This is a genomic window from Nocardioides eburneus, assembly GCF_040838215.1.
GTDB lineage: Bacteria > Actinomycetota > Actinomycetes > Propionibacteriales > Nocardioidaceae > Nocardioides > Nocardioides eburneus.
Genome location: NZ_JBFPJR010000022.1, coordinates 1 through 57,671 on the forward strand (window position 1 = coordinate 1; position 57,671 = coordinate 57,671).

Annotated in this window: 50 protein-coding genes (1 of these 50 running past the window's edge); 35 read left to right on the plus strand and 15 right to left on the minus strand. The window is 72.3% G+C overall.

The window, feature by feature from the left end:
• The 7 genes from AB3X52_RS12850 to fahA form a co-directional block, all read left to right on the plus strand.
• A partial coding sequence (locus AB3X52_RS12850; RefSeq protein ID WP_367994548.1) for an acyl-CoA dehydrogenase family protein occupies positions 1-108 on the plus strand: 108 nt, incomplete at its 5' end.
• 34 nt (positions 109-142) lie between these two features.
• Positions 143-1,099 (plus strand): LysR substrate-binding domain-containing protein, encoded by a 957-nt coding sequence (locus tag AB3X52_RS12855; protein WP_367994484.1) that lies wholly within the window; start codon positions 143-145, stop codon positions 1,097-1,099.
• Between the two features lie 92 nt (positions 1,100-1,191).
• On the plus strand, positions 1,192-2,541 hold the full coding sequence (locus AB3X52_RS12860; RefSeq protein ID WP_367994485.1) for an MFS transporter: 1,350 nt from the start codon (positions 1,192-1,194) through the stop codon (positions 2,539-2,541).
• Positions 2,541-4,445: an FAD-dependent oxidoreductase gene (locus AB3X52_RS12865; protein WP_367994486.1), complete on the plus strand. Its 1,905-nt coding sequence runs from the start codon at positions 2,541-2,543 to the stop codon at positions 4,443-4,445. The genes AB3X52_RS12860 and AB3X52_RS12865 overlap by 1 nt, the downstream gene beginning before the upstream one ends.
• Positions 4,446-4,459: 14 nt before the next feature.
• Entirely contained in the window at positions 4,460-5,647 is a 1,188-nt protein-coding gene (locus AB3X52_RS12870; protein WP_367994487.1) for a homogentisate 1,2-dioxygenase, read from the plus strand.
• Positions 5,644-6,507, plus strand: coding sequence for a hypothetical protein (locus AB3X52_RS12875; protein WP_367994488.1), 864 nt, complete (start codon positions 5,644-5,646; stop codon positions 6,505-6,507). Before AB3X52_RS12870 ends, AB3X52_RS12875 begins: the two co-directional genes overlap by 4 nt.
• On the plus strand, positions 6,504-7,694 hold the full coding sequence (gene fahA, locus AB3X52_RS12880; protein ID WP_367994489.1) for a fumarylacetoacetase: 1,191 nt from the start codon (positions 6,504-6,506) through the stop codon (positions 7,692-7,694). The genes AB3X52_RS12875 and fahA overlap by 4 nt, the downstream gene beginning before the upstream one ends.
• Before the next feature lie 96 nt (positions 7,695-7,790).
• Here fahA and AB3X52_RS12885 read toward each other — a convergent pair whose 3' ends face one another.
• On the minus strand, positions 7,791-10,139 hold the full coding sequence (locus AB3X52_RS12885) for a copper resistance protein CopC (RefSeq protein ID WP_367994490.1): 2,349 nt from the start codon (positions 10,137-10,139) through the stop codon (positions 7,791-7,793).
• A gap of 75 nt (positions 10,140-10,214) precedes the next feature.
• Here AB3X52_RS12885 and AB3X52_RS12890 point away from each other — a divergent pair, with 75 nt between their 5' ends.
• Positions 10,215-10,892, plus strand: coding sequence for a YcnI family copper-binding membrane protein (locus AB3X52_RS12890; protein ID WP_367994491.1), 678 nt, complete (start codon positions 10,215-10,217; stop codon positions 10,890-10,892).
• A 19-nt stretch (positions 10,893-10,911) separates the two neighbouring features.
• On the opposite strand, the gene AB3X52_RS12895 is transcribed toward AB3X52_RS12890, so the two are convergent.
• Positions 10,912-11,439, minus strand: coding sequence for a sigma-70 family RNA polymerase sigma factor (locus AB3X52_RS12895; protein ID WP_367994492.1), 528 nt, complete (start codon positions 11,437-11,439; stop codon positions 10,912-10,914).
• A 96-nt stretch (positions 11,440-11,535) separates the two neighbouring features.
• Here AB3X52_RS12895 and AB3X52_RS12900 point away from each other — a divergent pair, with 96 nt between their 5' ends.
• From AB3X52_RS12900 to AB3X52_RS12915, 4 genes are all read left to right on the plus strand, one after another.
• Positions 11,536-12,213 carry a hypothetical protein gene (locus AB3X52_RS12900; protein WP_367994493.1) on the plus strand — a complete coding sequence of 226 codons (678 nt, stop codon included), beginning with the start codon at positions 11,536-11,538 and terminating at the stop codon, positions 12,211-12,213.
• A gap of 170 nt (positions 12,214-12,383) precedes the next feature.
• Positions 12,384-13,190, plus strand: coding sequence for a crotonase/enoyl-CoA hydratase family protein (locus AB3X52_RS12905; RefSeq protein ID WP_367994494.1), 807 nt, complete (start codon positions 12,384-12,386; stop codon positions 13,188-13,190).
• Positions 13,187-15,196 (plus strand): acetoacetate--CoA ligase, encoded by a 2,010-nt coding sequence (locus AB3X52_RS12910; protein ID WP_367994495.1) that lies wholly within the window; start codon positions 13,187-13,189, stop codon positions 15,194-15,196. The genes AB3X52_RS12905 and AB3X52_RS12910 overlap by 4 nt, the downstream gene beginning before the upstream one ends.
• Positions 15,193-16,143, plus strand: a complete 951-nt coding sequence (locus tag AB3X52_RS12915; protein WP_367994496.1) for a 3-hydroxyacyl-CoA dehydrogenase NAD-binding domain-containing protein — start codon at positions 15,193-15,195, stop codon at positions 16,141-16,143. Before AB3X52_RS12910 ends, AB3X52_RS12915 begins: the two co-directional genes overlap by 4 nt.
• Positions 16,144-16,233: 90 nt before the next feature.
• Here AB3X52_RS12915 and AB3X52_RS12920 read toward each other — a convergent pair whose 3' ends face one another.
• The 3 genes from AB3X52_RS12920 to AB3X52_RS12930 all read right to left on the minus strand — a co-directional run bounded on the left by AB3X52_RS12920 (position 16,234) and on the right by AB3X52_RS12930 (position 19,739).
• The gene (locus AB3X52_RS12920; RefSeq protein ID WP_367994497.1) at positions 16,234-16,758 is read right to left on the minus strand and encodes a Dps family protein; all 525 of its coding nucleotides are present in this window, start codon (positions 16,756-16,758) and stop codon (positions 16,234-16,236) included.
• 249 nt (positions 16,759-17,007) lie between these two features.
• A complete protein-coding gene (locus AB3X52_RS12925; protein WP_367994498.1) occupies positions 17,008-17,673 on the minus strand; it encodes a hydrolase in 666 nt (221 codons plus the stop codon).
• A 182-nt stretch (positions 17,674-17,855) separates the two neighbouring features.
• Positions 17,856-19,739, minus strand: a complete 1,884-nt coding sequence (locus AB3X52_RS12930) for an amidohydrolase (protein ID WP_367994499.1) — start codon at positions 19,737-19,739, stop codon at positions 17,856-17,858.
• Positions 19,740-19,877: 138 nt separating this feature from the next.
• On the opposite strand from AB3X52_RS12930, the gene AB3X52_RS12935 reads away from it, so the two are divergent.
• The 3 genes from AB3X52_RS12935 (at position 19,878) to AB3X52_RS12945 (ending at position 22,206) form a co-directional block, all read left to right on the plus strand.
• Positions 19,878-20,798, plus strand: a complete 921-nt coding sequence (locus tag AB3X52_RS12935) for a LysR family transcriptional regulator (protein ID WP_367994500.1) — start codon at positions 19,878-19,880, stop codon at positions 20,796-20,798.
• 92 nt (positions 20,799-20,890) lie between these two features.
• Positions 20,891-21,457, plus strand: a complete 567-nt coding sequence (locus tag AB3X52_RS12940) for a DoxX family protein (protein ID WP_367994501.1) — start codon at positions 20,891-20,893, stop codon at positions 21,455-21,457.
• Entirely contained in the window at positions 21,454-22,206 is a 753-nt protein-coding gene (locus tag AB3X52_RS12945; protein ID WP_367994502.1) for a YoaK family protein, read from the plus strand. Before AB3X52_RS12940 ends, AB3X52_RS12945 begins: the two co-directional genes overlap by 4 nt.
• A gap of 176 nt (positions 22,207-22,382) precedes the next feature.
• Here the strand turns inward: AB3X52_RS12945 and AB3X52_RS12950 are convergent, their stop codons facing one another.
• The 5 genes from AB3X52_RS12950 to AB3X52_RS12970 are packed head-to-tail and all read right to left on the minus strand — an operon-like array spanning position 22,383 to position 28,307.
• Positions 22,383-23,978, minus strand: a complete 1,596-nt coding sequence (locus tag AB3X52_RS12950) for an ATP-binding cassette domain-containing protein (RefSeq protein WP_367994503.1) — start codon at positions 23,976-23,978, stop codon at positions 22,383-22,385.
• Positions 23,975-25,693: an ABC transporter ATP-binding protein/permease gene (locus AB3X52_RS12955; protein ID WP_367994504.1), complete on the minus strand. Its 1,719-nt coding sequence runs from the start codon at positions 25,691-25,693 to the stop codon at positions 23,975-23,977. The genes AB3X52_RS12950 and AB3X52_RS12955 overlap by 4 nt, the downstream gene beginning before the upstream one ends.
• Positions 25,677-25,862, minus strand: coding sequence for a hypothetical protein (locus AB3X52_RS12960; protein WP_367994505.1), 186 nt, complete (start codon positions 25,860-25,862; stop codon positions 25,677-25,679). The genes AB3X52_RS12955 and AB3X52_RS12960 overlap by 17 nt, the downstream gene beginning before the upstream one ends.
• Positions 25,859-26,935 (minus strand): cytochrome d ubiquinol oxidase subunit II, encoded by a 1,077-nt coding sequence (gene cydB / locus AB3X52_RS12965; protein ID WP_367994506.1) that lies wholly within the window; start codon positions 26,933-26,935, stop codon positions 25,859-25,861. The genes AB3X52_RS12960 and cydB overlap by 4 nt, the downstream gene beginning before the upstream one ends.
• Position 26,936: 1 nt before the next feature.
• A complete protein-coding gene (locus AB3X52_RS12970) occupies positions 26,937-28,307 on the minus strand; it encodes a cytochrome ubiquinol oxidase subunit I (protein ID WP_367994507.1) in 1,371 nt (456 codons plus the stop codon).
• A gap of 172 nt (positions 28,308-28,479) precedes the next feature.
• Between AB3X52_RS12970 and AB3X52_RS12975 the strand changes: the two genes are divergently transcribed.
• The 13 genes from AB3X52_RS12975 (at position 28,480) to AB3X52_RS13035 (ending at position 43,888) form a co-directional block, all read left to right on the plus strand.
• Positions 28,480-29,439: a helix-turn-helix domain-containing protein gene (locus AB3X52_RS12975; protein WP_367994508.1), complete on the plus strand. Its 960-nt coding sequence runs from the start codon at positions 28,480-28,482 to the stop codon at positions 29,437-29,439.
• Between the two features lie 126 nt (positions 29,440-29,565).
• Entirely contained in the window at positions 29,566-30,885 is a 1,320-nt protein-coding gene (locus tag AB3X52_RS12980; RefSeq protein WP_367994509.1) for an ABC transporter substrate-binding protein, read from the plus strand.
• A 7-nt stretch (positions 30,886-30,892) separates the two neighbouring features.
• Entirely contained in the window at positions 30,893-31,690 is a 798-nt protein-coding gene (locus tag AB3X52_RS12985) for an ABC transporter ATP-binding protein (RefSeq protein ID WP_367994510.1), read from the plus strand.
• Entirely contained in the window at positions 31,687-32,472 is a 786-nt protein-coding gene (locus tag AB3X52_RS12990) for an ABC transporter ATP-binding protein (protein ID WP_367994511.1), read from the plus strand. Before AB3X52_RS12985 ends, AB3X52_RS12990 begins: the two co-directional genes overlap by 4 nt.
• Position 32,473: 1 nt before the next feature.
• Complete coding sequence (locus AB3X52_RS12995; RefSeq protein ID WP_367994512.1) at positions 32,474-33,346, plus strand: branched-chain amino acid ABC transporter permease; 873 nt, start codon at positions 32,474-32,476, stop codon at positions 33,344-33,346.
• A complete protein-coding gene (locus AB3X52_RS13000) occupies positions 33,343-34,374 on the plus strand; it encodes a branched-chain amino acid ABC transporter permease (protein WP_367994513.1) in 1,032 nt (343 codons plus the stop codon). The genes AB3X52_RS12995 and AB3X52_RS13000 overlap by 4 nt, the downstream gene beginning before the upstream one ends.
• Positions 34,375-34,494: 120 nt before the next feature.
• Positions 34,495-36,285, plus strand: coding sequence for an FAD-dependent oxidoreductase (locus AB3X52_RS13005; RefSeq protein ID WP_367994514.1), 1,791 nt, complete (start codon positions 34,495-34,497; stop codon positions 36,283-36,285).
• A gap of 126 nt (positions 36,286-36,411) precedes the next feature.
• Complete coding sequence (locus AB3X52_RS13010; RefSeq protein WP_367994515.1) at positions 36,412-37,386, plus strand: helix-turn-helix domain-containing protein; 975 nt, start codon at positions 36,412-36,414, stop codon at positions 37,384-37,386.
• A 97-nt stretch (positions 37,387-37,483) separates the two neighbouring features.
• Entirely contained in the window at positions 37,484-38,539 is a 1,056-nt protein-coding gene (locus AB3X52_RS13015; RefSeq protein ID WP_367994516.1) for a maleylacetate reductase, read from the plus strand.
• Entirely contained in the window at positions 38,536-39,477 is a 942-nt protein-coding gene (locus tag AB3X52_RS13020) for a dioxygenase family protein (protein WP_367994517.1), read from the plus strand. Before AB3X52_RS13015 ends, AB3X52_RS13020 begins: the two co-directional genes overlap by 4 nt.
• A gap of 49 nt (positions 39,478-39,526) precedes the next feature.
• Entirely contained in the window at positions 39,527-40,435 is a 909-nt protein-coding gene (locus AB3X52_RS13025; protein ID WP_367994518.1) for a LysR family transcriptional regulator, read from the plus strand.
• A 193-nt stretch (positions 40,436-40,628) separates the two neighbouring features.
• Positions 40,629-42,677 (plus strand): glycosyltransferase family 39 protein, encoded by a 2,049-nt coding sequence (locus AB3X52_RS13030; RefSeq protein WP_367994519.1) that lies wholly within the window; start codon positions 40,629-40,631, stop codon positions 42,675-42,677.
• Positions 42,674-43,888: a bifunctional glycosyltransferase family 2/GtrA family protein gene (locus AB3X52_RS13035; RefSeq protein WP_367994520.1), complete on the plus strand. Its 1,215-nt coding sequence runs from the start codon at positions 42,674-42,676 to the stop codon at positions 43,886-43,888. Before AB3X52_RS13030 ends, AB3X52_RS13035 begins: the two co-directional genes overlap by 4 nt.
• Positions 43,889-43,911: 23 nt before the next feature.
• Here the strand turns inward: AB3X52_RS13035 and AB3X52_RS13040 are convergent, their stop codons facing one another.
• Positions 43,912-46,278 (minus strand): MMPL family transporter, encoded by a 2,367-nt coding sequence (locus tag AB3X52_RS13040; RefSeq protein WP_367994521.1) that lies wholly within the window; start codon positions 46,276-46,278, stop codon positions 43,912-43,914.
• A 56-nt stretch (positions 46,279-46,334) separates the two neighbouring features.
• Complete coding sequence (locus AB3X52_RS13045) at positions 46,335-46,916, minus strand: TetR family transcriptional regulator (protein ID WP_367994522.1); 582 nt, start codon at positions 46,914-46,916, stop codon at positions 46,335-46,337.
• Positions 46,917-47,169: 253 nt separating this feature from the next.
• On the opposite strand from AB3X52_RS13045, the gene AB3X52_RS13050 reads away from it, so the two are divergent.
• A complete protein-coding gene (locus AB3X52_RS13050; protein WP_367994523.1) occupies positions 47,170-48,720 on the plus strand; it encodes a Re/Si-specific NAD(P)(+) transhydrogenase subunit alpha in 1,551 nt (516 codons plus the stop codon).
• An 11-nt stretch (positions 48,721-48,731) separates the two neighbouring features.
• Positions 48,732-50,150 (plus strand): Re/Si-specific NAD(P)(+) transhydrogenase subunit beta, encoded by a 1,419-nt coding sequence (gene pntB, locus AB3X52_RS13055; RefSeq protein WP_367994524.1) that lies wholly within the window; start codon positions 48,732-48,734, stop codon positions 50,148-50,150.
• Here pntB and AB3X52_RS13060 read toward each other — a convergent pair.
• A complete protein-coding gene (locus tag AB3X52_RS13060) occupies positions 50,143-52,005 on the minus strand; it encodes a phosphatidylglycerol lysyltransferase domain-containing protein (RefSeq protein ID WP_367994525.1) in 1,863 nt (620 codons plus the stop codon). The genes pntB and AB3X52_RS13060 overlap by 8 nt on opposite strands.
• A 105-nt stretch (positions 52,006-52,110) precedes the next feature.
• On the opposite strand from AB3X52_RS13060, the gene AB3X52_RS13065 reads away from it, so the two are divergent.
• Positions 52,111-52,422 carry a DUF2087 domain-containing protein gene (locus AB3X52_RS13065; protein WP_367994526.1) on the plus strand — a complete coding sequence of 104 codons (312 nt, stop codon included), beginning with the start codon at positions 52,111-52,113 and terminating at the stop codon, positions 52,420-52,422.
• A 48-nt stretch (positions 52,423-52,470) separates the two neighbouring features.
• Here AB3X52_RS13065 and AB3X52_RS13070 read toward each other — a convergent pair whose 3' ends face one another.
• Entirely contained in the window at positions 52,471-53,565 is a 1,095-nt protein-coding gene (locus AB3X52_RS13070; RefSeq protein ID WP_367994527.1) for an NAD-dependent epimerase/dehydratase family protein, read from the minus strand.
• Between the two features lie 105 nt (positions 53,566-53,670).
• Between AB3X52_RS13070 and AB3X52_RS13075 the strand changes: the two genes are divergently transcribed.
• On the plus strand, positions 53,671-54,288 hold the full coding sequence (locus tag AB3X52_RS13075; RefSeq protein WP_367994528.1) for a nitroreductase family protein: 618 nt from the start codon (positions 53,671-53,673) through the stop codon (positions 54,286-54,288).
• A gap of 25 nt (positions 54,289-54,313) precedes the next feature.
• Here AB3X52_RS13075 and ppgK read toward each other — a convergent pair whose 3' ends face one another.
• Positions 54,314-55,090 (minus strand): polyphosphate--glucose phosphotransferase, encoded by a 777-nt coding sequence (gene ppgK / locus AB3X52_RS13080; RefSeq protein ID WP_367994529.1) that lies wholly within the window; start codon positions 55,088-55,090, stop codon positions 54,314-54,316.
• Between the two features lie 86 nt (positions 55,091-55,176).
• Here ppgK and AB3X52_RS13085 point away from each other — a divergent pair, with 86 nt between their 5' ends.
• The 3 genes in view from AB3X52_RS13085 to AB3X52_RS13095 are tightly spaced (at most 53 nt apart) and all read left to right on the plus strand, a layout consistent with a single transcriptional unit that may run on beyond the window.
• On the plus strand, positions 55,177-56,007 hold the full coding sequence (locus AB3X52_RS13085; protein ID WP_367994530.1) for a maleylpyruvate isomerase family mycothiol-dependent enzyme: 831 nt from the start codon (positions 55,177-55,179) through the stop codon (positions 56,005-56,007).
• A gap of 10 nt (positions 56,008-56,017) precedes the next feature.
• Complete coding sequence (locus AB3X52_RS13090) at positions 56,018-56,632, plus strand: TetR/AcrR family transcriptional regulator (protein WP_367994531.1); 615 nt, start codon at positions 56,018-56,020, stop codon at positions 56,630-56,632.
• A 53-nt stretch (positions 56,633-56,685) separates the two neighbouring features.
• Positions 56,686-57,671 carry the 5' portion of a M15 family metallopeptidase gene (locus tag AB3X52_RS13095; protein WP_367994532.1) on the plus strand. 265 nt of this gene lie beyond the right edge of the window, so only the first 986 of its 1,251 coding nucleotides appear in the window; its start codon is at positions 56,686-56,688; its stop codon lies beyond the right edge, outside the window.

Genomic DNA, 57,671 nt, shown 5'->3' on the forward strand with positions numbered 1-57,671 from the left:
CGCGACTTCCCGGTCGAGCGGATGATGCGCGACGCGAAGATCACGCAGATCTATGAGGGCACCAACCAGATCCAGCGCCTCGTGGTCGCCCGCTCGCTGCTGGGATAGGGGACCGGCGACGCGACCCGAGTAGCCTGCGGGCGTGGCCAAGGTCGAGGGAGCCCCGGCTTTCACCCTGAACCAGCTGGCGGCGTTCGTCGCCGTCGCCGACGCGGGGACGATCGCCGGTGCGGCGGAGGAGCTCCACATCTCGGCCTCGGCGGTCTCGGCCTCGCTCAGCGAGCTCGAGCGTGCCCTGCGGGCCCAGCTCGTCCACCGGCTGCGGGCGAAGGGCATCCGGCTCACCCCGACCGGCGAGCTGCTGCTCCCGCGCGCCCGCCTGCTGCTCCACCAGGCCTCGGAGCTCGAGGCGGACGCGCGTGGCACGGAGGCCGGGGTCACGGGCGTCGTCCGGGTGGGGTGCCCGCCGTGGTTCGCTCCGACCGTCCTGCCGGGACTGATGGCCGGCTTCGCCGAACGTCATCCGGACGCCCGGCTCGACGTCTCCGAGGCCACCCAGGACCAGTTGGTCGCGGCGCTCGCGGCCGGGACCCTCGACCTGGCGATCATGTATGACCTCGACCTGGCACCCACCTGGCAGCGAGCGACGTTCGCCCACCTAAGGCCGATGGTGGTCCTGCCTGCCGACCACCGGCTCGCGACGGACGACGACGGCGGGCTCGACCTGGCCGACCTGGCCGACGACCCGATGGTGCTCCTCGACGCGGCCCCGAGCGCCAACCACGCCTACGACTGCTGCCGCCGGGCCGGCTTCGCCCCGAAGGTCGCCTACCGCGCGCGCACCTATGAGACCGCTCGGTCGTTCGTCGGCCGGGGTCTCGGCTGGACGCTGCTCGTCTCCCGCGCGATCGCGCCGGTGAGCTATGAGGGGCGACCGTTGGCGCGACGGGAGATCGCGACGCCGGCGCTCGACGAGGTCGGCGTCTGCGTGGCCTGGCACCCCGACGCGCTGCTGACCCGCGCCGCCCGCACGTTCATCGCGCACGTGCTCCGCCACGGTGGCGAGCTGCTCAGCGGCCTGCATCCCCAGGAAAGCTGAGGTAGGTCCACCAAAACCTGCGCTTTTCATGAGGTTGTGGTCGGCGTCACGCTAGGGATCGTGACCGTCGTCACCTCACGAAAGGCCCCCCGTTGAGCGTCTCCGTCCCGTCCGCCCCGTCGGCGCGCGCCAGCGCCCGGCGCGCGGTGCTGTGCAGCTTCGTCGGCACCGCGATCGAGTGGTACGACTTCTTCATCTACGGCACCGCCGCGGCGCTCGCCCTCGGCCCGCTGTTCTTCCCGAGCTCGTCGAGTGCTGCCGGCACGCTGCTCGCGTTCGCGACGTACGCCATCGGCTTCGCGGCCCGCCCCATCGGCGGGATCGTGATGGGGCACTTCGGTGACCGGATCGGGCGCAAGTCGATGCTCATCGTCTCGATGCTCCTCATGGGCCTCTCCACGGTCGCGGTCGGCTGCCTGCCGACGTACGCCGCCATCGGCGCCTGGGCGCCGCTGCTCCTCGTCGCGTGCCGCTTCGTCCAGGGGCTCGGTGTCGGCGGCGAGTGGGGCGGCGCGGTCCTGATGGCGACCGAGTACGCCCCGAAGGGGAAGCGCGGCCTGTACGGCGTCGCCCCGCAGCTCGGCGTCCCGGTCGGCGTCCTCGTCGCCAACGTGACCTTCCTGGTCATCACCCGGGCGACGAGCGACGCGCAGTTCCTCTCCTGGGGCTGGCGACTGCCGTTCCTGCTCAGCTTCGTCCTGGTCGGGATCGCGTTCTGGATCCGCCTCGGCGTCATGGAGAGCCCGGAGTTCCGCGCGGTCGCTGCGAAGCACGAGGTCCGCACCGTGCCGATCGTGGAGGTGCTCACCACCGGGTGGCACAAGGTGCTCCTGGCGGCCGGGTCGTTCATCGCCACGAACGGCGTCGCCAACGTCTTCATGGTGTTCCTGCTGTCGTACGGCACCGGCACGCTCGGCCACAGCCGCGACACGATGCTCTTCCTGCTGATCGCCTCCGTCCCCGCCTGGATGCTCGGGATGGCGCTCTCCGCGCACTACTCCGACCGGCTCGGCCGTCGGACGGTGTACGTCGGGGCCGCGGTCGGCCTGCTGGTCGTCTCGGCCGTCTTCTTCCTGATGATCGACACCGGCTCCATCCCGGTGATGGTGGTCGCGGAGGAGCTGATGGCGTTCTTCCTCGGCCTCACCGTCGGCCCGCAGTCGGCGGTCTTCGCCGAGCTCTTCCCGGCCGCGATCCGCTTCAGCGGCGCCTCGCTGGCCTACCAGGTCGGTGCGATCCTCGGCGGCGGCCTCGCCCCCATCATCGCCACCGCGCTCTTCGACCGCTTCCATAACAGCGCCTCGGTCACCGGCTACTGCGTCGCCGCCAGCGTCGTCAGCCTGCTGTGCAGCGCCGTCCTCCTCCGTCGCGACCACGTGGCGGCGGAGGAGCCCGCGCAGACCGAGACCGTCGTCCCGTCCCCTCTCGGTGGAGTCGCCTGATGAGCACCTACTACCAGCCCCGCCGCTATGCCCCGTCGGTCCTCGACTCGACGCCCGAGGGCAGCTCGCTCCCCGTCGTCGTGGTCGGTGCCGGCCCGGTCGGCCTCGCCGTTGCGCTCGGCCTCGCCACCCGCGGCCTCGAGGTGACCGTCCTCGAGGCCGACACCGCGGTCTCCTTCGGCAGCCGCGCGATCTGCATCTCCCGCCACAGCCTCGAGGTCGCGGACCGGCTCGGCTTCGGCGAGGCGCTGACGCGCCGGGCCCTGCCCTGGGTCGGCGGCCGCAGCTTCTACGGTGACCGCGAGGTGCTGCGGTTCCAGATGCCGCACGACGCCCACGCCGTACGCCCGCCGATGGTCAACGTCTCCCAGTCCGAGCTGGAGCAGATCATCGTCGACGCCGCCGAGGCCGACCCGCGCATCACGCTGCACTGGGGTGCGCCCGTCACCGGCCTGGAGTCGTACGACGATCAGGTGCTGCTCCACGTCGACACGGCCGCCGGCCCCCGCACGGTGCGGGCGGACTGGGTCGTCGCCGCCGACGGCGGCCGGTCGCCGCTGCGGGAGCTGGCCGGGCTGCGCCTGCAGGGGACGTCGTACGAGGGCCGCTACGTCATCGCCGATATCTGCTGGCAGTGCGACCTGCCGACCGAGCGGATGGTGTGGTTCGACCCACCGAGCAACCCCGGCTCGACCGTGATCATGCACCGCCAGCCCGACGACATCTGGCGGATCGACTACCAGCTCGCGCCCGAGGACGACGCGGAGGCGGAGACCACCGAGGAGGCCATCCGCGCCCGGATCACCAAGCACCTCGCCTGGCTCGCCGACACGGTGCCCGGCCACGACGCCGCGGCCGCCGCCGACTGGACCCTCGAGTGGCACGGGTTCTACAAGGCCCACGCGCTCGCGCTCGACGACTTCGTGCACGGCCGGCTGGTCTTCACCGGCGACGCCGCCCACCTGGTGCCGATCTTCGGCGTCCGGGGGCTCAACGGCGGGTTCGAGGACGCGGACACGCTCAGCTGGATCCTCGCGGCGGTCGTGGCCGGGGACGCCGGCCCGGAGCTGCTCGACGCCTATGCCCGCGAGCGACATGCTGGCTGGGAGCAGAACATCGCCAACGCAGGGAAGTCGACCCTCATCATGACCCCGGGATCGGACGGCTACCGCACCACGCGGGACGCGCTGCTCGGCCTCGCGGTCGATCACCCCGAGTTCCGGCACCTCATCGACCCGCGACAGAGCAGCGCCACCCACGCGCGCAGCTCGGTGCTGACCCTCGCGGCGGCGCGGGACGACGGACTCGTGCCCGGTGACCCGCTCGAGGACCGTGCGGTCCTGACGGCCGCCGGGAAGGAGTCGTCGCTGCACGACCTGCGCGGTGCCGGCTTCGGGGTGTACGCCGTCGCCCCGGTGCCCGCGGACCTGCCCGCGATCCACGCGATCCGGGACCGGCTCGCCGCCGCCCTTCCCCGCGAGCGCGTCACGACCGTGCTCCTCGGCGGGACCGCCGTGGCCGACGCCGGCGAGGTGCTCGTGACCGACGCCGAGGGCGCGGACGGCACCGCCGAGGCCTGGGGCACCGCCCCGGGCGAGGTCGTCGTCGTACGCCCGGACGGGCTCGTGCTCGCCCGGGGGCGGGTTGCGGCGCTCAGCGCCGCCGGCGACGAGCTGGCCGAGCGGCTCGCCGGCCGGGGCGAGCCGGTGGCCGGCGTACCCGTGCCGACCACGCTCACGCCCGAGCAGGACGCCCGCGAGCAGGTCTGGCTCGCGCTGTCCGACGCGCTCGACGCCACCGAGGACCGGCAGGACCTGCTGGCCCGGCTGGCCCTGGTGCTCGGGACCGAGGCGGGCCCCGAGCGCCTGCGCACCGTCCTGGCCGACCTCGTCGGGACCCGCTGAGAAGGAGAGAAGAGATGCCGTACTACCGCGCCGTCGGCAGCATCCCGCCGAAGCGGCACACCCAGCACCGTGCCCCGGACGGGACGCTGTACTTCGAGGAGCTCATGGGCGAGGAGGGGTTCTCCTCCGACTCCTCGCTGCTCTACCACGTCCACATCCCCTCGGCGATCGAGGAGTACCGCGTCTGGGAGATGCCCGACCAGACGCTGGTGCCCAACCACCCGCTGACGCCGCGCCACCTCGCCACCCACAAGCTGTTCGAGGAGGACGCGTCCGGCATCGACGCGGTCACCGGTCGGCGGCTGCTGCTCGGCAACGGCGACGTCCGGATCGCCTACGTCGTGGCCGACGCGGTCAGTCCCTACTATCGCAATGCGATCGGTGACGAGTGCCTCTACTTCGAGTCCGGCGAGGCCGACGTCGAGACCGTCTTCGGCGACCTCGCCGCGGGCGAGGGCGACTACGTGATCATCCCGCGGGCGACGACGTACCGGATCGTCCCGAAGGGGCGGGTGCGGATCTACGCGATCGAGGGCAACAGCCACATCGGCCCGGCGCGGCAGTACCTCTCCAAGCACGGCCAGCTGCTCGAACACGCGCCGTACTGCGAGCGCGACCTGCGCGTGCCCACGGACCCGAGGATCGTGGCGGAGGAGAACGTCGAGGTCTATCTCAAGCACCGTGGTCCGGGCGGGGTGGTGGGCACGGTCCACACGCTGCCGCACCACCCCTTCGACGTGGTCGGCTGGGACGGCTGCCTCTATCCCTACGCGTTCAACGTCCGGGACTTCATGCCGATCACCGGCAAGGTCCACCAGCCGCCGCCGGTCCACCAGGTCTTCGAGGGCTACAACTTCGTGATCTGCAACTTCGTGCCGCGCAAGGTGGACTACCACGAGCTGGCGATCCCGGTGCCGTACTACCACTCCAACGTCGACTCCGATGAGGTGATGTTCTACTGCGGCGGCGACTACGAGGCACGCAAGGGCTCGGGCATCGGCCAGGGCTCCATCTCGCTGCACCCGGGCGGCCACCCGCACGGTCCGCAGCCGGGCGCCTACGAGCGCGCGATCGGGGCGGAGTTCTTCGACGAGCTGGCCGTCATGGTCGACACCTTCCGGCCGCTCGAGCTCGGGGAGGCGGCCCGCGACGCGGACGACGGCATCTACGCCTACTCCTGGGCGCGGGGGGAGGGCCGGTGACGGCGCTGCCGCCGGCCGGCCTCTTCGCCGGGCTCTGCGACGACGCGGCGGTCTTCCCGCCCGGCAACCTGCCGCTCGAGCGGGCCGTCCCCGCGCACGTCCGGCACGGGCAGGCGGCGTACGCCGACGTGGTCGGGGCGTTCGTCCTGGCCGCGAAGGACCTCGGGGCGCTGAGCGCGCTCCTCGACGAGTCCGGCGCGCCGCTTCCGGTGGCCTCCTTGCCGCTCTCGCTGACCGTGCCGGTGACCGGCCTGGCGGCGGCGCTCGAGGCCGTGGCGGCGACCCCCGCCGTCCGGCTGGTCGGCGTCGAGGTCGCCGTGCCCGAGGGCGTGGCAGCAAAGGAGGTGACGCCCGTGCTCGAGGCGGTGCCGACCGATGTCGAGGTCTATGTCGAGATCCCGCGCGACGAGCGGCGTGACCCGCTGCTCGCGGCGCTGTCGGGCACGCGCTATGCCGCGAAGTTCCGCACCGGCGGGGTGCGCGCCGAGCTCTACCCGGACGAGAAGGAGCTGGCCGAGGCGGTCCTCGCCGCCGTGCGCGCCGGCGTGCCGTTCAAGGCCACCGCGGGGCTGCACCACGCCCTGCGCAACACCGACCCGGAGACCGGCTTCGAGCAGCACGGCTTCCTCAACCTGCTGACCGCTGTCGCGGCGGCGCGCGCCGGCGCGGACGTCGACCGGCTCGTCGCGTTGCTGGCCGAGCGCGACCCGGAGCGGGTCGCCGCCGGCGTACGCGCGCTCGGACCGGAGGTCCGGGAGACGTTCCGCTCGTTCGGCACCTGCTCGATCGCCGAGCCCGTCGACGAGCTCGTCGGCCTCGGCCTGCTCCCGCACGACCACACCACGGAAGGCATCTCGTGACCCGATTGTCCGTCCCGGAGGGCTCGCTCTTCGGTCTCGCCAACCTACCGTACGGCGTCTACTCGATCGCCGGGGGGCCGCGCCGGATCGCGACCCGGCTGGGTGACCACGTCGTCGACCTCGGACTGCTGCTGGGCACCGAGGGCGAGGACGCCGTCTTCGACGAGCCGACGCTGAACGGGTTCATGGCCCAGGGACACGCCCGCTGGGTGGCGGTCCGCACGCGGCTGCAGGAGGCCGTGGCGGGGGAGGTGCCCGACGACGCGGTGCATCCGCTGGCCGAGGTCGCGCTGCACCTGCCGTTCGAGGTGGCCGACTACGTCGACTTCTACGCCTCGGAGCACCATGCCTCGAACCTGGGGCGGCTCTTCCGGCCGGACAACCCGGACCCGCTGATGCCGAACTGGAAGCACCTGCCGGTGGGCTACCACGGGCGGTCCGCCTCGGTCGTGGTGTCGGGCACGGACATCGTGCGGCCGTCGGGGCAGCGGAAGGGGCCGCAGGATCCGGCGCCGGTGTTCGGCCCGTCGGTGCGGCTCGACATCGAGGCCGAGCTGGGCTTCGTGGTCGGGACGGGCAACGCGATGGGCGAGCCGATCCCGGTGGGCGAGGCGGAGCAGCACATCTTCGGAGCGGTGCTGTTCAACGACTGGTCCGCCCGGGACATCCAGGCCTGGGAGTACGTCCCGCTGGGTCCCAACCTCGGCAAGTCCTTCGCCTCGACCGTCTCCCCGTGGGTGGTGCCGCTGCTCGCGCTGGAGGCCGCCCGGGTGGCGACCCCGACACAGGAGCCGGCGGTGCTGCCCTACCTCGCGATGGAGGGTGGCCCGTGGGGCCTGGATATCGACCTCGAGGTCGAGTGGAACGGCGAGGTGGTCTCCCGTCCGCCGTACGCCGCGATGTATTGGTCCCCGGCCCAGATGCTGGCCCACCTGACCGTCAACGGTGCGCCGACCCGGACCGGTGACCTGTTCGCCTCGGGCACGATCTCGGGACCGGAGAAGGACCAGCGCGGCGCGTTCATCGAGCTCACCTGGGGCGGCGCGGAGCCGATCGTGGTGAAGGGCGAGGAGCGCACCTTCCTCCAGGACGGCGACGAGGTCGCGCTGCTCGCCAGCGCTCCCGGCGCGGACGGCTCTCGGATCGGCTTCGGCGAGGCCCGCGGGCGGATCGTCCCGGCGAGCTGAGGCCAGCGGCCGCACGCCCGCGGTAGTCCGGGACCTTCCGGTCGGTTACTCGATGGTAATCCGACCCGAAGGTCCCGGACTATCCCGGCGGTGGCGTCAGCGGATCGGCAGCGTGACGTCGGCGGAGTCCTGGTCGATCGCGCTGGTCCGCAGCGTGACCGCCAGGGTCCAGTCACCGGCGCGCGGGACGCTGACGACCCCCTGTCGGTGGCCGGGGCCCGCCTTCGCGAGGGTGACCGGCAGGGGTCCCAGAGCGCCGTCGGCGACCGTCGCGGAGAGCTGCTTGGGCTCGGCGGGCTCTCCGGACCTCCCGAAGACGTAGACGTGCAGCTCCATGGAGCGGTCGCCGTTCGGGATCGCGGAGACCTGGACCGTGTCGCCGAGGATGGTGAGGTTGGCATCGACGCTCGGGTGGTAGGCCGCGCTCGCCGGCTCGGTGGCCACGAGCGCACTGGTCACACCCAGGACGGCGACGACGCCGACGGCCTCGAGCGCGACGGTCCGACGCAGCCCGGACAGGTCGGCGTGCCGCCACACCAGCGCGCGCGAGGAGGCGGCGACCGCGAGGATCAGGACGACGACGACGAGTTTGACGATGAGCTCCCGCCCGTACGTCGTGTGCTGGAGCGCGCCCCAGGACCGGGTCTCCCGCCAGGCCTGATAGGCGCCGGTGGCCGCCAGCGCGACGACGGCGCCGAGGGCAAGCGCGGAGAACCGGCGGGCGACCGCCATCGCATCCTCGCCGCGGTGGCGTACGACGAGCGCGAGCAGCATCGCCAGGCCACCGAGCCAGACGCTCATCGCGACCACGTGCACGCCGTCGACGACCACGGCGAGCCAGCGCGGCGACGCTGCGGCCGCATGGCCGGCGAGCGCGAAGCAGACCGCCAGCGCGACGGTGAGCACCCCGGTCGCCGCCACCCGGGCCCCGGGCGAGAGCCGCGACCGGCCGAGCACGAGCAGGGCGCCGAGGAGCGCCAGCGCGATCCGTCCGAGCGTGGCGGCGCCGTAGGTCGTGCCGAGGACCTCGCGCAGCAGCGTCCCGTCGACGAGGTGACCGGCGCCGAGGTCGGCGTCGTACGGCCCCTTGAGGAGGAGGCAGACGACGGCGCCGATGCCCACGAGCCCGGCCCCGAGCAGGAGCAGGCGCCGCACGCCGCGGCCTTCGGCCCGCGGACGGCAGGCCACGAGGAAGAGCAACCCCCCGACGAGGAGCGCGGAGCCGGCGTACCCCAGCCACCGGCCGACACCGAGTCCGATGCCGACGCCGCGGTTGCTGCTCGTGGCCGGAGCGGTCGGCGCCTCCCCGGGCCTGCCGACGGAGAAGGTGAAGGCCCCGGACACCGGGTGGGAGTCGGCCGAGACGACCCGCCAGGAGACCAGGTAGGTGCCCTTCCTCGTCGCGTCACTGAGGCCGACCGCGGCGGTCGTGGTGCGGTCGCCGTCGTGGTCGACGGCGCCGTCGTCGACGCGCCGGCCGTCCGGACCGATGACCTGGAGCGAGGTCGGCAGCAGGGTGACCGGCTCGTCGAATCGGAGGACGACCGTCGCCGGGGCGTGCTGCACCACGGCGCCGGACCCGGGCGAGCTCTCCTCGAGCACGGCGTGCGCCTCCGCCGGCCCGGCGACGAGGACGAGCCCGGCGGCGAGCGCCGTGGCGGCCGCGATCCGCGCCCAGCGAGCAGGCCAGCAGCGGCTCGCGCCGGGCGCGAGGGGACGGACGATCCGGGCGTACGCGGTGGCCGCGCTGCGGCTGACGACCCGCAGCCGCCGCTCGACCTCGTGCGGACGCCGCCAGGCGAGCAGGAGGCCGGTGCGCGCGGGGTCGCGCGGCTGCCGCGCGGCGACCAGGCACAGCAGCAGGAAACCCACGAGCAGACCGGTGTGGCGCAGCTCGTGGCCGACGCTGACCACCCGGTGATCGACGTCGTGGACCGACGCCACCACCATGAGCAGGGTGGCGACCCCGAGCACCGGGAGGTAGGGCCGGGAGAACCGCGGCCGGAACGCCGCACACAGCAGCGCCACGCAGACCGCCACCGTGAGGGCGACCGCCTCGTGGCCCTCGTGCGCGGCATGGCCGGAGGCCATCGCGTGCGCGAGGGCGTGGGCCGTCCCGTGGCCGGCGTCGTCGTCGCCCCGCACGAAGTAGTAGAGCGTCGTCGCGAGCTCCACCACCCCGGCGAGCCCCACGGCCCACTGGAGGCTGCGGTCGATCACCCGCCGGCGTCGGCCGGCCCGTCGTACGACGCGCGGGGCGAGGTCCGGCACCGTCGTGGCCGGGATCGCGGCCCGGGCCACCACGTCGCCGACCCGGTCGAGGGTGCGCTCGAACGCGGCACACTCGTCGCACTCGGCGACGTGCACGCGTACGCCGGGTGCCAGCGCCGGCCCCTCGCCGTCGTACCAGGCCGAGAGCGCCTCACGAGCTTCAGAACACGTCACGGTCCAGTAGTCGCCGCGGAAAGTCGTCTGGTTCCCGGCGGAACCGAAACGACCCCTCGGGGCGACCTTGTGGACGTGAACAGCAACCGCATCGCCCGACTCGTCCCCGCCGCCGCGCTCGCCGCCGGCGCCGTCCTGCTCGCCGCCGGCCCGGCGTCCGCGCACGTGACGGTGAACCCGAACGAGGTGCCCGGAGGGGGCTACAGCAAGCTGACCTTCCGGGTCCCCACCGAGTCCGACACGGCATCGACGACGAAGCTGCAGGTCTACTTCCCCGCGGACTCGGGTCTCCAGTCCGTGTCGGTCAAGCCGCACCCGGGGTGGAGCGCCAAGGTCGCGAAGAAGGGCGACACCGTCACCCGGATCACCTGGACGCCGGACGCGAAGGCGGATGCGATCAAGCCCGGGGAGTTCGACGAGTTCGACGTCTCCGTCGGCCCGCTCCCGAAGACGGGCACGCTCACCTTCAAGGCGCTGCAGACCTACTCCGACGGGTCGGTCGTGCGATGGATCGAGGTGCCCAAGTCCGGTCAGGCCGAGCCCGAGCACCCCGCGCCGGTGCTGACCGTCGTCCCCAGCGACCAGGCCACGCCCACGGCCGGAGGGACCGCCACCTCCGCGGACAGCGAGGATGCCGACGCCGCCAAGGCCGACGACGACGGTGGCTCGACCACCGGCCCGTGGATCCTGTCGATCATCGCCGTCGTGCTCGGCGGCGGCGCGCTCGCGAACTCCTTCCGCAAGCGCGCCTGACGGCTCGACGTAGGAGCCGCTACGCGGTCCCGGCCCGGCGCGGGCCCTCGTCGGCGACCAGGCCGGCGAGGGTCTCGCGCGCCCGGGCGACCCGGGAGCGGATGGTGCCGACGGGGCAGCCGCACGCGTCCGCCGCGTCGGCGTAGGACCAGCCGAGCAGCTGGGTGAGCACGAACGCCGTACGACGGTCCGCGTCGAGCGCGTCGAGGAGCTGCTCGAGCGCCACCTGCCCCTGATGGTCGGGGGCAGGCTCGAGCGTCGGCACCGGCTCACGCCGGCGCCGCTGCCGGGCGGCGATGTCGTCGGCGACGACCCGCCGGACGATGGTGAAGAGCCAGGCGCGGGCCGGCGCGTCGCCGCGATAGCGGCGCAGCGACCGCAGCGCCCGGGCGTACACCTCCTGGGCGAGGTCGTCGGCGCGGTCGAGGTCGCCGAGGTGGGCGCACAGCCGCCACACATCGGCCTGGGTGGCGCGGACGAAGGCCGTCAGGTCGTGCTCCGCGCCGGTGTCGCGTGCGGTGCAGGCGAGCCGCGTCCATTCATCCACGGACGTGGACTGTAGGCGACGCCGCGAACTTCCCGGGAACCAGGAGCACCTCCGGGCCGACCTGACACATGACCATCCCCGAGCACAGGAGACCTCGTGCCCCGTCGCGCCCCGTCCGCAGCCTCGTTCGTCCTCACGGCCGTCCTCGTCGCCGTCGCCGTGGTCGGGCTCCCGCTGCCGTCGTACGCCGGCGCCTTCTCGACCTACGTCACGACCGTCACGAAGGTGGCTCCGGCCGCACCCGGCGTGACCGCGAAGGCGGCCCGCGACGGCGAGTCGATCACGGTGCGCAACACCTCGGCGACGCCGCTGGTGGTGGACGGCTACCAGGGCGAGGCCTACCTCAAGATCACCGCGCACGGGGTGTGGCAGAACCAGCTCTCGCCGGCGGTCTACCTCAACAAGGAGCAGACCATCGGCAACATCCCGCCCTCCGCGGACGCGAAGAAGCCGCCGCAGTGGAAGAAGATCGCGGACGACAACGCCGCGACCTGGCACGACCACCGCATCCACTGGATGGGCAACGTCGAGCCGCCGGCCGTGCAGAAGGACCCTGACCACGAGCACCTGATCAGCAACTGGAAGATCCCGACCGCACTCCTCACGTCGAACGGCCACCAGCGCAGCGGGCACATCGACGGGACGCTGGTCTACATGCCCGCGACCAAGCACCTCGGCGCCTGGATCACCGGCGGCGTCATCGCGCTCGCGGTCGTCGTCCTCGTCGGCATCAACCTGGTCTACCGCCGGAGGCGGTCACGCCGACTGGCCTAGTGCCGCGTCGCCCCGCCCGAGCCCGGCCCGAGCGTGGCGGGCGCGTCACCCGGCGACCCCGCGGCGGCCTATGCCCGTCGCGGTGACCGCTATGGCGCCCTCTCGCACGGCCCTTCCACCCACGGAAAACTCCATCGACCGACCATCAGGTTCCCTGCTGTCATCGCGGCATGGCGTACGACTTCCCCGAATCGCTCACGTTGACGAGGCAGGGACACATCGCGGTCCTGACGCTGAGCCGGGTCGCGAAGCGCAACGCGCTCGACGGTCCGACCGTCCATGCCCTCGGCCGCTTCTTCGAGGAGCCGCCCGAGTGGGCCCGTGCCGCGGTGATCGCCGCCGACGGCGACCACTTCTCCGCGGGGCTCGATCTCAGCGAGCTGGTCGAGCGGGACGCCATGGGCGGCGTGCTGCACTCGCGCGGCTGGCACCGGATGTTCACCGCGATCGAGTACGGCACCCTGCCGGTCGTCTCCGCGCTCAAGGGCGCCGTGGTCGGCGCCGGCCTCGAGCTCGCCGCGACGACCCACATCCGGGTCGCGGAGCGGTCGACGTTCTTCGCCCTGCCCGAGGGCCAGCGCGGGATCTTCGTCGGGGGTGGCGCCGCGGTCCGGGTCGCGCGCCTCATCGGAGTCTCGCGGATGACCGACCTGATGCTCACCGGCCGGGTCCTCTCGGCGGAGGAGGGTGAGCGGCTCGGCCTCGCGCACTATCTCGTCGAGGACGGCGAGGGACTCGCGAAGGCGGTCGCCCTCGCCGAGCGGATCGCCGAGAACTCGCCCGTCTCCAACTACGCCGTCCTCCACGCGCTGCCGCGGATCGCCGAGGCCGACCCCGAGACGGGGCTGATGATGGAGTCGCTGATGGCCGGGGTCGCCCAGAGCAGCGCCGAGGCGAAGGAGCGCCTGGCTGCCTTCCTCGACGGACGCGCCGCGAAGGTCCGTCCGCCGGTCGTGGCGGGAGGCGAGGGCCGATGACCACGCACACCACCGCCGCGATGCGCGAGCCGGAGCTGCTCTACGAGCCCTCGCCGCAGATGTACGACGGCGCCCGGGTGTGGCGCTACCTCGACTGGCTCCGGGAGCACCGTGGCGTCGACCTCGCGGGGTGGGACGAGCTCTACGCCTGGTCGGTCGAGCACCTGGAGGACTTCTGGGGCTCGCTGTGGGATTACTTCGGAATCATCAGCCATGCCGAGGACGGCTACACCCGGGTGCTGTCGGAGCGGACGATGCCCGGCGCCCGCTGGTTCGAGGGCGCGCTGGTCAACTACGCCGAGCACGCGCTGCGCCACGCCGACACCCGGCCGGACGACTCGGCGGTCGTCGCCTACTCCCAGACCCGGGACACGATCGAGCTCACCTTCGCGCAGCTGGCCGACGACGTACGCCGGGCGCGGGCCGGTCTCCAGCGGCTCGGCGTCGCCCGGGGCGACCGGGTGGCGGCGTACCTCCCCAACATCCCGGAGACCCTGGTCGCCTACCTCGCCACCGCCAGCCTCGGGGCGGTCTGGTCGAGCTGTGCGCCGGAGTTCGGGGCGCGCAGCGTGGTGGATCGGTTCGGTCAGATCGAGCCGAAGGTGCTGCTCGCGGTCGCGGGCTACACCTTCGGAGCGAAGGAGGTCGACAAGCGTGCCGACGTGGCCGCGGTCCGGGCCGGGCTGCCGACCGTCGAGCACGTCGTCCACGTGCCGTACGGCCCGCTCGACCTCGACCTCGACGAGGAGGTCGTGACGTGGCGCGACCTGACCGCGGAGACGGACGCGCCGATGGCCTACGAGCCGGTGCCGTTCGACCACCCGCTCACGATCCTCTACTCCTCCGGGACGACGGGGCTGCCGAAGGCGATCGTGCACGGTCACGGCGGGCTCATGCTGGAGCACCTCAAGTGCCAGACGTTCCACTGGGATCTCGGGCCGGGCGACCGGCTGCTGTGGTTCAGCACCACCGCGTGGATGCTGTGGACCGCGCTGGTCTCGGGGCTCGTCACGGGCGCCTCGATCGTGCTCACCGACGGCAACCCGCTCTACCCCGACCTGCGCGCCCAATGGCGGATGGCGGCGGAGTCGGGCGCGGCCAAGATGGGCGCCAACCCGGCGTTCCTGATGGCGTGCCGCAAGGAGGGCGTGCGTCCGGACGAGGAGTTCGACCTCTCGAGGCTGCGTCAGATCGGCGTCGCCGGCAGCCCGCTGCCTCCGGAGGGGGCGCGCTGGCTGGCGGAGCAGTTCGGCAACCGGGTGCTCGTCAACAACGGCGTGGGCGGCACGGACGTGTGCACCGGGATCGTGCACGGCTCGCCGCTCCAGCCGGTCTGGGCCGGTGAGATGTCGGGCCCGACGCTCGGCGTCGACGTGAAGGCGTACGACGAGGACGGTCACCCGGTCACCGGCGTCCTGGGCGAGCTCGTGATCCGGACGCCGATGCCCTCGATGCCGGTCGCCTTCTGGGGTGACCCCGACGGGCGGCGGCTGCGGGCGGCGTACTTCGACACCTACCCGGGGGTGTTCCGCTTCGGCGACTGGTGCCGCTTCTCCGAGGTGGGCTCGTGCCTGGTGACCGGCCGCTCAGACGCGACCCTCAACCGAGGCGGCGTGCGGCTCGGGACGGCGGAGTACTACCGCGTCCTGCAGGACCTGCCCGAGGTCACCGACAGCGTGGTCGTGCACCTCGAGGACCCCGCGGGCGGCCTCGGTGAGCTGCTGCTCTTCGTCGTCCCGGCCGACGGCGTACACGTCGACGACGCGCTGCGGGCGAAGCTCGCCGCCACCGTGCGGGGTGCGCTCTCGCCGCGACACGTGCCGGATCGGATCATCGAGGTCCCGGCGGTGCCCTACAGCCGGACCGGGAAGAAGCTCGAGGTCCCGGTGAAGAAGATCCTGCGCGGCGCGGACCCGACGTCGGTCGCCTCGCCCGGCGCGCTCGTCGACGCCGGCGCCCTGGATGCCTACGTCGACTTCGCGCGCTCCCTCGGGGGCGACTCGTGAGCGAGGGCGTGCCGGTGACCCGGGCCGCGGTGATCGGCACCGGCGTGATCGGGGCCGGCTGGGCGGCACTGTTCCTCGCACGCGGCCTCGACGTCACCGCCTGGGACCCGGCGGTCGCGGCGGAGGAGAGGCTGCGCGGTGACGTCGCGGCCATGTGGCCGGTGCTGACCCGGCTGGGCCTCGCCGACGGCGCCTCACGGGACCGGCTCACCTTCGCGACGAGCGTCGCCGACGCGGTCGCGGAGGCCGACGTCGTCCAGGAGAGCGGGCCCGAGGTCCTGGAGCCCAAGCAGGCGCTCATCGCGGAGATCGACGCGGCCGCACCGGCGCACGCGGTGATCGCCAGCAGCTCCTCGGGCCAACTGCCTTCGGACCTGCAACGCACGTGCGGTCACCACCCCGAGCGGGTGCTGGTCGGTCATCCGTTCAGTCCGGCCCACCTGGTCCCGTTGGTGGAGGTGGTCCCCGGCCGTCGTACCGATCCTGACGTCGCCGACCGGGCGCTCGCGTTCTACCGCGCGCTCGGCAAGCGCCCGATCCTGGTGCGCCAGGAGCTCCCCGGCCACGTGACGAACCGGCTGCAGGTGGCGCTGTGGCGGGAGGCCTACGCCCTCGTGCAGCGGGGTGCGGCCACCGTCGCCGACATCGACGCGGCCATCGCGAACGGCCCCGGCCTGCGCTGGGCGCTCCTGGGGCCGTTGGTGAACCAGCATCTCGGCGGTGGCGCCGGAGGCATGGCCCACGTGCTGGAGCATCTCGGGCCGCCGGCCGAGGCGTGGATGAACGACCTGTCGCCGACGCCCCATCTCACGCCTGGTCTCGTCCGCAGGCTGGTCGACGGCGTCGACGAGGAGCTGGCCGGTGTCGACCAGGCCGCGCTCGTCGCCGCACGCGACGAGCTCCTGGTGGAGCTCCTCGAGCGGAAGCGGGAGCGCGGCCTGGGGTGAGCCGGGGCGGTCGAATGGGCCGGCGGTGTAGTCCGGGACGTTCGAGTCGGCTACTCGCGAGTAAAGCGACCGGAACGTCCCGGACTACTGTCAGGCGGTGACCTGCGCGGGCGCGGACTGGTTGGCGACCCGGTTCTCCGCGTCGATCATCCAGGCGAGCTGCTCGAGGCGGGCGAGGATGGTGTGGAGCAGGTCGGCGGTGGTCGGGTCCTCGGCGTCGACGTCGTCGTGGATGTCGCGCGCGGTCTTCGCGACGGTGTAGATCGCGGCGACGATCAGGTCGACGGTGGTGGCGGTGTCGACCTCGCGGGCCGGGAAGGGTGCGAGGCTGGTGTCCTCGGCGACGGTGGCCGAGCGGGCGTCCGGCGTGACGTAGACGGCGCGCATGCGCTCGGCGACCTCGTCGGTGAACTCACGCGCGGCGTCGACGACCTCGTCGAGCTGGAGGTGGAGGTCGCGGAAGTTGCGGCCGACGACGTTCCAGTGCGCCTGCTTGCCCTGCAGCGAGAGCTCGGTCAGGTCGACGAGGAGCTGCTGGAGGTGGCGGGCGAAGGTCTCGCTGGCGCGGAAGGCCGGGTGGGCGGTGTGGGTGGTGGTGCTCGCGGTCTGGGTCATCGCTGTCGTCCCCCTGATGGATCGGCGTTCGGTGAGACCCATCATCCCAAGTTTTCTTGAATCATTCCAGAAAAGTGAGCCTTACCTAAGCCGTCGAGCGGCCGGCCGGGCCCGGACATGACGGTGGCCCGGACGCTTTGAGGAGCGTCCGGGCCACCGCGGGGCGAGACCGCCGGTGCAGTTCCGACGTCCCAGACAGAAGGGCGGCGGTCCCGCGTTCAGGGGCCGATCAACCGGCCGGGGCGCCGGTCAGCCGGCGTTGCCACCGATGAAGTCGCCGGCGTAGTAGAGGCCGAGGCCGTACGAGCCGCCGTGCTCCTTGACGATGTCGGTCGTGGCGACGTAGGTCTCCGTGCGGGCCCAGTCGCGCTGGAGCTCGAGGAGGACCTGGATCCAGGTGACCGGGACGGCGCCGGCGTTGACCATCCGGGAGATGGCGTGCTCGTGGGCCGCCTTGCTGACACCGCCGGAGGCGTCGGTGACGACGTAGACCTCGTAGCCCTGGGCCAGCGCGGAGAGCGCCGGGAGGACGAGGCACACCTCGGTCCACAGGCCGGAGAGGACGATCTTCTTGCGGCCGGTGGCCTTGATCGCCTCGACGACGTTGGCGTCCTCCCACGTGTTCATCGTGGTGCGGTCGATCGGCTCCTGGTCGGGGAAGACCGCCTGCAGCGCGGGCAGCAGGTTGCCGGAGAAGGACTGCGCGGCCACGGTGGTCAGCACGGTCGGGACGTTGAACGCCTTGGCGGCCTTCGCCAGGCCGACGGTCGCGTTGACGATGGACTGGCGGTCGTCGCTGCCGACGCCGAAGAACATCTGCGGCTGGTGGTCGACGAACAGGAAGACGCTGTTGTCGGGGGTGATGAGGTCCTCGCTCGGGGCGGCCTTGACAGCGTCCAGGTTGAACTCGGTCATTTCTTCCTTCTTCTCTGTGTGGATTGCCCCGGTGGTCGGGGTTCCCGTCCCGGCTGCCGGAGCGGCCGAAACGGAGTCGGTGGGTGTGGTGGTGGCTGCGGCCGTCGGGGTGGCCCCTGGCGTGGCCGCGGGGGTGGTCGAGGCGGGGGCGGCGTGCTTGCCGCCGGTCGCCTCCGGGCTGCTCAGCAGAAGTCGTCGCCGAGTGCGCCGTAGTCGGAGACGGTCTCGCCACGAGAGGCGCGCCATGTGCTCTGCTCCTTGCTGTCTGCTGCGGCGTCCAGGAAGGCCCGCGCCTGCCGTACGCCGGTGGGCTCGCTGTGGTAGCCGCCGTACGCCTTCACGGGGCTCCAGTCGACGCTGATCTCGGGGAGAGGGACGGCCTGGCCGTCGTACTCGTCGTTGGCGTAGACGACCTTCCCGCCGGCCACCGTGACGGCGGCCTCGATGAAGGGGATGCGGTCGTCGGAGACGGCGAAGTAGTCCTCGGTGAGGATCGCCAGGTCGCCGTACTTGCCGACGCTGATCGTGCCCTTCTTGTCGGCCTCGCCGGTGAGCTTGGCGCCGCTGACGGTGTACATCTCGAGCGCGGTCTCGCGGTCGACGATGTTCTCCGGGCTGTAGAGCCGGTTGCCGCCGATGTCGGTGCCGGTGGTGAGCCAGTGGAGGGACAGCCAGGGGTTGTACGACGACACCCGGGTCGCGTCGGTGCCGGCACCGACCACGAGGCCGGCGTCGAGCAGCTTGGTCACCGGCGGCGCCCACTCGGTGGCGAGGTTGCCGTAGCGATCCTTGAAGACCTTGCCCTGGAAGTACATCCGGTTCTGGATCGCGACGTTGCCGCCGAGCGCCTTGACCCGGTCGATGCTCTGGTCGCTGATCGTCTCGGCGTGGTCGAAGAGCCACGGGACGCCCAGGGTGTCCTGGCCGAGGTCGCGGGCGATCTTCTCGAAGACGTCCAGGTTGTGGCGGATCGTCTCGTCGTAGGTCGCGTGCAGCCGGAAGCCCCAGCCGTGCTCGAGCAGCAGTCGGGCTGCCTCCTCGAGCTCACCGGCGGCGCGGTTGGTCAGCTGCGGGCGCGGCTCCGCGAAGTTCTCGAAGTCCGCGGGGCTCCAGGCGAGGTTCTCGCCGGCGCCGTTGGCGCGCAGCCACTCGTCGCCGTCGCCGGGGCTGACCATGCCGATCCAGCGCTTCAGGTCGTCGATCTCCTGGCCCGCGGTCTGCGGGAAGAGGTGGTAGGCGACCCGGACGCTGAGCTCGCCGCGGTCGGCGAGGGCCGTGATCGTGCCGTAGTCGTCGGGGAAGTCCTGGAAGCCGCCGGCGGCGTCGATCGCGCTCGTCAGTCCGAAGCGGTTGAGCTCGCGGAAGAAGTGCTTGGTCGACTCCTCCTTCTGCTCCTCACTCAGATGCGGGCCCTTGCCGAGCGTCGAGTAGAGCAGCGCGGCGCCGGGCGCGGCCAGCAGGAGGCCGGTCGGCTCCCCGCTGTGGTCGCGGACGATCTGGCCGCCGAGCGGGTTCGGCGTGTCCTTCGTGTAGCCCACCGCCCGCAGCGCCGCCTTGTTGAGGAGCGCCGACTGGTAGAGGTGGAGGACGAAGACCGGCGTGTTCGGCGCGGCGTCGTTGAGCTCCTTGAGGGTCGGCAGCCGCTTCTCGGCGAACTGCTCGGCCGTCCAGCCTCCGACGACCCGGACCCACTGGCCCTCCGGCGTACGAGCGGCCTGCTCGCGGAGCATCTGCAGCGCGTGCTTCAGGCTGCGTACGCCGTCCCAGCGGAGCTCCAGCAGGTAGTTGTTGCCGCCGCGGATGACGTGGGTGTGAGAGTCGTTGAGGCCCGGGATGATCCGCTTGCCGAGCGCGTCGATGATGCGCGTGCGGTGACCGATGTGCGACGCGACGGTCGCGTCGTCACCGACGGCCACGAAGACGCCGTCCTTGATGGCGGCGGCGGTGGCGGTGGGGTTGTCCCGGTCGCCGGTGTAGATCTTGCCGTTACGGACCACGAGGTCCGCCGGCGTCGTTGCCCCGTCGTGAGGCTGTACGCCCCCGACGGGCATGGTCGGTGTGGCCATGTCGACTCCTGTGAGAGAGAGATTCGGCCGGTGCTCGGTCGAGCACCTTCACTCACGAATCTACGGACGCGGGATCAATAACTCCAACACATGAGATAGTGGGTTATGATCGCTAAGACAGATCGCTGAGGAGGGCCCATGGAGATCAGACATCTGCGCTATTTCGTGGCGGTCGCGGAGCTGCAGAACTTCACCCGTGCCGCGGAGCGGAGCTTCGTCGCACAGTCGGCGCTGAGCCAGCAGATCGGCCGGCTCGAGCGCGAGATCGGCGCCCCCTTGTTCGTGCGCGGGGCGCGCAAGGTCGAGCTGACGCCCGCCGGCGAGCTGCTGCTGCCGCATGCGCACCGGATCATCGCCGACGAGGCGCAGGCGCGTGCCGAGCTGCGGTCCTACCTCGGCCTGGAGAAGGGCCGGCTGCGCGTGGGGCTGATCCAGACCGCGATCAGCGCGGTCGACGTGGTCGGGCCGATCGGCGCCTTCCATGACCGGCACCCCGGGGTCGACATCCACATCACCAACCAGACCTCGACCGAGATGGTCGAGGCGGTGCGCGCCGGTGCGCTCGACCTTGCGGTCGTGGGCATGGCTCCGAAGGAGGTGCCCGAGGGGCTGGAGCATCGGCTGCTCGCCGTCGACCCTCTGGTCGGCGTCGCCTGCGAGAAGGTCGCCAGTGGCCTGGTCGGTCCGATCGCCCTACCCGAGCTGATCGCCCGCGGCCGGCTCATCCACTTCGCCCGCGGCACAGGGCTGCGTCGGCACGTCGACGAGGCGCTCCACCGGGTCGGTCTCGAGGCGCTGTCGTCCTTCGAGCTCGCCCAGGCCAGCGACATCCTGCGGTTCGCCGCCCTCGGGCTCGGCGTGACGGTCGTTCCGCAGACGCTGGCGGAGTATGGCCGGACCATGCTGCCCGATCTCGAGATCCCCTATGCGGTCTTCGGGCTCAGGGATCCGGACGCGGTGCATCCCGTGACGGTGGTCTACGACCCCCAGCGCATCCCGGCTTCGGGACGCGCCTTCCTGGAGATTCTGGAGGAGTTCGTTCCTCATAAGCGAAAGTGATCGTCCCGAGCCCTTTGTTGTGTTGGGCAGATCGCTGGCGGTGGCTCAGACTGGAGGCGTCACCGTGAGTGCGTCATGAAGGGAGGCCCGCCATGGAGGTCGGGCATGGTGTCGGGGTGGATCTCGGGCTGCTGGTGCTGCGGCTCGTGCTGGGCGGCTTCGTCGCCGCCCACGGGATCCAGAAGCTCACCTACTGGTGGGGTGGAACCGGCCTGGCCGGATCGACGGCGGAGTTCCGCGCCGACGGCTTCATGGGCGGTGTCTGGACGGCCCTGCTCGCCGGCCTCACCCAGGTCGGCGCCGGCGCCCTGCTGGTGCTCGGGCTGCTGACGCCGGCCGCCGCAGCGGGCATCATCGGCGTCATGACGGTGGCCACGACGGTGAAGGTCCGCGTGGGCTTCTGGTCCCAGGACGGCGGGTTCGAGTATCCGCTCTTCCTCGCGCTCCTCGGCGTCGGCCTGTCGTGGACGGGCCCGGGCGGCTGGTCGCTCGACCGCGTCGTCGGCCTCACCGGCTACCTCGCAGACCACGACGTCGCCACCTGGGTCTCCCTCGCCGCGACTGTCCTCGGCATCGGCGCCGCGCTGCTGCTCCGCGTCGTCCTGCACCGTGACGAGCTCGAGCAGCATCCTGTCCCGACCACCGGAGGTGTGGCATGACCGTCAACGAACACGTCGTCGAAGCCTGGCGGGTCGTCGCCCCGCCCAAGGACAACCCGCACGGGCCGCTTCCGCCGCTGCTGCTGCTCATGACGGTGGTGACCGGACTGGTCGACGCCTTCAGCTACCTGTCCCTCGGCCACGTCCTCGTCGCCAACATGACCGGCAACGTGGTCTTCCTCGGCTTCGCCGTCGGCGGCGCTCCCGGCTTCGTCTGGTGGGCCTCGCTGCTCGCGATCGGGACCTTCCTGGTCGGCGCTTTCCTCGGCGGCCGGCTCAACGAGGTGGTCGGGCACCACCGCGGTCGCCACCTGTGCCTCTCGGCCATCGTCGAGACCGTGCTCGTCCTGCTCAGCCTGGTGGTCACGGTGTTCACCGACCCGCGTTCGGACGGCGTCTACCACGGCGGCGTACTCCTGCTCCTGATCGCGCTGCTCGGCATCGCGCTCGGCCTGCAGAACGCCACCGCGAGGGCGCTCGCCGTGCCCGACCTGACGACGACGGTGCTCACGCTCACGATCACCGGCATCGCGGCCGACAGCCATGCGGCCGGTGGCCAGAGCAGCAAGCTCGGTCGGCGGTTGGTGCCGATCGCCACGATGTTCCTCGGCGGGCTGGTCGGTGCGGCGCTTGTGCTCCACGACCACCGCACCTGGGTGCTGGTCATCGCTGCTGGCCTGCTGGCGCTCGTCGTGCTGCTCTCGCAGCCGGCGTCCCGGTCGCAGGCGGCTTGGACGACGAAGAAGTAGCCCTCGGAAACAGCAACGGCACGAGCCGATGACACGGTGCGTGTCATCGGCTCTTGTGCTGTTTGCCCGTGGTGTTGCCCATGCTGTCGGCTGCGCTGTCGTCCGTGGTGTGCGCGGGTCGTCCCGGCGGCGGGCGGCCTGCGCCGCGCCGGCGGCGGATCCGGTCAGGGGCGGTCTCAGCGCCGCGCCGGGGGCCAGACGAGATCGAGGTCGGCGACGGTGGTCGTGCCCGACGTGCGGTCGTGGACGACGGCGACGATGGTGGCGTCCGGGAGCAATCGGCGGCAGGCCCGGAGGGCCTGGTCCGCGGTGGCCGGGTCAAGACCCTCCGTGGGCTCGTCGAGGAGGAGTACGGCGGGGGCCGCGGCCACCGCCCGCGCCAGCGTGAGCCGCCGCGCCTCACCGCCGGAGAGGTCACGCGCGCCGGTGCCGACCCGGGTCGTCAGGGGGATCGAATCGAGCCCGAACTGCGCCAGGAGCGCCTCCGCCGCGGCGTCGTCGAGCGAGGGGTCGGCCAGGCGGAGGTTGCCGAGCACCGAACCGGTGAAGACGTGGTCGTCGTGGCTGACCAGCACGATTCGGCCCGGTGCGTACGCCGCCGGCGGCTGACCGGCGAGGTCGATCGACCCCTCGGCCAGCTCACCGGCGAGCACCCGCAGCAGGGTGGTCTTGCCACTCCCGGACGGGCCCCGCACAAGGGTCAGCGATCCAGCGGGCAGCGTGAGATCGAGACGGATCGGCTCGGCGCCGGGCGCGCGTGGAACGGTGCGGATCCCGATCGCCGGTCCCGCGGGCAGAGCCAGCCTCTCCGTCACGGACGACACCAGCGCCGGTCCGGTCAGGTCATCGAGGCGCGCGGCCGCCTCCGCCGCGGTCCGCCAGGCAACCCCGGCGTCGGGAAGCGCACCGAGGAGCTCGACCGCGCCCGCCGCGAGCAGGACCACCAGGACCGACGGCGCCAGCGGTGCGCCGCCGGCGACACAGGCGGCGAGGACACCGAGGGCCGCGATCCCGGCACCGAGGTCGGCGATGGTGGCGGCGCGGCCGGTGGCCCGGTCGGTGAGCTCCTCGGCACGGGTCAGACCGGTGAGCGACTCCACGGCCGACGACCGCACCGTCTCGACCGCCCCCAGCCCGGCCAGCTCCTCCCAGGCGTCGACGGCGCCCACCACCGCGGCCTGCGCCCGACCGCGCGTCGCCGCGAGGCCGAGCGACGCGGAGTGCCGACCGACCGCCACCGTCGCCACGAGCGTCCCGAGACCGATCACGACCAGGACGACGGCCGCCGTGCCGGAGACCGTCGCCGTCACGGCGGCCGCCGCGGGCAGCGCGACCGCGGCGAGGGCGGCTGGTACGACGGCGGCGAGCAGCACCCGGTCGACGGTGTCGCTGTCCGCGAGCGCCCGGTCGAGGATCTCCGCGCTGCCGAGCCGACGCAGCCGCTCAGCGCCGGCGTCGGCGGCGTCGCGGAAGAGCCGGACCCGCAGCCGTGCCAGCCAGCGCAGCGTGGCGTCGTGGGTGATCAGGCTGGCGACGTACCGGAGGACGATGCGGGCCAGCGCGAAGGACCGCACGCCGCCGCTCGGCGCGAGATAGGAGAAGCCCGGGAGCAACGCCGCGCCGGCGAGGTAGCAGCTCGCGATGAACCAGCCGGAGAGCGCCAACAGCCCGAGGCTGCTCGCCTCGGCGAGCACGACCAGGGCGAAGCCGGCGGCGAGGACGAGCAGCGGGCGGCCGGCCAGGAGGCGCAGGGCGCGGCACAGCGGGGTCACGTCGCTTCCACCGCCGTCGCGGCCAGGTCGTCGTGCAGCCGCCCGTGCTCGAGCCGGAGCACCCGATCGACCCGGGCGAGGACAGCGGGCGAGTGGGTGGCGACGACGACCGTCCGGCCCGCACAGGAGGCGAGCAGGCTGTCGAGGAGGCGTCGCTCGGTCTCGGCGTCGAGGTGGGCGGTGGGCTCGTCGAGCACCCACAGCGGCGCGTCCCGGAGCAGGGCCCGGGCCAGCGCGACCCGGCGCGCCTGCCCGGCAGACAGCCCCCAGCCGCCTTCGCCGACGAGGGTGTCGAGCCCGTCCGGAAGACGCGTCGTCACGTCGTCGAGCCCTGCCCTGTGGGCAGCCTCCGCGATCCGGTCGCAGCCGGCGCGGGGGTCACCCAGCGCGATGTTGGCAGCGAGCGTGCTGGGCAGGAGCACGGTGCGCTGGCCGATCCAGCCGGCCGATCCGGGCTGCGGCGCCGCGCCGTCGACCAGCACCGAGCCGGCGGTCGGGGCGAGCAGGCCGGCCAGGCAGCGCAGCAGGGTGGTCTTCCCGGTGCCCGACGGGGCGGCCAGCGCGGTGACGGTGCCGGCCGGGATCACGGCCTGGACGCCGTCCAGGACGGGTGCGTGGCCGGGGAAGCCGATGGTCAGAGCGTCGAGCACGATCGCGGGCGCGGTGGTGCCCGGCCCCGTCGGTGCGGCCGGTGCGGCCGTGTGCTCGACGGCCGGACGGTCGAGCAGGTCGAGGATCGCGGGCACGGCGGCGAGTGCCTCGTCGCGCTCGTGGTAGCCGGCGGCGTGGTCGCGCAGCGGCGCGAAGTAGACCGGGCAGAGGACGAGGACGAGGAGCCCCCGGCTCAGCCCGAGATGGGGCGCGACGCCGACATGGACGTAGCCGAGCAGGGTCAGCCCGACGTAGGTCGCGCAGACGGCGACCGCACAGGTGACGACGGCGTCGAGCACCCCGGCGGTGACGAAGGCGCGGCGCAGGACGGCCGCCGTCGCGCGGTTGAGGCGGTCCGCCTCGGCGGCGACGCGCCGCTCCTCGCGCTCGGTCGCGCCGAGCGTCCGCAGGGTCCGCATCCCGCGGAACCGGTCGAGCAGCCGCGCCGTGAGCTCCCGCATCAGGGCGAGCTGGCGCCGACTGGCGTCCTCGGTGGCCATCCCTGCGAGCCGGAGGTTGAGCGGCAGCAGTGGCGTCGCCAGCACCAGCAGCAGCGCGACCGGCCAGTGCACGACGGCGACGACCGCGAGCACGAGCAGCGCGGAGGGACCGGCGGCGAGCCGGCCGGGCCGACTGTGGGCGTGGTACGCCGCCACCTGGTCGGCCAGGTGGAGGACCGTGTGCGCGGCCCGGCCGCCCGGCTGGCGGGGGAGCGGCGAGTGGTCCGGGAGCGCTGCGGCGAGGAGGTCCCGCCGCAGCGGCTCGACGACGGCGCGGCGCCCGCGGCGGGTCGCCCGCCGCGCCGCCGCCAGACCCGTCGCACGTACGACGACGGCGACCGCCACCCCGGCGAGACCGAGCGCCATCCGCCCGCGGAGGACCGGCGGGTGGACCAGCCCCGCGACGGCGTACGCCGTGAAGGCCCAGGTGGCGACGGCCGCGGCCTGCGCGACGACGCGGGCGAGTGCGGCCCGGTTGAAGTCGCGTGCCCCCGGCTCTCCGGCCGCCGCCAGCCAGGTGAGCCGGTCCGCGCGGCCGTCGGAGGGTTCAGTCGCGGTCGCCATGCCGCTCGTGCCAGACCCACACGCCGAGGCCGGCGCCGACCAGCGCGACGACGGCGAGCCAGCTCAGCACCTCGGAGTGGGCCTGCGGGTAGCCGCCGAAGACGTCGATGCAGATCGCATAGATCACGACGCCGGCGACGATCCAGGCCAGGTTGGCGAGCCACCTCATGACACCGCTCCGTCCGTCGTGCTCGGGACGCCCGCGGGCGGCCCGCTCGGCCGCAGCGCCTGGGCGGAGGCGGAGAGCCCGGCGGGACGGGCGAGCTGGGGCTCGCGATACTTCCCCCGGAAGACGTGGTGGGCATACCAGCTGTAGAAGAGCACCAGCGGGATGTTGAGCCCGATCCCGACGAGCAGCACCACGAAGGTGGCGCCGGGTGCGCCCGCCTCCCCGATCGTCAGGCCGGGCGGCACGACCCGCGGCACGAGGATGTCGAGCAGCGCGAGCAGCCCGGCGACCTCGGCGGCGACGACACCGGTGAGCGCCAGCCGGTCGGGCCGGCGGCCGAAGCCGATCCAGGCGACCACGCCGCCGGCCACCGCGACCACGACCAGGATGACGAAGAAGACGACCCGCAGCGGGCTGCTCAGGTGGGTGCCGGTCGGGGTGGCGCCGAGGCTCAGCGCGGCGACCAGGGAGAGGACCGCGGTGAAGCCGAGGCTGACCCGGCCCGCGGCCCCGGCTCGGTCGCGCAGCGGCCCCTCGGTCTTGAGCCGGAGGAAGGCGGCGCCGGCGGTGGCGTAGAGCACCACCGTCGCGAGCCCGGTCAGCACCGAGTAGGCGTTGAGGAAGTCCCAGGTGTGGCCGGTGAAGACGCCGTCGGTCACCGTCACCCCGGAGAGCAGCCCGCCGATCGCGACCCCCTGCGTGAAGGAGGCGATCAGCGAGCCGAGCCCGAAGGCGAGCCCCCAACGGAACGGGACGCCGTCGTTGGCGGTCGAGATCAGCTCGATCGCGGCGCCGCGGGCGATGATCGAGAAGAGCATCACGATGAGCGGGATGTAGAGCGCCGGCAGCATCACGCCGTACGCCGTCGGCAGGCCGGCCCACGCGGCGACGCCGAAGAGGATCAGCCAGGTCTCGTTGCCGTCCCAGGCGGTGGCGACGATCTCGACCATCTCCCGGCGACGGCGCTCGTCACGGTCGAGGAGGAGCAGAGTGCCGATGCCGAGGTCGTAGCCGTCGAGGAGCACATACATGCTCACCGAGAGCATGACGATGGCGAACCATGCGTCGTCCATCTCAGACCCCCATCTCCGCGACCGGTTCGGCGGGTGGAAGCAGGGTCGGTTCCAGGTCGGAGGGCAACGGCCCCCGGCGCACCTGCCGGACGACGTACGCCACCCAGGTGAGGGCCAGGATGAGGTAGATCAGCACGAAGCCGACGACGGAGAAGACCACCGCTCCGGTGGAGAGGTGGGAGACGCCGTCGGCGGTCCGCAGCTGCCCGTAGACGACCCACGGCTGGCGGCCGGTCTCGGCGGTCACCCAGCCGCCGATGATGGCGAGGACGCCGATCGGGGTCAGCCACACCAGGAACCGGTGGAACCACGTCGTCGAGTAGAGCCGCCGACGAAGCCGCAGCACCAGGCCGGTCAGCACAGCGGCGAACATCAGCATCGAGCCGTAGAACATCACCCGGAAGCCCCAGAAGGTCGGCCACATGTTGGGGCGCTCATCCTTCGGCGTCGAGGCGAGGCCCGGGGTCGGCGTGTTGCCGGAGAGGTCCTTGGCGATCCAGCTGCCGACCTTCGGGACGGTGACCTTCACCTTGTCCCGACCGTTCTTCATGTCGGGGATGACGAAGAGGTTGTAGCCGGTGTTGGTGGAGTCCCAGTTGCCCTCGAGCGCCTCCAGCTTGGAGAGCTGGTGCGGGCCGACGTAGCTGCCGGCGACGTGGTCGCCGACGTCGAGTTGGAAGGGCAGCAGCACCGCAAGCACGCCCAGCGCCAACGAGAGCGTACGCCGGGCGAACGCCTGCTCGCGGCCACGCGCGAGGTAGTAGGCGCTGATCCCCGTGATCATCCAGGCGGCCGAGATCAGGACCCCGAGCAGCATGTGCGGGAAGCGCCAGCCGAAGGACGGGTTGAAGACGACCTGCCACCAGTCGCTGGGCTGGAACTGGCCGTCCACGATCTTGTAGCCGGCCGGCGTCTGCAGCCAGGAGTTGGCGGCGATGATCCAGGTGGTGGAGAGCACCGTCCCGATCGCGACCAGAACGGTGGCGAGGAAGACGGTCCGCTCCTTGACCCGGCCGTCGCCGTAGAGCATCACCCCGATGAAGCCGGCCTCGACGAAGAACGCGGTCACGACCTCCATGCCGATGATCGGGCCGATCACCGGTCCGGTGGCGCTGGCGAAGGGGCCCCAGTTGAGGCCGAACTCGAAGGTGATGACGGTGCCCGCCACCACGCCCAGGGCGAAGCCGACCGCGAAGATCCGCTTCCAGAACCGGAAGATCTGCAGATAGACCGGCTTGCGGGTGCGCAGGTAGGCGCCGTAGACGAAGGCTAGGAAGATCGCGAGCCCGACGGTGATGGCCGGGAAGGTCATGTGGAACGCGATCGTCAGCGCGAACTGCCATCGGGACAGATCGACCATCGTGTCGGACATGCCGGCTCCTTCGTGCGGTGGCGGCATGCTGCCGGCCGCGAGCGACGCTAACAGCGGAGCGAGCCCACGGGGACTCTCCGGCGAGACCAAGATTCGATCGTTCTGATCGCCCGGCCCGATGGTCGCGTCGGCGATCGTGACGTGACGCACGTCACGTCGTAGAGTCGATGCTGTGACCGCTGCACCCATCGAGCCACGCCCGAGCCGGCCCGAGGTCTTCTCGACGACCCCGCTGCGAGAGGCGGCGCGGGTCGAGGGCTGGGAGCGCCACAACGCCGAGTCGCTCGTCGCGCTCACCTGCCGCCCGGTGACAGGCGCGACCTTCGACGCTGCGGAGATGAACCTCCAGCTCAACGAGGTCCACCTCGCGCGGGTGCGCGCGGCGCGGCACACGGTCGAGCGCTCCGCCGGCCTCGTCGAGGAGAAGCCGGCCGACGCGATCGCGGTCTACGCCGGGCTGCGTGGCGACGCCCTGCTGGAGTACGACGGCGTACGCCGCGTCCTCCATCCCGGTCAGCTCCTCGTGTGCGACGTCGACCGACCGTTCCTGCGCGGCTTCGGCCACGGGCTCGAGGAGCTCGCGGTCAAGGTGCCCCGGCAGGCCTTCGCGGAGCGGACCGGCCTGCCGTCGATGCCGACGCCGCTGGTCGTCGAGGCCGGTCCCGGGCAGAACCCGCACCGCCGGGCCCTCGTGCAGCTGGTCGGGCGGGCGCTGCGGGCGGTCGACCCCGTGCCGGCCGACGAAGACGCCATCCTCGACCTCGTCTCCGTCCTCGCGACGGAGGGTCGGGTCGCGCCGTCGACCGCCCACCGGTCGGCAGCCAAGGCGTTCATCGAGGACCACCTCGCCGACCCGACGCTGTCGGCGGCCGACGTCGCCCTCGGCGCCGGCGTGAGCGAGCGCCATCTCTCCCGCCTCTTCGCCGAGGCCGGGACCAGCGTGCCGCGCCACATCCTCGCTCGCCGGCTCGACCGGGCGTTCGCGCTGCTGAGCTGCCCGACCGAGCCCGACCTCCGCACGGTCGACATCGCCCAGCGCTGCGGGTTCACCTCGGCGTCGTACTTCTCCGCCGCCTTCCGCAAGCGCTTCGGGGTCGCCGCCGGCGACGTCCGCCGCGGCGCGCTCGCCTGACCGCGCTCGCCCCGCCCTCACGGGACAGGTGCGGATTTCCGCCATCACCCGCGTCGGCCAGTGACCTCGGTCACAAGAGCCGCCCACACTCCTTGCCACTCGTAGTGCCCCGCGAAGGAGGGCGAAGTGGGCAAGGCCAAAGGAGACCTCACCAGGCTCCGCAACAGACGCCGTGGTCCGATCTGGGCCGCGGTCGCCGGGGTGTCGGCGCTCGGGCTGGCGCTGTCCGGCTGCACGGTCGGCGGCAGCAGCGCCGCCGGCGACGACCATCAGCTGGTCATCGGGTTCGTGTCGACGCAGACGGGCGCCAACGCGGCGTTCGGTCAGGCGAACACGTTCGTCGTCGACCAGATCCGGACCTATCTCAAGGCGCATCCACTCGTGGTGGACGGCGAGAAGTACGACGTCAAGATCGTCGTCCGCGACGCGCAGAGCGACTCGACGCGTGCCGGCGACGTGGCGGCGGAGCTGATCAACAGCGACAACGCCGATGTCATCGTCGCCTCGTCGACGCCGGACATCGTCGATCCGGTCTCCGAGCAGTGCGAGGCCAACCAGATCCCGTGCATCACGACGGTCGCCCCGTGGCAGCCGTTCGCGATCCGCTCGGGTGACAAGCCGGCGGACCTGAAGTACAGCTACCACTTCTTCTGGGGGCTGGAGGACGTCTCGGCGGTCTACGCCGACATCTGGAAGCAGGTCGCCAACAACGGCAAGGCCGGCGGGCTCTTCCCCAACGACCCCGACGGCCAGGCATGGGGCGCCAACTTCCCGGCGCTCACGAAGACCAGCGGCGTCACGATCAAGAACCCGGGGCTCTACCCCGACGGCACCAAGGACTTCTCCGCCCAGGTGTCGGCGTTCAAGGGCACCGACGTCCTCGTCGGCGTCCCGATCCCGCCGGACTTCACCACCTTCTGGCGCCAGGCGAAGCAGCAGGGCTACCACCCGAAGGTCGCCACGATCGGCAAGGCGCTGCTCTTCCCGTCGTCGGTCGACTCGCTGGGCAAGATCGCCAACAACCTCTCGACCGAGGTGTGGTGGACCCCGACCGCGCCCTACACGAGCTCGCTGACCGGCCAGAGCGCCAAGCAGCTCGCGGACGCCTGGGAGGCGAAGACCCACCAGCAGTGGACCCAGCCGCTGGGCTACGCCGAGGCGCTCTTCGAGGTCGCGATCGCGGCGGTGAAGAAGTCCGGAAGCACCAACCCCGAGGACCTGGTCAGGACCCTTGCCCACCTCGACGTCCACACGATCGTCGGCGAGGTGCATTGGGGCGCTGACCCGAACGTCCCGCCCTACATCGCCAAGACGCCGATCGCCGGCGGCCAGTGGCGACTGACGAAGGGCGGCAAGTATCCGTTCGACCTGGTCGTCGTCGAGAACAAGCTCGCCCCCGAGGTCCCCCTCGGCGGCAAGCCCGAGCCACTCTCCCGAGACGAGTGAGGTCAGCATGAGCACGAGTACGACGGCGGCCCCGCTGCTCCAGGCGGACGGGATCGCGAAACGGTTCGGCCAGGTCGTGACGGCCCGGTCGGTGGACTTCCACGTGAAGGCCGGCGAGGCGCTCGGGATCGTCGGCCCCAACGGGGCGGGCAAGTCGACGCTCCTCAACCTGGTGACCGGGACGCTGCCGGTCGACGGCGGCCGGATCCGGTTCGACGGGGAGGACGTCACCCGGCTGCCCGCCGCCCGGCGTACGGAACGCGGCATCGGGCGGACCTTCCAGGTGCCGCGGCCCTTCGAGGGGCTGACGGTCTTCGAGAACGTCCTGGTCGGGGCCTCGTTCGGCGCCGGGAAGCGTGGCCGCGAGGCGAACGAGCAGGCCTGGGAGGCGCTCGAGACCTCGGGACTCGACCACCTCGCCAACACCAGGGCCGGCTCGCTGCGGCTGCTCGATCGCAAGCGGCTCGAGCTCGCCCGCGCGCTCGCCACGCAGCCGCGGCTGCTGCTGCTCGACGAGATCGCGGGCGGCCTCACCGAGCAGGAGCTGCCGACCCTCATCGAGACGATCGCGACGATCCGCGACAGGGGCACCGGCGTGATCTGGATCGAGCACATCGTCCACGCGCTGCTGCAGGTCGTCGACCGGCTGATGTGTCTCGCCCAGGGCGACGTGGTCGCCACCGGCGACCCGCACGAGGTCATGGCGAGCGACGAGGTCGCGGCGGTCTACCTGGGCGCCGTGGACTCGCAGGACGAGCTCGTCGCCGAGCCGACCACGGCCCACACCGAGGAGGCACAGGCATGAAGGACAGCGCCCTGCTCGAGCTCAGCGGCGTCGACGTCCACTACGGCGACTTCCAGGCGCTCTACGGCCTCGACCTCGCCGTCGCGGAGGGCGAGACGCTCGCGGTGATCGGCGCCAACGGTGCCGGCAAGACGACGCTGCTCAAGACCATCTCCGGCCTGATGAAGCCGACCCGTGGCGCGGTCCGGTTCGCCGGCCGGGACGTCTCCCGGACCGCGACCCACAAGCGGGTCCGCGGCGGCATCGCCCTGACCCCCGAGGGTCGGCGCATCTTCGGGTCCATGACCGTGGAGGAGAACCTCAAGGTCGGCGCCTTCGGTCGGCGGCCGGGGCCGTGGACGCTCCAGGCGGTGTACGACGCCTTCCCGCTGCTCGCTGAGAAGCGGACCCGCCGCGGCGGCTTCCTCTCCGGCGGCGAGCAGCAGGCGACCGCCATCGGCCGCGCGCTGATGTCCAATCCGCGGCTGCTGCTCCTCGACGAGGTCTCGCTCGGCCTCGCGCCGGTCGTCATCGCCGACATCTACGCCGCGCTGCCGGCGATCACGGCGAAGGGCACCACCGTGCTCGTCGTCGAGCAGGACCTGACCCAGGCCCTCGCCGTCGCCGACCGCGTGCAGTGCCTCCTCGAGGGCCGCACGGTCCTCGAGGCCAGCGCAGCCTCGGTCAGTCGCGCCGAGGTGGCCGCCGCCTACTTCGGCACCGGCGGCGCCGGCGCGGCCGACGACGTACCCGCGCCGCGCGCAGCCGGCTCCACCCCCGTCACCATCCACAAGGAGGCCTGACATGGACTGGGTCAACGCGGTCCTGCAGGGAGTCCTGCTCGGTGGGCAGTACGCGCTGCTCGCCTGCGGCCTGTCGCTGATGTTCGGCGTCATGCGCATCGTCAACCTCGCGCACGGCGTGCTGGCCGTTGCGGCGGCGTACCTCGCCTACTGGCTCGTCTCCCACACCGCCCTGCCGTCGTTCGCGACGCTGGTCATCGTCATCCCGGTGATGGCCGGCGTCGGTTGGCTGCTCCAGATGGGGCTCTTCAACCGGGCGCTCAAACACGGCGAGCTGTCGCCGCTGCTGGTCTCGTTCGGCATCGCGGTGATCGGCGCCAACCTGCTGCAGGAGGGCTTCAAGGCCGACTCGCGCAGCATCGGCATCGGCGACCTGGCGACGTCGAGCATCAAGCTCAGCGACGACCTCTCGATCGGCGTCTTCTCGCTGATCACCCTGGTCATCGCTGTGGTCGTCATCGGCGGCCTCACGGCGTTCATGAACTACACCCGGATGGGTCGCGGCATGCGCGCGACCAAGGACGACCACGAGGCCGCGAAGCTGATGGGCATCAACGAGCGCACGATGTATGCGCTCGCGACCGCCATCGCGATCGCCACCGTGGCGCTGGCCGGTGTCTTCCTCGGGATGAGCACGCAGTTCACCCCGACGTACGGCGACCTCGTGCTGATCTTCGCCTTCGAGGCCGTCATCATCGGCGGGCTCGGCAACCTGTGGGCCACCCTCGTCGGTGGCCTCGTCCTCGGCGTCGCGCAGACCGTCGGCGCCCAGATCAACCCCGCGTACGGCGTGCTGGCGGGCCACCTGGTCTTCCTCGCCGTGCTCCTGGTCAGGCCGCAGGGCCTGCTCGTCTCGAAGACGGTGATGGCATGACAACCCTGACCCAGCCCGTGCACAGTGCGTCCGCGCTGCGCGTCGCCCGCGGTGACCGCACCTCGATGATCGGCGGGCTCGGCTTCGCCCTGGTCGTCGTGGTCATGGCCGCGTGGGTGCCGTTCCACTTCTCGCTCGGGACGCTGACCAACCTGGTCGGTCTGTTCTCGCTGATCATCCTCGGGACGACCTGGAACCTGCTGGCCGGCTACGGCGGACTCGTCTCGATCGGCCAGCAGGCCTTCATCGGCGCCGGCGGGTACGCCGTCATCAAGCTCGCCGACGCGGCCGGACTGCCCATCGTGCTGGCCGTCCTGCTCGCCGGGGTGGTCTGCGGGATCCTGGCCTTCCCGACCTCGTTCCTGCTGTTCCGGCTGGTCGGCGGCTACCTCGCGATCGGCACCTGGGTCGTCGCCGAGGTCTTCAAGCTGGTCACGACGCAGATCGACGCGCTCGGCGCCGGCTCGGGCCTCTCCCTGATGGCCTTCCGGGAGGACGGCACCAGCAGGATCGCCCGGATCGGGACGGTCTACTGGCTGGCGCTCGCCATCGCGGTGCTGGTCGTGCTGGCGACGTACGTCCTCATGCGCAGCCGGCTCGGGCTCGGCCTCACGGCGATCCGCGACAACCCGACGGCGGCGGGGTCGCTGGGCGTCGCGGTGCAGCGCAGCCGCCGGATCGTCTACGTCGCCGCCTCGGCGGGTGCAGGGCTCGCCGGGGCCCTCATCGCCACCAGCTCGCTGCGGGTCACGCCCGACTCGATCTACAGCGTCAACTACACGGCGTACATGATCTTCATCGTCGTCATCGGCGGGATCGGCACCATCGAGGGACCGATCCTGGGCGCGATCGTCTTCTATGTCCTGCAGCAGGAGCTCGCCCAGCACGGCACGTGGTACCTCGTCGTCCTCGGTGCGGTCGCCATCGCGGTCGTCCTCGTCGCGCCCAAGGGGCTGTGGGGACTGCTCTCCCGTGAGGGTCGGCTCGAGGTGTTCCCGGTCGGTCACCGGGTCACGCCGCCGAGATAGCCGCCAGATCCGCATTTCCGCCATGGAGGCCCGCAGGTCTGTGACGAACGGCTGTGACCCCCGACACTCGATGTGAGACCCCGATCACATGCACCCACGGGGTGAAGAAAGGTGATGACCATGCCAGTGTTCGACGACGGCCAGAAGGAGACCGAGGTCCCCGAGGTCGAGGACGTGGTGGAGACCGACGTCCTCGTCGTCGGATCGGGGCCGGCCGGATCCTCGGCGGCGCTCTTCCTCTCGACCCTCGGCGTCGACAACATCATGATCACGAAGTACCGCTGGACCGCGAACACGCCGCGTGCGCACATCACCAACCAGCGGGCGATGGAGATCTTCCGCGACATGGGCATCGAGGACCAGGTGCTCGCCGACGCCACCCCGCACGACCTGTGCGGTGACACGGTCTTCTGCACGAGCATCGCCGGTGAGGAGATCGGCCGGATCAAGACCTGGGGGACGCGCCCCGACCGTGAGGCCGACTACCAGCTCGCCTCGCCGTGCCTCACGGTCGACATCCCGCAGACCTACCTGGAGCCGATCCTGGTCCGCAACGCCACCACGCGCGGGACGCAGAGCCGGTTCTCGACCGAGTACCTCTCCCACGTGCAGGACGAAGACGGCGTCACGACGACCGCGCGGGACCGGCTCACCGGGCACGAGTACAAGATCCGCAGCAAGTTCCTCATCGGCGCCGACGGCGCGCGGTCGAAGGTCGCGGAGGACATCGGCCTGCCCTACGAGGGCAAGATGGACATCGCCGGGTCGATGAACATCACCTTCAAGGCCGACATCTCCCAGCTCGTCGACCACCGCCCGAGCGTCCTCTACTGGGTCATCCAGCCCGGCTCCAACGTCGGCGGCATCGGCACCGGCCTGGTCCGGATGGTGCGTCCCTGGGACGAGTGGCTCATCGTGTGGGGCTACGACATCAACGAGGAGCCGCCGAACCTCGACGACGAGATGGCGAAGGGCATCGTCCGCGACCTGCTCGGCATGCCCGACCTCGAGCCGGAGATCACCGGCTACAGCCTGTGGGGCGTCAACGAGATGTATGCGACCCACCTGCAGAAGGGCCGCGTGTTCTGCGCCGGTGACGCGATCCACCGTCACCCGCCGTCGAACGGCCTCGGCTCCAACACCAGCGTCCAGGACTCCTACAACCTGGCCTGGAAGCTGGCTGCCGTCCTCCGCGGGCAGGCGGACGCGAGCCTGCTGGAGTCCTACAGCGCCGAGCGTGCCCCGGTCGCCAAGCGGATCGTGACCCGGGCGAACAGGTCGGCGCGCGAGTTCATCGACATCTTCGAGGCGCTCGGCGTCGTCGGCCTCGACGGCGATGAGATGGCCAAGGCGATCGAGGAGCGCAAGGCCAACACCCCGGAGGGCGCCGCCAAGCGGGCCGCGCTCGTCAAGGCGATGGACACCAAGAACTACGAGTTCAACGCCCACGGCGTCGAGCTCGGCCAGTTCTACGAGTCCAACGCCGTCGTCAGCGACGGCACGCGCCCGGCGCCGACGGCCGACGAGGACCTCTACTACCAGATGTCGACGAGCCCGGGCGCCCACATCCCGCACGCCTGGGTCGGCAACAACGTCGACAAGAGGGCCCTGATGGACCTCGCGCCGTACTCGCGCTGGACCCTGCTCACCGGGGTCACCGGCGAGGCCTGGGCGAGCGCCGCCGGCAAGATCGCCGACGAGCTCGGACTGCCGCTCGAGACGGTGGTGATCGGTCCCGGTCACGAGGTCACCGACCTCTACTACGACTGGACGAAGCTGCGGGAGGTCGAGGAGTCGGGCGCCGTCCTCGTGCGGCCCGACAAGCACGTCGCCTGGCGGTCGATGAGCCTGCCAGAGGACCCGGAGTCCGCGCTCCGGTCCGCGCTCACGCAGGTCCTCGGCCGCGCCTGAGGAGCCGACATAGGGAGCCGGCCCACCGGAGTCGGCGCAGGGAGCAACACGGGCGGGGGTCGCGCAGCGGCCCCCGCCCGGGTCCGGTTCACGCGGTATGCCCGGTGAGGGCGAGATGATGGCGCCATGAGGGGAGAGCCGATCGCTGCGACGACGGCCCTCGACGCGGCCGCCCACCGGTTCTCCACCGCCGCGCTCCCGGAGGAGCAGCGGGTGGAGCGCTGGGAGCAGCACAACTTCAGTGAGCTCTTCGACCTGCGCTGCCGCACCCTCGGGGCGGCGCTCGATGCCTCGATGGTCGACGTGGCGCTCGACCGCGTCCGTCTCGCCCGCGTCGCCGGCACGCCTCACGTGGTCGAGCGGACGGCCGAGCTGGTGCGCCACCGCCCCGCGGACGCGCTCGTCGCCTACCTGACGCTCGCGGGGGAGGCCTTCTTCCATCACGAGGACGCAGTCCGCACCCTCCGCCCGGGTCAGCTCCTGGTCTGCGACACCGACCGGCCGTTCCTGCGCGGCTTCTCCCGGGGGCTCGAGGAGCTGGTCGTCAAGGTGCCGCGGCAGGCCTTCCGCGACCTGACGGGTCTCGACGCCCTCCGCACGCCGGTGGTGGCCGAGTTCGGTCCGAGGGAGGGGCGGCTCGAGGCCCGCACGCTGGCCCGGCTGGTCGGCGGCGCCGTACGCCCCCGGGAGGCGAGGCCGGTGGAGGAGCACACCGTGCTCCAGCTGCTCGGCCGGGTCCTGACGCCCGGCGCGCCCGCCGACCTGGGGGCGGTCCACCTCGCGACCGCGCAGGCGTTCATCTGTGAGCACCTCGGTGATCCCGGCCTGACCGCGAGCCGGGTCGCCGAGGCGGTCGGCCTCTCCGAGCGGCACCTCTCCCGCGTCTTCGCCGCGTCCGGGACGAGCGTCCCGCAGTACGTCCTCGTGCAGCGGCTGGACCGGGCGCGGACGATGCTGCTCGACCACCCCGAGATCGGTGTCGCGGAGGTCGCGGCCCGCAGCGGGTTCGGGTCGGCGTCGTACTTCTCGCGGGCCTTCCGCGACCGGTTCGGCCGGCGGGCGAGCGACGTACGCCGGGAGGCGCGCGCGGCGCGAGGCTGAGGCCCGTGGTCGGGCGCCGTCCAGGCGAAAGTGTCGATTTCCGCCATGTCGGCAGCCCGGTCTGGGTCGATCGTGACTGCGGTCACATACTCGTGCCATGAGGTTTGTGCACGAGACCCTGCCGCAGCGGGTCGCGTTCGCCGCCGGTGACGCGCCGGCTGCGGTCGCGGCGGAGATCGAGGCGCTCGGTGCCTCGAAGGTCATGCTGATCGCCAGCGACCGGGAGGCCGCGCTGGCCGACCCGATCGCGAAGGAGATCCCCGTCGTGCTGCGGCACGAGGAGGTCGTCATGCACGTCCCGGTCGAGGTGGCCGAGCGTGCGCGGGAGGCCGCGGCGTCCGCGGGGGCGGACGTGATCGTGACCGTCGGCGGAGGCTCGACGACCGGCCTGGGCAAGGCGGTCGCGCTGACCGCGGGCCTGCCGATCATCGCGGTGCCGACGACGTACGCCGGCTCCGAGGCGACCAATGTGTGGGGCCTGACCGAGGGCGAGACGAAGACGACGGGCGTGAATGCGAAGGTCCTGCCCGCGTCCATCGTGTACGACGCCTCCCTGCTCACCTCCCTGCCCGGTGACATGACCGTGGCGAGCGGGCTCAACGCGATGGCGCACTGCGTGGACTCGATGTGGGGGCCGCGGGCCGACCCGATCGACCGCGCGCTGGCGCAGGAGGGCATCCGCGGGCTCGCGGACGGGCTTGCGCAGGTGGCCGAGGACTCCACCGGCATCCCGGGGATCGAGCAGACGCTCTACGGCGCCTACCTCGCGGCGGTCTCGTTCGCGAGCGCCGGCTCGGGGATGCACCACAAGATCTGCCACGTGCTCGGCGGGATGTTCAACCTGCCGCACGCGCAGACGCACGCCGTCGTCCTCCCCTACGTGCTGGCCTTCAACGCGCCGAACGCCCCGGAGGCGGAGCGGCGGATCTCGCAGGCCTTCGGCGCGGAGACCGCCACGGCGGGCCTGGCCGCGCTGCGGAGCACGCTGGACGCACCGAAGGCGCTCAAGGACTACGGCATGCCCGAGGACGGCATCGCCAAGGCGGTCGCGCCGATCCTGGCGGCCATCCCGGCCAACAACCCGACGCCGGTCACCGACGACAACATCACCGCCCTGCTGCGGGCGGCCTGGGAAGGAGACGAGCCAGCATGAGCACCTACGTCAACCCCGGATCGGCGCAGGCGGGCGCGCACGGGCACGTCTACCGCGAGGTCACGCCCGAGCAGACCGCGGTGGAGGAGCGGCTGGTCGACAACGTGCTGAAGTCCTTCGCCTCGTGCGAGGACCCGCGACTGCAGGAGCTGATGCAGTCGCTGGTGCGGCACCTGCACTCCTTCATCCGCGAGGTGCGGCTCACCGAGGAGGAGTGGGGCGAGGCGATCGACTTCCTCACCAAGGCCGGTCACATCACCACCGACACCCGGCAGGAGTTCATCCTGCTCTCCGACACCCTCGGCGCGTCGATGCAGACCATCAACGTCAACAACCAGGCCTACAAGAACGCCACCGAGGCCACCGTGTTCGGCCCGTTCTTCGTCGAGGATTCCCCGCAGATCGAGCTGGGCGGCGACATGTCCTTCGGCGCGGTCGGGGAGCCGTGCTGGGTCGAGGGCACCGTGCACGACACCGAGGGCAACCCGCTGCCGGGAGCGCGGATCGAGGTCTGGGAGGCCGACGAGGACGGTCTCTACGACGTGCAGTACGACGACGGGCGCCGTGCCGCGCGGGCGCACCTGTTCGCCGACGAGGACGGCGCCTACCGGTTCTGGGGGCTCACCCCGACGCCGTACCCCATCCCCGACGACGGGCCGGTCGGCAAGATGCTCGCCGCCGTGGGCCGCTCGCCACTGCGCGCCGCGCACCTGCACTTCATGGTCTCCCACGCCGGCGCCCGCACCCTGGTGACCCACATCTTCCCCGAGGGCGACCCGATCGGCCGCAAGGACACCGTCTTCGGTGTCAAGGACTCGCTGATCAAGAACTTCGAGCAGCAGCCCGCCGGGACGCCGACGCCTGATGGCCGCGACCTCGGCGAGGCGACCTGGTCCAAGGTCCGCTTCGACATCGTCCTGGCGCCGACCGGCGCCTGAGCCGGCGCGCAGCCACAGGACGTCCCTGTGGCCGGCCTAGGATGGCCGGGTGACCCTGCCCGACCTCGCCGCCCTGCGGCTGCTCGCCGACGTCGGCCGCCTCGGCAGCATCGGCGCCGCGGGGCGGGCCGCCGGGATCTCCCAGCAGTCCGCCTCCGAGCGGCTCCGGGCCACCGAGGCGCAGACCGGGCTCGTGCTCGTCCAGCGCTCCACCCGGGGCGCGAGCCTGACCCCGGAGGGACGGCTGCTCGTCGAGTGGAGCACGGAGCTGCTCCGGGTCGCGGACCAGATCGAGACGGCGCTCGTCACGCTGCGCAGCGAGCACACCCGCCAGCTGCGGGTCTCGGCCTCGATGACGACGGCGGAGTATCTCCTCCCGGCGTGGCTCGTCGCGCTGCGGCGCCAGCCGGGCTCGGCCGGTGAGGTCTCGGTCAGTCTCGAGGCGACCAATTCGCGTCACGTGGTGGAGGCCGTGCGTGACCGCCGCGCCGACCTCGGCTTCATCGAGGGACCGGAGGCGACCGACGGGCTCGCGCGCGCCGTCGTCGGACGCGACGAGCTGGTGCTCGTCGCCGCCCCCGACGACCCGTGGGCCACCCGGCGTACGCCGCTCTCCCCGCATCTCCTCGGCACGCGTGCGCTCACCAGCCGGGAGCCCGGCTCCGGCACGCGCGCCGTGGTCGAGCAGGCGCTCGCCCGCGCAGGGGTCGACGTCGTACGCCCCGACGCGGAGCTGGCCACCAACGCCGCCGTCCTCGCCGCCGTCCGGGCCGGTGGGGCGCCCGCGTTCCTCAGCCTGCGGGCGGTCGAGCGTGACCTCGCCACCGGGATGCTGGTGCGGCTGCGGGTCCGCGAGCTCGATCTGCGCCGCGACTTCACCGCCGTGTGGGTCGGCTGGAGCACGCCGCCCGCCGGGCCCGTGCGCGACCTGCTCGCCATCGCCCGCCGGAGCAGGTGACGGCCGACCTCCCTGGTGCGCGCCCGCCTCACCGGACCCCGACGCGGCTGCGGCGGGCGGCTATCGGCTCGAGCGATCCACGAGAGCGCGGTGCGGCTGGGCACGAACCTGTGGTTCCGGGTGCGTGAGGCGCGTAGGCCGCTCACAGGCTGACCGCACGGCGACCACAGACCCCGCGCGCACGCTCGGGAGCATGACGGCACTCATCGACCCTCCCGTGAGCGCGGCCCTGCCCGCGCCGCCCGTACGACGACGGCGGCTGCGCCCCGAGCGCGCGTCCCTCCTCCTGCTGCTGGCCGCGACCGCGGTGGCCTATCTGTGGACCCTGTCCGAGTCCGGCTACGCCAACCAGTTCTATGCCGCGGCTGCCCAGGCCGGCTCCGAGAGCTGGAAGGCGTTCTTCTTCGGCTCGCTCGACGCCGGCAATGCGATCACGGTCGACAAGCCGCCGGCGTCGCTGTGGGTGATGGGGCTCTCGGTGCGGATCTTCGGGATGAGCTCGTGGAGCATCCTCGTCCCCGAGGCGCTGATGGGCGTGGCGACGGTCGCGTTGACCTATGCGCTGGTGCGGCGGGTGGCGTCCTGGCCGGCCGCGATCGCGGCGGGGGCCTTCACCGCGCTGACGCCCGCGGCGGCGCTGATGTTCCGCTTCGACAACCCCGACGCGCTGCTGCTGCTCCTGCTGGTCGGCGCCGGCTACGCGACCCTGCGGGCCACCGACTCCGGTCGCAGCCGCTGGCTGATGCTGGCGGGCGCGCTCGTCGGCGTCGGCTTCCTCACCAAGATGCTGCAGGCGTTCCTGGTGCTCCCGGCCTTCGCGCTGGTCTACCTCGTCGCCGCGCCGGTCTCGTTGCGCAAGCGCGTCCTCCACCTGCTCGGCGCCTTCGGCACGATGATCCTCAGCGCCGGATGGTGGGTCGCGATCGTCGAGCTCGTGCCCGACTCGTGGCGCCCCTACGTCGACGGCTCGACCCACAACTCGATCCTCGAGCTCGTCTTCGGCTACAACGGCTTCGGCCGGCTCACCGGGGACGAGACCGGCGGGCTCGGCAACGCCGGCTTCTCCAGCGGCACCGGCTTCCTCCGTCTCTTCGAGGGCGTCTCGGGCGGCATGGTCGCCTGGCTCCTGCCGGCCGCGCTCATCCTGCTCGTCGCCGGCCTCGTCGCCCTGCGCCGGGCGCCGCGCACCGACCTGACCCGGGCCGCGCTGGTCCTCGCCGGCGGCTCGATGGTCGTCACCGGTCTGGTCTTCTCCTTCATGGCCGGCATCTACCACGACTACTACACCGTCGCGCTCGCTCCGTGGATCGCGATGACCGCGGTGCTCGGCGCGGTGGTGCTGTGGCGCCGGCGCGAGCAGTTCGCGTCCCGCGCGGTGCTGGCGCTCGCGGCCGGGGCGAGCACGGTCTGGGCGGTCGTCCTGCTCGGGCAGTCCGGCGAGCAGCCCTACGACGCGCTCCGCTGGCCGGTGCTCCTCGGCGGCCTCCTCGTCACCGGTGGGCTGCTCCTCGTCGACCAGCTCTCGCGGAGCCGGGCGGCGGCGGTCGCGGCGGCCACGGCCGTCGTGCTCGGCCTCGGGCCGGCGGCGTACACCCTCCAGACGATCACCACCGCCCACACCGGCTCGATCGTGACGGCCGGGCCCTACTCTTCCGGCATGGGCGGCCCCGGCGGTGCGCCCGGTGGCGGGCGCCCGGGTGGCGGCACCGGTGGCTTCGGCGGCACGCCGCCGCAGATGCCGGGCCAGACCCAGGGACAGTCCCAGGGACAGTCCCAGGGACAGTCCCAGGGCCAGTCCCAGGGCCAGCTGCCGGGTGGTCGCGCCGGCGGCGCGGGTGGTGGCAGCGTCCTCGGGGGCTCCCAGGTGAGCGACGACCTCGCGGCCGCGCTGACGACGAACGCCGGCGACTACCGTTGGGTGGCGGCGACGACCGGCGCGCAGAACGCCGCGAGCTATGAGCTGGCGACCGGCGAGTCGGTGATGGCGATCGGCGGGTTCAACGGGACCGCGCCGAGCCTGAGCCTCGCGCAGTTCAAGGAGTACGTCGCCCAGGGGCTGATCCACTACTACATCGCCGGCGGCGGCATGGGCGGGATGGGCGGCAGCAGCCAGAGCACGACCGACGCCTCCGCGATCGCCTCCTGGGTGGAGGACACCTTCACCGCCACCACGGTCGGCGGCACGACGGTCTACGACCTCACCCAGAGCGGCAGCAGCGCCAGCGCGGCGGTGACCTCGTGAGCACCGAACCCCTGACCCGCGACCTGGTCGGCGCGGCCCGGCGGTCGGCGGTCGACACCGCGGTCGACCTGGTGATCCCGGTCTACAACGAGGAGCGGTCGCTGGACTCCGCCGTACGGCGCCTCGACGACTACCTGCGCGACCGGCTGCCGTACTCCTACCGGATCACGATCGCCGACAACGCCAGCACCGACGGGACCTGGCTGGCCGCGAGACGGCTGGCCGCCGAGCTGCCGACCGTCCGGGCGCTGCACCTGGACGCGAAGGGGCGAGGGCGGGCGCTCAAGGCGGCGTGGTCGTCCTCGAGCGCGGAGGTGGTCGGCTACATGGACGTCGACCTCTCGACCGACCTTCGCGCGGTCCTGCCGCTGCTCGCGCCGTTGCTCTCGGGCCACTCCGACCTGGCGATCGGGACCCGGCTGGCGCGGTCGAGCCGGGTGGTGCGCGGGCCGAAGCGCGACCTCATCTCGCGCGGCTACAACCTGCTGCTGCGGACCGTCCTGTCGGTGTCCTTCAGCGACGCGCAGTGCGGCTTCAAGGCGGTCCGCCGTGAGGTCGCCGACCGCCTGCTGCCGCTCGTGGAGGACGACTCGTGGTTCTTCGACACCGAGCTGCTCGTGCTGGCCCAGGAGGCCGGGCTCCGCATCCACGAGGTGCCGGTGGACTGGGTCGACGACCCGGACTCGCGGGTCGACCTGCTTGCCACGATCCGCGAGGACCTGGCGGGGATCGGTCGGCTCGCCCGCGGGCTGGCCGGGGGTCGGATCGGCCTCGACACGGTCGGGGACGGCGTACGACGCCCGGCCGGCGCGGCGGCGGCCGGCGGGCTGTGGCGCCAGGTGCTGCGCTTCGGTGCCATCGGGGTGGTGAGCACCCTGGCCTACCTGGTCCTCTACGTGCTGCTGCGGGGCACGATGGGGCAGCAGCCCGCCAACCTGATCGCCCTGGTGGTCACCGCGGTGGCGAACACGGCCGCCAACCGCCGGCTGACGTTCGGCATCCGGTCGCGGACCGGCGCCGTACGCCACCATCTCGCCGGCCTCGCCGCGTTCGGGATCGGCCTCCTGCTCACCAGCGGCTCGCTCTGGCTGCTGCACGCCGCCGCTCCGCGGGCCGCCCACGCGACCGAGGTCGTCGTACTCGTGCTCGCGAACGCCGCCGCGACGCTGGTCCGGTTCGTCGCCCTGCGGCGGGTGATGGCCCCCGCCTGAGCCACCCCACCCTCTGGGCGGGCTCAGGCGTCGACCAGCTCCGGACGCTCGTCCGGGTCGGCGTCGCCGGAGCCCCAGTGACCCTCGAGATGCGGCCGGTGGAGGCTCTCGCCCTCGACGTCGACGTTGGGGAGGATCCGGTCGAGCCAGGCGGGGAGGTACCAGGCCTTCTCCTTCATGAGGTACATCAGCGCGGGGATGAGCAGCATCCGGACCACGAAGGCGTCGAAGACCACGGCGACGGCGAGCGCGAAGCCCATCGACTTGATGATGACGTTGTCCATCATGATGAAGCCGGAGAAGACGGCGGTCATGATCAGCGCGGCGGCGGTGACCACCCGGGCGGAGTTGCGGAACCCGTCGACGACCGCCTCGCGGAAGGTCGCGCCGTGGACGTGCGCCTCGCGGATCCGGGTCACGAGGAAGACCTGGTAGTCCATCGCGAGTCCGAAGACCACCCCGACGAGGAAGATCGGCATGAAGCTGACGATCGGCTGGCCGGCGAAGAGCCCGAAGGTGCCCTTCTGGAAGACCAGCACGGTCGCCCCGAGCGTCGCGAGGACGGAGAGCAGGAAGCCGAGCGTCGCCGTGAGCGGCACCAGCAGCGAGCGGAACACGATCATCAGCAGGAGGAAGGCGAGCCCGATGACGATCGCGAGGTAGACCGGCAGCGCGTCGCTGAGCTTGGTCGACACGTCGCTCTGGATCGGGCCGGTCCCGGTGATCCCGATGGTCGTCCCGGTCTGCCGCTCGATCGACGCCGTGCCGTCGCGGAGCGAGGAGAGCAGGTGGTCGGTGGCGACGTCCTCCGGTCCGGAGGACGGCTGGACGAGGATCATCGCGCCCTTGTCGTTGCTCTGGGCGAGGAGGACGTTGGCGACGCCCTGCTGCTTGCCGACCCAGCCGGTCACGGTCTGGTACGCCGCCTGCTGCTGCGCCGGGTCGCCGGCCTGCCGCCCGTCGACGACGACGAGCATCGGCGCCAGCCGGCCGGGACCGAACGCCTCGGTGACCAGGTCGGCCGCCTTGCGCTGGGTGGTGTCCTGCGCCGCGGTCGAGTCGGTGGGCAGCGCGAGGTGGAGGTCCTTCATCGGGACGGCGAGGGCACCGAGCGCGACGACGGCGAGAAGCACGAACACGAGCGGCGCGCGGCCGATCAGCCCGGCCCAGCGGGTGCCGTTGTTGACGACCAGGCCGCGGGCGTCACGCTTCGGCCTGTTGCGGCGGAAGCGGCCCTTGAACGCCCACGACTTGAGCATCCCGAGGATCGCGGGGAGCAGCGTGAGCGCGACGAGGACGGCCACGAGGACGGTGGCGGCCGCGCCGGCACCCATCCAGGCGAGGAACGGGATGCCGACGACGCTGAGCGCCGCGAGGGCGATCATCACGGTCAGGCCGGCGAACACCACGGCGGAGCCGGCGGTCCCGACGGCGATGCCCATCGCCTCGGCGCGGTCGTCGGTGTGGTCGAGCTCGCTGCGGAACCGGGCGAGGATGAAGAGTGCGTAGTCGATGCCGACCGCGAGACCGATCATGCTGGCGAGGGCGGTCGTGGTCGACGGCATGTCGATGAAGCCGGTCAGTGCGGTGATGCCGCCCAGCCCGACGCCGACCCCGATCACGGCGGTGACGATCGGCATGCCGGCGGTCACCAGGGCGCCGAAGGTCAGCGCGAGGATCAGCAGGGCGATGAGGATGCCGATCGCCTCGGCGCTCCCGCCACCCATCTCCTGGGTCTGCATCCCCTGCCCCATCGCCTCGACGGTCAGCCCCGAGGCGCGGGCGTCCTTCATCACGTCGAGCACGTCCTGCTGCGTCGAGGCCTGCACGTCCGCGACGGAGGGGACGTCGAAGGTGAAGTCGATGGTGCCGACCCGGCCGTCCTCGGAGAGCGGCGAGACCGCGACGAGGCTCTTCTGCGCCGCCGCGAGCGCGGCGGCCCGGTCGAAGGACCGACCGGCCTTCTTCGCGGTCTTCGCCTGGGCGTCCACACCGGCGACGGCCTGCTGCTTCAGTGCGGCGGCCTTCTCCACAGGACCGACGGGACCGTCCTGACCGCTCGGGACGGTCGGCACGGTCTTGAGGTCGGTGACGAGGTCGGCCACCGCGGCGGCGTACGTCTTCTCACGAAGCGTGTGTCCCTTCGGCGCGGCCACGACGACGGTGACGCTGGGCGCGTCCGCGCTCGCCTCCTGGCCGTCGAAGAGCGTCCCCTGCAGCTCGGCGGCCTTGAGCGAGGGGATGCCGGGGATGGTGAAGGCGTCGGAGGTCGGCTTGCTGAGCGTCGCCGCGGCCCCGCCGACGGCGAGGATGACGAGGAGCCAGCCGACGAGGAAGAACGGCCACCGCCGGTAGGCGGTCTTGCCGAGTCGGTAGAGCAGGGAAGCCATGGGTGGGTCTCCTGGAGGGTGCGTCCGGTCGGGAGCGTTCGGGTCGGTGGGGCAGGTCAGCGGAGGAGGTCGACGAGGGCGTCGAACGTGCGGGTGAAGGCGTCTGCGAGGGAGCCGTGCGGATGGTCGAGGTAGTCGTCGAGCGCCATCTCGAAGACGACGACCATGACGCGGACGGCGAGCTGAGCCCGCGCCATCGGGAAGGCGGCGCCCTCGCGCTGCCGGATCACCTCCGCGAAGCGTGCGGTGCCCTCCTCGAAGCGGGCGTGGGCGGCGTGCATGACGCGCGGGTCGCTGCGCAGGACGCGGCGTACGCGCGCCAGCTCGGCCCGGTCGGCGGGCCGGTCCTCGAGCATCGTGAGGGCGAGCGCGCGCAGGTCGGCGACGAGCTGTCCGGTCGGGCCGCCGGCGACGAAGGTCGCGATGTGGTCGGGGTCGGGCTGCTTCTCCGGGCCGAGGATGGCGGCCATCTTGCTGGCGACGTGGTTGAAGAGCGTACGGCGGGAGACACCCACCGCCTCGGCGAGCTGCTCCATCGTCCAGCCGTCGAAGCCGTGCTCGTCGGTCAGCGCGAGCGCCGAGTGGTGGATCGCGTGCGCGGTGCGCGCGGCACGCGGCGTCGTTGCACTTTCGATCATGAAGTGCAATATTGCACTGCGCCCTCCAGAGTGCAAATCGAGGCAAGGGTGGAGGCGCGCGACATGTGATTCCGGTTACTGATCGGTAACACACTTCGCTCGCCGTGAGAACCCCTGGCGGCCTGCGGGATATCTCACCTGGCGGTGGGCCTACCCAAGAGACGACCGTCACTGGCACGCTGCCCTCTTGTCCCCGCCGGGGGACCGCTGAGCGAACTTCGCCTGAACGAGCCTGAACAAAGGAGTCCGGACGATGCTGATCGGTGTCACGCGCGAGACGAGACCGGGGGAGACCCGCGTCGCGGCGACCCCGACCACGGTGAAGCAGCTGGTCGCGCTGGGCTACGACGTCCTGATCGAGACCGGTGCCGGGGAGCTGTCGAGCTTCGCCGACGATGCGTACGCCGAGGCGGGCGCGCGGATCGGGACCGCCGAGGAGGCCTGGAGTGCCGACGTGGTCTTCCGGGTCAACGGTCCGACGATCGAGGAGGTCGGCCGGCTGCGTGACCAGACGACGCTGGTCTCGCTGCTCTCGCCGGCCCTCAACCCCGATCTGGTCGACGCGCTGGCCGCGCGCCCGATCACGGTGCTGGCGATGGACGCCGTGCCGCGGATCTCGCGGGCGCAGTCCCTCGACGTGCTCTCCTCGATGGCCAACATCGCCGGCTACCGCGCCGTCGTCGAGGCCGCCCACGAGTTCGGCCGGTTCTTCACCGGCCAGGTGACCGCGGCCGGCAAGGTGCCGCCGGCGAAGGTGCTCGTCGCCGGTGCCGGCGTCGCCGGCCTGGCCGCGATCGGCGCCGCCTCGAGCCTCGGCGCGATCGTGCGGGCCACCGACCCGCGTCCCGAGGTCGCCGACCAGGTGAAGTCGCTGGGCGGGGAGTACCTCCCCGTCGTCGTCCCGGAGGAGGAGCAGCAGGTCTCCTCCGACGGCTATGCGAAGGCCACCTCCGAGGCGTACGACGCCGCCGCGGCCCGGCTCTACTCCGAGCAGGCCGCCGACGTCGACATCGTGGTCACGACCGCGCTCATCCCGGGCCGGCCGGCGCCGCAGCTGTTCACCGCCGCCGACGTGGCCGCGATGAAGCCGGGCTCGGTCATCGTCGACATGGCGGCCGCCCAGGGCGGGAACGTCGAGGGCAGCGTGGCCGACCAGAAGGTCGTGACGGCCAACGGCGTGACGATCATCGGCTACACCGACCTCGCCGGTCGGCTCCCCACCCAGGCCAGCCAGCTCTACGGCACCAACCTGGTCAACCTGATGAAGCTGCTGACCCCGGGCAAGGACGGTCAGCTCGTGCTCGATCTCGATGACGTCGTGCAGCGCGGCATCACCGTCGTACGCCCGAACGGGAGCGTCGGCGAGAAGATGTGGCCGCCGCCGCCCGTCCAGGTCTCCGCGGCGCCCGCGGCGGCGCCGGTCGCCGAGCCCGCGCCGGCCAAGGAGAAGAAGAAGCTTTCCCCGGCGGCCAAACTGGGGCTCATCGCCGTCGGCGTGGTCGCGCTCTTCCTGATCAACGCGTTCGCGCCCGACCCGCTGCCGGAGCACTTCACCGTGCTCACGCTCGCGATCGTCATCGGCTACTACGTGATCGGGAAGGTGCACCACGCGCTGCACACACCGCTGATGTCGGTGACCAACGCGATCTCGGGCGTCATCGTCGTCGGCGCGCTGCTGCAGGTCGGGCAGGACCACCTGTCCATCCGCCTGCTCGCGACCGCCGCGATTCTGCTCGCCTCCATCAACGTCTTCGGCGGTTTCGCCGTCACCCGCCGCATGCTCGGCATGTTTCAGAAGGGCTGAGGTAGATCAACGTGTCCGCACTCTCCATCGCGAACGCGGCGTACCTCGTCGCCGCCCTGCTCTTCATCCTGTCGCTGGCAGGACTCTCCAAGCACGAGACCGCCCGCAACGGCGTCTGGTACGGCATCGCCGGCATGGTCATCGCGCTCGCCGCGACGATCGGCCGCGTCGTCGACGGCCACCCCGGCTACGGCCTCGCGCTGCTCATCGGCGCCGTGATCGTCGGCGCCGCGATCGGCCTGTGGCGTGCCCGGATCGTCGAGATGACCGGCATGCCCGAGCTCATCGCGCTGCTCCATTCCTTCGTGGGTCTGGCTGCCGTCCTGGTCGGCTGGAACGGCTACCTCGAGGTCGAGCGCGAGTCGGCGCAGGCCGGCTTCGACCTCGGGTATGTCGGCAGTCTGCTGCGCATCCACCACGCCGAGGTCTTCATCGGGATCTTCATCGGCGCGGTGACCTTCACCGGCTCGATCGTGGCGTTCCTCAAGCTGTCGGCGCGGATGAAGTCGGCCCCGTTGATGCTGCCCGGCAAGAACCTGCTCAACGTGGGTGCGCTCGCCGTGTTCGTCGCGCTGACCATCTGGTTCGTCGCCGACCCGCAGCTGTGGCTGATCATCGTGGTCACGGCGCTCGCGCTGGCGCTGGGCTGGCACCTGGTCGCCTCCATCGGCGGCGGTGACATGCCGGTCGTCGTCTCGATGCTCAACAGCTATTCCGGCTGGGCCGCCGCCGCGTCCGGCTTCCTGCTCAACAACGACGTCCTCATCGTCACCGGCGCGCTGGTCGGCTCCTCGGGTGCCTACCTGTCCTACATCATGTGCCAGGCGATGAACCGCTCCTTCCTCTCGGTCATCGCCGGCGGCTTCGGCATCGAGGCCAAGGCCTCGGGCGACGAGGACTACGGCGAACACAGGGAGATCACCGCCGAGGACGCCGCCGACCTCCTCGCGAGCGCGTCGTCGGTGGTCATCACGCCGGGCTACGGCATGGCGGTCGCGCAGGCGCAGTATCCCGTCGCCGAGCTGACCCGGAAGCTGCGCGAGAAGGGCGTCGACGTCCGCTTCGGCATCCACCCGGTCGCCGGCCGCCTGCCCGGCCACATGAACGTCCTGCTCGCCGAGGCGAAGGTGCCCTACGACATCGTCCTCGAGATGGACGAGATCAACGACGACTTCGAGAGCACCGACGTCGTCCTGGTCATCGGCGCCAACGACACCGTCAACCCGGCCGCGGCCGAGGACCCCGGCTCGCCGATCGCCGGCATGCCGGTCCTCACCGTCTGGGAGGCCAAGGACGTGATCGTCTTCAAGCGCTCCATGGCCACCGGCTATGCCGGCGTCCAGAACCCGCTCTTCTTCCGCGACAACACCCAGATGCTCTTCGGGGACGCCAAGGACCGGGTCGACGCGATCGTCGACGCGCTCACCTGAGCGTCGAGCCCCGTTCGTCGAGCAGCGGCTCGTCGAGATGCCCCGCCGCGGGTGCCTCGGCGGGCCGCTCGCTCGTGGTGGAGGTGGCCGCGGGCGGTGCGGCCGCGTCGGCGTCGGCGCCCGGGACGGCCGCCCCGGTGGCGCCGTCGACCGACCGCGTACGACGTCCGAGGTGGCGCAGCCAGGCGGGCGCCACCAGGAACGCCTCGGCGCGCAGCGCCGCCGTGGCGACCTTCGGCAGGTCGGCGGGGGTGCGGAAGACGAGATAGCGAGGCGCCCACTCGGGGTGGTACTTCGCGTTGGCGCGGTAGAGCGACTCGATCTGGGCGAAGCGCGAGGCCCAGAGCAGGAGCGCTCGCCAGAGCCGGATGACCGGGCCGGCGCCGAGCCGCTCGCCGCGTGCGAAGACGCTGCGGAAGACGGCGAAGTTGAGCGAGATCTTGCTGGCGCCCAGACGAGGAGCCTGCTCGACGAGGGTGGCCACCATGAGCTCGATGACGCCGTTGCCGGACTCGCGCGAGCGGCGCATCAGGTCGAGGGAGAGCGCGTCGTCGCCCCACGGGACGAGGTGGAGCAGGCCGACGAGCTCGCCCGCCGCGTCGGTCGCCGTGACGAGGACCGCGTCGCCGTCGGCGGCCTCGCCGAAGCGACCGAGTGCCATCGAGAAGCCCCGCTCCACCGAGCCCTCGCGCCAGGCGGCCGCCCGCACACGGACCTCGTCGAGCACGTCGGGGGCCAGGTCCTGCACCCGGGTGCAGGTCGCCGTGACGCCGGCCCGGCTGGTGCGCGCCACCGCCTGGCGTACGCCGCGCATCGTGCGCCCCTCGAGGCTGAAGTCGTCCACGTGCAGGATCGCTTCGTCGCCGAGCTCGAGGACGTCGAGCCCGGCCTTGTCGAATGCCGTCGCGCCGCGCTCGGAGCAGCCCAGGTTGGCCGGGGTCCAGCCGTAGGCGCGGGCCTCGTCGAGCCAGGCGCCGATCGCCGCCGGCCAGGCGGCCGGGTTGCCGACCGGGTCGCCGGCGGCGAGGGAGGTGGTGCCGACCACCCGGTAGGACACCGCCGCCTGTCCGCACGGGCTGAAGATCGCGGAGCGTTCGTCGCGGGTGGCGAAGTAGGCGAGCGAGTCGATCCAGCCCCAGCGTGCCAGCAGCGCGTCGACCAGGCCGCGCTCGTCCTCCGTCATCGGGTGGGGCCCGTCGGCCGGCTGCATCGCCACGACCACGGCGACGAACAGGACCGCGGCCCCGAGGACCGCCAGTCCGACCTCGGAGCGGGTGAACGCGCCGTCGCTGGTGAAGCGGACCGGGCCGGGGACGCCCAGCAGCCCGAGGAGCGCCTGCCAGAGACGGTCGGCCGCCGTCGTACCGCCGGCCTGGCCGTCGACGTCCGTCGCCAGCCACAGATAGCCCAGAGCGGTGGCGACGAGCGGGCCTGCGGCGAGGACGACGGCCACGCGTCTCCCCGAGCGGGGATCGGGTCGGGCGCCGAAGTGGCGTCGGGACCGCAGCAGAAGGACCGTCAGGCCGAGGCAGAGCAGCGACTCGAGGACCTCCAGACCCTTGAGCAGGTGGAGCACGGTGGCAAGCCCGGAGAGCGCCACGGCGAGCACCCAGGCGCGTCGCTTCCCGCGGCGCAGGGCGCGCGAGAGCGCGATGAGGATGACCCCGATCGCGGCTGCGCCGGTCGCCGCGGCGGCCGGGAAGGCGTCCGGCACCATCTCCCGCACGAGGTGGGCGCGGGCCGCGATGCCGGGCGCGAACGTGCTCAGCAGGCACGTCACCCCCACCAGCAGCACGATCCGGCTCAGCCACGTCGGCGACTGCCAGGACCGCTGACACTCTTCCTCTCTCGACACGGAGGGCGACTCTAACGGCCGGGACCGGCCCGATGGCGGACGCGGCGACCGGCCGGCGGGCGCAATTGTCTGCGGCCGGCCGCGGCCACGGGGCAGCATGGAGGCATGGACGTGCTGGAGAGGTTCTTCACGCCCGAGGGGCGACTGCACACCATGCCGAGCAAGCACGCGAAGCTGCTGCTCGTCCTCGACCGTGTCGCCCAGGCCTTCGAGCCGGGGGTGAGATATCCCGAGCGGGAGGTCGACCGGATCCTGCTCGGCGTCCACGACGACCATGCCGCCCTGCGCCGCTACCTCGTCGAGAACGGCTTCCTCGGCCGGGAGGCGGGCATCTACTGGCGCACCGGCGGCACGGTGGACGTCGGGGCGGTCTCTGCGGGTAGTCCGGGACCTTCCGGTCGGTCTACGCGCGAGTAACCGACGCGAACGTCCCGGAGTATCCCGCCGTGGACCTCCACCCGGCGCCTACGGCTTGCGGCGGTGCGCGGCCGGCCGGCCGGTGAGCGCCTTGAGTACGCCGTCGGCGACCGTGCGGCGCCGCAGGATCGGGGTGTCGTCGTACGCCGCCTCGCGGACCCCGGCCACGACCTCTCGTAGGACGGCGTGGGCGTCCTTGCGGGGCTGCCAGCCGAGCTGGAGGGCGGCGCGACTGCTGTCGAGCTGGGGCAGCTGCCAAGCCATGTCGAGCCAGCCCGCGTCGACCTGCTGCAGGTGGAGGCGCCAGGACAGGTCCGCGGCCGTGCGCAGCACGCGGAACGGCACGTGAACGTGCCGGGCGCCGAGCGCGTCGGCGAGGTCTGCGGGCGTGAGGACCGGGTCGGCGGCGAGGTTGAACGCGCCCGGCACGCGCGCCTGGATCGCGCGGAGGTAGGCGTCGGCGACGTCGTCGGCGTGGACGAGCTGAAGCCGCACTGCGCGGTCGAGCGGCAGGACCTTGAGCAGCCGGACCGCCCCGGCCGGGACGACCGCGGGCAGCGTGTAGCGCAGGACGCCGGACGCGCCCCTCCGCTGCCCGATCAGCGACGGCCGCATCCGGGTGACCACGATCGAGGGATGGTCGGCGTGGAAGTCGTCGAGGAGCCGCTCGGCGGCCGCCTTGTGGCGGGAGTACGGCGACGTGGGCACTCCCTCGGTCGGGTGTCGCTCGTCGGCGAGCCCCTCGCCGGGGGAGTAGGCGCCGAGCGAGGACATGTGGAGCACGTGCCGGACGCCGGCGTCGGCGGCCGCGCCGAGCACCTCGGTGGTGCCGCCGAGGGCGAGCCGCTCCAGGTAGGCCTCGTCGTGGGTGGGCTGGAACCCCCACGCGAGGTGTACGACGGCGTCGGCGCCCCGGAAGGCGCGCCGCAGGACGCCACCGGGTGCATGCGTCAGGTCGACGCTGTGCCACTCGACCCCGGGATCGTCGGCGTACGGACCGTGCGCAGCGACGGTCGGCCCGCCGTCGCGGCGCCGGGGCGGGGGCCGTCGCGCGAGACCGACGACCTCGTGACCCGCGCCGGTGAGGGCACGGAGCAACGCTGTGCCGACGTTGCCGGTGGCTCCCGTGACCGCGATCCGCATCCCCTCCGGTATCCACCGCGGCGCTGCTCAACCGGTGGGCCGGGCCGGCGGCTCGACCCGTGACCCGGCCATCCAAATCCAACCAGCGCAGTGGACAATAGGGGCATGACGGAACTCCAGCGTGCCCCGCAGCCCGGTGCCGAGGACCTCACCGACCACCTCCGCGACCGGTGGAGCGTGAGCGTCTTCGACGACAGCCACGAGCTCACCACCGACGAGGTCCGACGGCTCCTCACCGCCGCCCAGTGGGCGCCCAGCGCCGGCAACAGCCAGCCGTGGTCGTTCCTCGTCGCCACCCGCGGCTCGGTCGCGCACGACGTCCTCGTCAAGCACCTCTCCCGTGGGAACTCCGGCTGGGTGCCGCGCGCCTCCGCGGTCTTCATCACGCTCGCTCAGGTGGCGGAGGACCCGGAGGGGAACGGGCCGAAGTGGCCGACGTACTCCTACTACGACCTCGGCCAGGCCGCCGCCCACCTCACCGTGCAGGCGGCCGCGATGGGGCTGGCGTCCCACCAGTTCGCCGGCTTCGACCACGACGCGGTCGCCGCCGACCTCGACGTCCCGGCGTGGTGGCAGGTCATGACCGGCATCGCCGTCGGCGTCCGCGGCAACCCGGCCGACGTCGACCCGCGCGACGCCGAGCGCGAGGACCGCGAGCGCACCCGTCGGCCGCTGTCGCAGATCGCCTTCGGCGAGCGGTGGGGCGTCGCCTGGGAGGGGTGAGTCCCGGGCGACGCGGCCCGCATCCTCAGCGCCCCGACGACTCCACCGCGTAGAGCGCCGCACCGACCGCGCCGGCGTTGTTGCGCAGCGTGGCGGGGACGATCTCGGTGTCGAGGTCGAGCAGGGGGAGGAACTCGTCGGCCTGCTTGCTGATCCCGCCACCGACGACGAACAGGTCGGGCGCGAGCAGCTTCTCGACGGTGCGGTAGTACTTCTGCAGCCGCTTCGCCCACTCCTTCCACGACAGGTCCTCCCGCTCCCGGGCGCTGTTGGCGGCCCGGGCCTCGGCGTCGTGGCCGTCGATCTCGAGGTGGCCGAGCTCGGAGTTGGGCACCAGCACGCCGTCGTACAGCAGAGCTGAGCCGATCCCCGTCCCGAGCGTCGTCACGACGACGAGCCCACGTCGGCCCCGGGCGGCGCCGTACCTCACCTCGGCGAGCCCGGCGGCGTCGGCGTCGTTGACGACGTGCACCTCGCGACCCGTGGCCCGGGTGAACAGGGCGTCGGCGTCGGTGCCCTTCCAGGACTTGTCGATGTTGGCCGCCGTGCGTACGACGCCGTGGTGGACGACCCCGGGCACCGTGACGCCCACCGGGCCGGTGCAGTCCGGGAAGTGTCCGAGGAGCTCGACGAAGATCGCGGCGATCGCGTCGGGGACCGACTTCGCGGGGGTCTTGATCCGCACGCGCTCGGCGGCGAAGGTGCCGGTCGCCAGGTCGATCGGGGCGCCCTTGATGCCGGTGCCTCCGAAGTCGATCCCGAACGGCACGATGGTCTGCGCAGGCTGGTCCGAGCCGGTCATGGCCCCATCTTCACCTACTGAGCGGTCGCTTGTCCGCCTGGCAATAACTGGGAGACGGACCGCGCGGCGGCTGGGATCCTTGGGGTGTGCCCACCGAGCTGACTCTCGAGCGTCACGTCGCGGGCCTGGGTGAGGCGATGTCCGCGTTCGTGCGGTACGCCGACCGGGCCGGTCTCGACGCCGCCGTCCCGACCTGCCCCGACTGGACGGTGCGCGACCTGACCGCCCACCAGGGCATGGTGCACCGCTGGGCGACCAGCTTCCTGCGCGGAGTGCGGACGAGCGACCCGGAGGCGTGGGAGCGCGCCGGTCGGGCGCAGACGGATCCGGTGGCATGGCTGGGGGCGGGCGCCGCGGAGCTCGCGCGCACGATCCGGCAGACGCCGGACGACGTCCGCGCGCCGGTGTTCCTCAACGACGCCCCGCGGCCGCGCGCGTTCTGGGCGCGGCGGCAGTGCCACGAGACGACGATGCACGCGGTCGACGCCCAGGCGGCCGCGCTGGGCCGGACGCCGGACGCCGTCGAGACCTCGTGGATCGAGACCGAGGTCGCCGTGGACGGGATCGACGAGCTGCTCGCCGGCTTCCTCACCCGGCCGCGTGAGCGGCTGCGCACCGAGGAGGAGTCGACGCTCGTCGTCGCGCCCGACGACAGCGGGTCGTGGTGGGTCGTCTCGCTCGGCCCCCGCCCCGCGCTGACGAGCCGCGGCAAGGGGCCGCTCCCGGACTCCGACTGGCTGCTGACCGGCACGGCCGTCGAGCTCTACCTGCGGCTGTGGAACCGCGGCCCCGCGCCCTCCCTCGACGAGAATGACTGGCGCGGCCTCGCGGCCGTCACCTGGTCCGGAGGCGGGTCGGCCGAACCCACACCTGCCGGGCAGCGGAAAGTCTCCGCGATGCCACGACCCCGCTCCTAGACTGCTCCTCATGACGGAGACGACGGAGGACACCGCCGAGCTGGCGCTGCCGCGTCCCCGCCGCCCGCGGTCCAACCGCGACCGGCTCATCGACACCGCGGTGGCGCTCACCGCCGAGCAGGGCTGGTCCGCCGTGACGATGGCCAAGCTCGCCGACGCCGCGCAGGTGAGCCGACAGACCGTCTACAACGAGATCGGGACCCGCGCCGAGCTGGCCGAGGCGATGATCCTGCACGAGCTGGAACAGTTCCTGGCCTGCGTCACCGAGGCGTTCGAGGGCGGTGACGACGACCTGCTCGGGGCGATCCGGCAGGCGTCGTACGCCGTCCTGCTGCGCGCTCAGGACAACCGGCTGCTCCACGCCATCGTGTCCGCGACCCACGGCGCCGACACCGAGCTGCTGCCGTTCCTGACCAGCCACAGCCACGGCCTGCTCGGCTTCTCCACGGCGATCATCCGCGAGCATCTCGACCGCTTCGACCTCCGGCTCACCCCCGAGGAGGCGGAGACGGCGATCGACTCCGTCGTGCGGATCGTCCTCAGCCACGTCATGCAGCCCGGCGGCAGCCCGGAGGAGATCGCCGACGACATCGCCTGGCTCGCCGGCCGCGTCCTGCATCTCTGACACGGTCTCCGCGCCGCGGCGCCTCTCGCCTACTCTTGGGTAGGGGAGGTCCGATGCAGTCACCTGGGGTGAGGCGGACCGGGTTCGCCGGGGGCGTGCTCGGTCTCGTGCTGGCGCTGTGCGCCGTGCTCGCGGCCTGCGGGGGTACGCCGGCGACGACCCCGGCCGCGGACCCCACCGGCTCCCCGACGACCGCCGGGCCAGCGTCCGCGAGCGCACCGACCCCCTCGTCGACCGTCCCGGTGGCCGATCCGTCCCACGCCGTACCCTTCCCCGGCCCACGCTCCGGCGAGCTCCACTCCGCCGACCTGCTGGTCTGGTCGCAGAAGTCGCTGTCCGACGCGGTGGTCGACCGGATCAGCCACGCCAAGGGCGTGACCGGCGTCGAGCCGTTCTCGATGGCCCAGGTGTCGATCGAGGACCGACTGCTCAAGGTCGCGGCGGTCGACCCGGCGACGTACCGCAACTTCACGCCCCTCAAGACCGCCGACTTCGACGAGGTCTGGGACCGGGTCGCCGGCGGCGAGGTCGCCGTCGACCAGACGAAGAGGAAGCAGGTCGTGCCCGACGCCAAGGGCTACGTCACGATGGGGTCGGAGAAGGGTGCGCCCGCGGTCCACGTCGGCGCCTACCTCGACCAGGTCCCCGGTCTCAGCGACGCCCTCGTGGTGAACCAGAAGTGGGGCGAGGCGATGGGGATCGCGCCGCACAACGCGCTCATCGTCTCGACGACCGTCACCGCGCCCGACCGGGTGGTCGCGCCGATCAAGAAGATCGTCGGCGCGAAGGTGTCCGTGCAGCGGCTCGACGTCGTCGCGCGGGCCGGGCTCGACATCCACGCCACCCAGACGGCGTACGTCGTCGGCTCCGTCGCGGACGCGGTCGGCCACTACACCTACCGCGCGATCGGCGGTGGCCGGATCGCCCCCGACCCGGCCTGGGTGGCGGCCCACATCACGACGGAGCAGGTCCCGATCCTCGGTGCGGTCACCTGCAACAGGCTGATGTTCCCGCAGCTGCGCGCGGCGCTCCAGGAGAT

Excerpts from the sequence above, each read along its gene's own strand:
- AB3X52_RS13030 (WP_367994519.1), top strand. The coding sequence starts at position 40,629 with ATGACGGCACTCATCGACCCTCCCGTGAGCGCGGCCCTGCCCGCGCCG.
- AB3X52_RS13040 (WP_367994521.1), bottom strand. The coding sequence starts at position 46,278 with ATGGCTTCCCTGCTCTACCGACTCGGCAAGACCGCCTACCGGCGGTGG.
- AB3X52_RS12870 (WP_367994487.1), top strand. The coding sequence starts at position 4,460 with ATGCCGTACTACCGCGCCGTCGGCAGCATCCCGCCGAAGCGGCACACC.
- cydB (WP_367994506.1), bottom strand. The coding sequence starts at position 26,935 with ATGGACGACGCATGGTTCGCCATCGTCATGCTCTCGGTGAGCATGTAT.
- AB3X52_RS12945 (WP_367994502.1), top strand. The coding sequence starts at position 21,454 with ATGACCGTCAACGAACACGTCGTCGAAGCCTGGCGGGTCGTCGCCCCG.
- AB3X52_RS12865 (WP_367994486.1), top strand. The coding sequence starts at position 2,541 with ATGAGCACCTACTACCAGCCCCGCCGCTATGCCCCGTCGGTCCTCGAC.
- AB3X52_RS12940 (WP_367994501.1), top strand. The coding sequence starts at position 20,891 with ATGGAGGTCGGGCATGGTGTCGGGGTGGATCTCGGGCTGCTGGTGCTG.
- AB3X52_RS13005 (WP_367994514.1), top strand. The coding sequence starts at position 34,495 with ATGCCAGTGTTCGACGACGGCCAGAAGGAGACCGAGGTCCCCGAGGTC.
- AB3X52_RS12910 (WP_367994495.1), top strand. The coding sequence starts at position 13,187 with ATGACCACGCACACCACCGCCGCGATGCGCGAGCCGGAGCTGCTCTAC.
- AB3X52_RS13070 (WP_367994527.1), bottom strand. The coding sequence starts at position 53,565 with ATGCGGATCGCGGTCACGGGAGCCACCGGCAACGTCGGCACAGCGTTG.
- AB3X52_RS12930 (WP_367994499.1), bottom strand. The coding sequence starts at position 19,739 with ATGGCCACACCGACCATGCCCGTCGGGGGCGTACAGCCTCACGACGGG.
- AB3X52_RS13015 (WP_367994516.1), top strand. The coding sequence starts at position 37,484 with ATGAGGTTTGTGCACGAGACCCTGCCGCAGCGGGTCGCGTTCGCCGCC.
- AB3X52_RS13065 (WP_367994526.1), top strand. The coding sequence starts at position 52,111 with ATGGACGTGCTGGAGAGGTTCTTCACGCCCGAGGGGCGACTGCACACC.
- AB3X52_RS12960 (WP_367994505.1), bottom strand. The coding sequence starts at position 25,862 with ATGAGGTGGCTCGCCAACCTGGCCTGGATCGTCGCCGGCGTCGTGATC.
- AB3X52_RS12995 (WP_367994512.1), top strand. The coding sequence starts at position 32,474 with ATGGACTGGGTCAACGCGGTCCTGCAGGGAGTCCTGCTCGGTGGGCAG.
- AB3X52_RS13045 (WP_367994522.1), bottom strand. The coding sequence starts at position 46,916 with ATGATCGAAAGTGCAACGACGCCGCGTGCCGCGCGCACCGCGCACGCG.
- AB3X52_RS13010 (WP_367994515.1), top strand. The coding sequence starts at position 36,412 with ATGAGGGGAGAGCCGATCGCTGCGACGACGGCCCTCGACGCGGCCGCC.
- AB3X52_RS12985 (WP_367994510.1), top strand. The coding sequence starts at position 30,893 with ATGAGCACGAGTACGACGGCGGCCCCGCTGCTCCAGGCGGACGGGATC.
- AB3X52_RS12935 (WP_367994500.1), top strand. The coding sequence starts at position 19,878 with ATGGAGATCAGACATCTGCGCTATTTCGTGGCGGTCGCGGAGCTGCAG.
- AB3X52_RS13000 (WP_367994513.1), top strand. The coding sequence starts at position 33,343 with ATGACAACCCTGACCCAGCCCGTGCACAGTGCGTCCGCGCTGCGCGTC.
- AB3X52_RS13020 (WP_367994517.1), top strand. The coding sequence starts at position 38,536 with ATGAGCACCTACGTCAACCCCGGATCGGCGCAGGCGGGCGCGCACGGG.
- AB3X52_RS13090 (WP_367994531.1), top strand. The coding sequence starts at position 56,018 with ATGACGGAGACGACGGAGGACACCGCCGAGCTGGCGCTGCCGCGTCCC.
- AB3X52_RS13050 (WP_367994523.1), top strand. The coding sequence starts at position 47,170 with ATGCTGATCGGTGTCACGCGCGAGACGAGACCGGGGGAGACCCGCGTC.
- AB3X52_RS12955 (WP_367994504.1), bottom strand. The coding sequence starts at position 25,693 with ATGGCGACCGCGACTGAACCCTCCGACGGCCGCGCGGACCGGCTCACC.
- AB3X52_RS12990 (WP_367994511.1), top strand. The coding sequence starts at position 31,687 with ATGAAGGACAGCGCCCTGCTCGAGCTCAGCGGCGTCGACGTCCACTAC.
- AB3X52_RS12905 (WP_367994494.1), top strand. The coding sequence starts at position 12,384 with ATGGCGTACGACTTCCCCGAATCGCTCACGTTGACGAGGCAGGGACAC.
- AB3X52_RS13075 (WP_367994528.1), top strand. The coding sequence starts at position 53,671 with ATGACGGAACTCCAGCGTGCCCCGCAGCCCGGTGCCGAGGACCTCACC.
- AB3X52_RS12920 (WP_367994497.1), bottom strand. The coding sequence starts at position 16,758 with ATGACCCAGACCGCGAGCACCACCACCCACACCGCCCACCCGGCCTTC.
- AB3X52_RS12925 (WP_367994498.1), bottom strand. The coding sequence starts at position 17,673 with ATGACCGAGTTCAACCTGGACGCTGTCAAGGCCGCCCCGAGCGAGGAC.
- ppgK (WP_367994529.1), bottom strand. The coding sequence starts at position 55,090 with ATGACCGGCTCGGACCAGCCTGCGCAGACCATCGTGCCGTTCGGGATC.
- AB3X52_RS12970 (WP_367994507.1), bottom strand. The coding sequence starts at position 28,307 with ATGTCCGACACGATGGTCGATCTGTCCCGATGGCAGTTCGCGCTGACG.